Below are 57,671 nucleotides of genomic sequence, written 5' to 3' on the forward strand. Positions count from 1 at the left end.
CTGTTGTCTGGAATCATACTCGTCATTCCAGGGGGCTCTTGAAAATGTATCTATAAATAAATCTACACATTCTTCCAAATATTCTTCTGATAACTTAATTACTTTTAGTTCCATTGTACACCTCCACTTTTCTTTCAAATTACTATTTGTTTAAAGATTATATGAATTATCTTTACTTTGCAGTTATATACATTGACCACACTTTTTAAATAAAATCTTTATATACTTTACCTTCTTGTTATTATCCTAATACCTATAAATATAACTTGTCCAATTATATAGATAATCGAAAGCGGTTTATTCCATTAACGATTTTTAAGTGGATAGGTCTTGCTCTACACATTAATCTTAACAAAATTAAAACTAATCACTGTAAGTAACAATAGTAATTTTAGCTTTTAATATTTAGAACTTCAATCAAGCTCATACCATTCTTAATCTTTAATACAGCATTTACTTTATTATAATCCCACCCTTTATTTATTCCATACCTTATAAGCAACTCTACAATTTTGGGTCTATATAAGTTTATCAAATAAGCGTTTTCCCAATCAAAATGTACTTCAATTAATGTAGATTTATATACAGCAGAGTAAATCCTCACTATAATCTTATATGGACCTTCAACTACCAAGTACTTAAACTCTATTTCATCAACAACAATGGTTCTTATCTTCTTCTTATAAACCTTCATATATTCCCCCTAATGAATAATGGTTAATTTAGGAATAGTTACCTGTCTTAAAACTATAAGTTTATATATTGATTTATTTTAGATTATACATGAAAACATTATACATGTACTCTCTATTACTTTTATAACTAATCTCAGTTTACCATTATAAGCATTAAGAGCTTATAGCTAATTAAAATAATACAACTAAATATTAACCAAGCATTATTAACTTAATCACCCTGTCCAATTTTTAGTCTAATTGGTATAGATACATCTTATCCTATTTTATGAATTATGAGAAATTATATGGATAATAGGAAGCTTGAACATTGAGAAAAAGTAAGTACAGTGAACGGATATATTTCGATAATAACGGAATCTGTTGAGACTTTGAAAATACATGGGATATACTTTGTGCTTCTAAGTCCATTCGTTTTAATAGTGACATATCCTATTATTCTGTTTAACTTACTAGTATTAGCATATTTAACATATTGACGTTTATTTGTATTTGTAGTATAAAGTACGTATCATTGTAGATTGACGCTGGTATGGACGGCGATTGTGCCGAGCACGTCACTCCTAAAAGTACTTGCTATGCTTATGGTACTTTTGTTAACAAGATTATTAATGTTCAATAATCAAACGGGGATAGATAGTATGAATAAAACAAACTTTAAAACTGCTTTATTTACTTGTATTGACGATACTTTTTGGACTATCGGTTGTAGTGGAGTAGCAAAAACCCTGCCAACATGATTTCACAACTTGGTAACAAAGCGTATTATCACCACTCCCCTCATAAATTTAATGCTGTCTTAATTCAGTTCTTTTCATTTCCACCATTTTTCCCATTACATCACATCATTATTTATAATAAATTCTGTTCAAATACCATTTCTTGTTAACGACATTACCCAATACTAAAGTAACTGCACATATACTCTTGGAATGTACCTTGTAATAATAATCATATTAGAATTTATATTTTAAGCTTAAATCAGCGGTATCTACTTCAACTATTATATTATCATTAATTTCTATATCCATAGTACCGTCTAATGATATATAGTTAGTCTTTGTATTCAAACTATTAATAATATCTATAACTGCACTTAAATTTAATTCACCATTTTGTATGTTTTTCTGAATAAATGCTAATAACATATATTCTGTAATTATATGTTTATTCTTTAAATGTAATTGATTTCTCTTATCTACAGCTAAATAGAAGATTTCTGGTTTACCTCTCATCTCTACTATCCTATTATTGCTATTAAATAACTGATATATATTTTCTTTCTTTGATAAATAATGCCTATGCTTAACAATCTGCTCGTTAAATATCTTGTTTAATGTATCCTCAATTTTAGGATATCTCTTTTCAGATCCATTATAATAATGATTATCTTTCCATTTTGCTTCGATTACTAACACAATATTTCTTTTCAAGTCATATATTGCAAAATCAATATCACTGTTTTCTTTTTCTTCTAATAGCTCATAGTATTTTTCTTCTACATAAAGAACATTGGTAAGTCCATCAAGTATTCTTTTCAGCTTATTTTGTGTAGATACAGATATCGTCTTATTCCTATTTACAAATTCAATACCTTTAAAGTAATGACCATTTACTATTGTGAATTGCCAATCATTTATCATAATCAAAGAAGGAATTGTAATAATATAGTGATCATGAGAAAATAAAGGGAATTCAAGTAAATGAGAACAACCATTATTTACAAAATATTCAATAATATCACCTACTTTATTGGGATGCATATCATATATCTTGCATATCTTATTAATAAGCCAATTTTTATCATAACACATAAGATATTCATCTATAATTTGCTCTGTATTAAGAATCCCCAATCCCAGCTCTCTCTTCATTCTTTTCACAAATGCAAGATAATACAAAAAAGATAAAACATTAGCTAGCTCTTCAACTGATTTGAATATCCTACTTCTTACTTTTGGAGGCAATTTATTTAAATCCTTCATTACTAAATTTCTTGAATACTGTAGCAATTCATCATCAATTTCATTTTCTAGTTTTCCTATCTTAACTCCATTTTCTTGATACAACATGTACTTAACACAAAATTTCATAATACCTTTCTCGATTAACATTTCTTCTTGCTTTACCGCCAATTCATCGTCCATTCCATAAAAATAGAATGCTTCTTCTCTATATTTATCTTCAACTAATGAGGTGATTAATTTATATCTTTTGGAGTTCACTTTTTTAAGTATACTTTTGGCATAAGAATTTCCATCTTTTATTTCAAGTAAGGTTCTGTAATCTCTTTCTAGTGTACATAATTCATCATAATCCTTTTCTTGATAAACCTGAAAACTTTTTTCATCAATGTCTTTCTTCATTCTCAATTTTATTCTATGTTGGAATGTGTTTTCAATTAAGTAGCCTACAACTCCCCTACGAATATCATTTAATATATCCTCTGCTGGATTTTTTTCCAATCCCATTTCTATATCAATTAATGGATAATGCAAAAAAAATCTAATATCATTCTTATGTTTATTAATATATTGATATATACCTCTAGAAATCTTAGGTTGGATTGTTTCAATCAGTTTTTTTCTAATTTCATAAGTCCCAACTAAATTCTCCATAATCTTTTCCTTCCTTCTTTTTATCAAATAATTAATATAATACAATTTTATATGTACTTTCTAAATATTTTGTCTCAGTCTATTTTTATTATCTTTCCATAGAATTGCGTCGAGTTTTATGCATTAAAAGCTTGTACTCAACATACATTTTATTCTATACAATCGACTCACATTATTAGCCTAATAATAGATACTAGCATTATTAATAGTTATAGCTTTCCCTGTTTCCGACGTTCCTGAGCCTCAACACGACGCGCTTGATGAAGGAATGTACTTTTGATTATTTCAGTATTCTATAATATTGAAATATATATTTAAATATTATACTTGACACATTTAAGTTGGGCTTTATTTATCATTACAAATTTATCTTTTGAATGAATAATCAGATTCGCCATACATATATAAATTTAATCAATTATGAACGCTATAAATTATTTTATAATGTACTACTTAACATTTTCCAGAATCTATTTGGTGCACAATGTTTTTCCCATAGACCATTTCTTGTTTTTAATGTGATTATTTTAGAATAAAGTAATACACATTTCTTTCTTGCTCTGCTAACACAAACAAAACAGATTCTGTAACTCTCCTCCTCTTCAATTTTATTACAATTATAATATGGAAAATTTCCTTCTTCCATTCCAATCATATATATAGCATCGAACTCAAGACCCTTGGCCCCATGCCGTGTTGATACTATAACTTGATTTTTAGGTTTTGTCATACTATAAAAATCAAATAAAGTATATTCTTTATATGGCAATACATTTAAACTACTTTTTAGCTTTTGAAGATTTTGATTCTCATCTGGACAAATATCTAGTTTATCTAATATCTGATTAATACGTAGTTCATCAATGATGAAATTTAACCATTGTGGCAAGCTTTCACAATATTTTTTACTCTCTAATAATAAATTATATAATTCTCGTTTTAACTTAATAATTTTCTCATCAATTAATAGTTTTATATTCCTATTTAATTCTTCCCAAAACATAAATATTTCATCAAATGAAATATTCTCTTTTACTACCCATCCTGCACATTTTTGCAACCACTTAACAATATCACTTATATCAAATAAATGTTTTGATATATAAAAATCAATTTTACTTTCTTGTAAAAAATTACAAACATCTGATATTTGATACTTATTCCCACATAGTATTGCCATTTCATGATATGGCATACCTTTTCCATGATCTTCTTTAATCCTTTTTACAATTTCCTTACATTGATCTAAAATTTCTCTTTCACAAGTTTTAAGTTCTATCTTTGCAGTAAAATTTTTCAAAGGTCCATTAGATATGTAGCTTCTATTTTGTCCCAATACTATTTCAGATGCATTAATTATTTTTTGGGCACTTCTATAATTGTTAATCAGCTTAATAGTACGTACTGAAAAAAAGCTTCCCAACTCGATCAAATATTCTGGAGAAGCTCCCTGGAAATCATAAATTGATTGATCTGGATCACCTACAGCAAAGTATTTCATTTTAGTATTCGTTATGAGTGACAAAATCATTTCGTGCAAAGGTTTTCCTAAATCCTGATATTCATCGATAATAATCCATGGAAATTTCGCTTCTAAGCAAATTCTTACATAATCTTCATTTTGAATAAGTTTCGTAGCATATTTTACAATACTGATAAAATCCATCATCCTTTCATTTTCAAGTTCTTTTTCGTATTCATCAGCTATTTCTAATGCTATTTCATTAGGCTCTGTATTTATTTGACTTAATCCTTCAATTTCTCTTGTTCTTTCTCTATCCATTTTTGAGATATTAATATCTATTCCTTTTACCTTTGTCAATTTACTGAAAATAATATTCTTTTTCTTTTCTGAAACTAATTTTACAGGATACGGGATATTATACATTGGATATAATTTGACAAATGGTTCAATTACTTCTTTTAGACAAAAGCTATGCACAGTACCTAAAAAAATATTTTTCCTATTTGGTATTCCTAATTTAGATAGCCGCTCTTTAAATTCTCTTGCAGCTTCTCTACTATAGGTAACGCATGCAATTCCTCTAGGCTCCTGAATTTTTTCTGAAAGCAACCTCATCACTTTTAATGTCAGTATTGTAGTCTTTCCGCTTCCCGGTCCAGCTAAAACTACTGTACTATCATTTGCTTTATATGCTTCTAATTGAAGTGGGTCTTGTTTAATTTGTTCAAGTTTTTTATAAAAGGTCTCTCTCATAAGCCTCTCCCTCACTTACCTTACTTGAAACATATTTAATTGCTTTTTTAATGTAATCTGGAACCATATCTTCAGTACAATTTGCCGCTAATCTTTGTGCAAAACGACCTTTTCCTATATTACTGTGTGAACTCGTAATTTGATTTAAACATTTATCAAATCTACCACTCTCAAAATTCTTTTTAAAATTACTTTTTTGAGTTGTTGCTCCTGCAGTTAATTTATTAAATATTCTTATAATAATATCTTTATCCCCACTATTTGAAAGCACATCAAAAATATCTATTTCTAGTGTGTGTATACCCACGAAAATACCTTTTTCCTGTAGTTTGATATCTTGCTCATTAACGTCCATTTGTCTGATTTTATTTTTAATATCTCCTCCATATATAACGCCGCATAATTCTATCATTCTCTCATTTCCATAATATCCATATGATTTATGATCTTCAGAATAGATACTTCCATAAACTCTTTCTTTTTTTTCATTATCCACATAATAATAATCACCATCTGTTAAAATGGCATTAGGAATCCCAAGTTTATCAACAAAAATTTTATATGGTTCAAAATTTGTTGAATTTATATTACAGATTATTATTCCTTTTTTATCTAAGTCTTCTCCTATTAATGATGCAAATCGAGGAATTAGATATTCTTCTGCTATACCTTCAACAAAAATTATCCCTTTTGCTAAATATATTTCCCCACGCTTTATATCAATATATCTTTCTAAATCTGATATTTCATCTTCATCCAAATTTATATTTGCAGTCGTATTTACTTGTGTTCCATCTGAATTTTCCAACAAATGTACAATACTATTTAAAGGTGCTACCGACGATAAATGCGTTGAATGTGTTGTAATAATCACTGAAGCATTACTTTGTGATACAGAATATTTGTATAATAATCGTTGATAAATTGGGTGTAAATGTGCCTCAGGCTCTTCAATGGCTAAAATAGTTGCTCCATTTGGCTTTTCATTATGTTCATAAATATACTTATACAATTCTTTTCTATTTATTTGCGTGATATTTTTCTTTAAATAATAATTGCCTTTTTCCTTTTTATAACACTTAGCTAGTATACCTGTAGAATCCTCAGTGTTCATAGCTTCATATTCCTCATTCGATAAGAATGTCTTTACAATATTATCTTGTATTAATAATAACATTAAGGTAATATAAAAAATATTATTGATCCCTAAACTATTATTATATGAATCACGACTATTTATAAGAGGTTTTAATGCATATAATATCCTTGAAGCATCAATATCCATAGTTTTTAATGAAACATTAAATATTTCAGAATACGAAACAATATCATTAAAAACTTTATTGATTTGTGCTTGCAAGTCATTTATTTCTGGTAAATCTAAAATATCTGCTCCTGAATCCTTCAAGGCTTTTGATATTTTTTCAAGCTCTTCTTTTTTTATTTTATATCTTTCCTTGACAAGTTTAGTTAATGGTGAATTTTTACTATTTTTCATCTCATTTTCAACATCTCTAATTGCTCTAATAACTTTTAATTTAATGAATTTACGGTCTTCATATGTAAATAATCTATTTTCATCGTCTCCTTTAAATATAATATAACGATATTTAGATTTTCCATTTACTGAAATATCTTTAAAGTATTTATAAGTAATCTTCAATAATTTTTCTCCATTAATATCCACTGTCGCATCTGATAATTGACACAATATATTTTTAGCTTCACTATATCCATCTATATATATTGATATTATAATTTCCTCTCCATTTTCTTCAGGATTTTTAATTCCATCATGGAAATCAGATTCATCCAATAATCTATCATCCTCTGAAAAAGTTGGATCCAAAATTAATTGAATGGCTCGCAACAAGTTGCTCTTTCCAGCCCCATTTTCACCAATCAAAATAGCCTTTTTTTTCAGTTCAAAATTAGCAGCTTTAAAATTCCTATAATTTTTGATTTGCACAAATCTAATAAATGGTTGCATACAATATTCTCCTCCCGTCATAAATCTTTTACGCTTATATTCTCTTAAGAAAAACTAATTAATTAAACAATTGATTTTTCTTATTTTAACTTCAAATTATAGATATAAGACTTCATACTAAAGACATCTCTGAGCTGATCCCAAGCAGAATCCCCTTTGGGTTATGCTTGCACTAATGAAGGAATATTCCTTGGATGTATATAAATCATTTTCTAAACTTGAATCTAAGCTCCAGCTAATCAAGATACTTGTCCAAATTTTCTACTAGCTAAAAAAACTTGAGTGCATCGTCATGTCATAAGACAACTATATAGAGAACTTTGCACTTACAGCCCATTCATTACTTTAATCTATATGATGATCTTGAATTATTAAAACAAACATTACGTGCATTATAACCATATTTACTCAACAGAAAGAAAATATCTTCTTCGGTTACTCGTGAACTAGGTCCAATATTAATTTCTGTTATAATATCTTTGATAATCAACTTATCAAACGCTAAATCAGCATAACCAATTATCTGATCATCTATAGCAAAATAATTAAGTGGATTCAAAACGTAGTTATTAAATCTTTTTTTCTGTGTAAAAATTTCTTTTAATTCGTCGTCAAGGAATTCAATATCCATATCTGGAGAATATATAATTCTTACTTCATCTTCTTCTTTAAAAGACGGATTTTTCATGTAACAACTAATCTCAGCTAAATCGTCACAAACAACTTCGCAGAAAGCATCAAATTCTTCAACAAAATACTCGTTAAAATCATCACTAATCCTAACCTTGTCACTTTCAAAAATATTTTTCATGTAGTTAATTGCATTTTCAACAACAAATTCTATTTCCTCTATCTGTTCATCTAATTCATATAAAACATCTTCAAAATAAACTTTATTCTTCCTGCTTATAGCTTTAGAAATTAACTTTGAATCAAACCCAATTGAAACCCCTTTTCCATTATCTCCATATGCTCTCCACTGACTTAATAAATCTCCATTTCTTGAAAAACACGTAATATAACTTGAGCTCTCAACATAATATTTAAGCATATCAAGGATAAACGCAAGATGATTATGTATTCCCTTATCATACCAATAATCTTCTTTTAAATTAATAGAAATTTTATTTTTCTCAAATGCTTTAATAAGTGAATCTTCTAAAATATTAAGTATCCACTTTCGTTCCATATAATCATTCGTTTTGCTTAAGTCACACAATCTTAAACTTTTATTTGAAATTATAGCTATAAATGTATCTAAGCTACAATAATGATAAAAACATCTGCTCATGTAAACCTCCTTTGTGTACTAGGTATAGTTATCGTATAACTACGATATTTCCGAAACTCTTAAAACAAGTATTCATATCCACTTTTTTGATTGTGAATTATAGACATTATCTTATCTATAAATATTTATTCAACATATATTCATCCAATCTATAATCAAGCTCTATTTTTCCATATCTATGTATAATAAATTTCATTATAATACCAACAACTGGCATCACAATAACAACTGGTCGTTCTGTTAAAAAGATACACAATAATAAAAGATTACTTAGTCTGTTTAATTTAAGTATCTTAGAAATATTATCTATTAACTCTTGATATTCTATAGAATAAAATTCATTAATATCCGCACTGTCTATATCAACAAGTATGTCTTGTTGACTATTGAAATTGCTCCGCTGAGAATTTTTTAGAATAACAACTACTCTCTTCAACATAGGAAACACCTGTTCCTGATATTGAATAAGTCTTTCGTAATTTTCCATTTGCTGTTTTTGTAACCCTATATCCTGGAACTCCCCAGCTGTATCCCACACCTGACTTACTTAAATTAATGGGAAAGCCTCCTCCAAGATTGATGCTTTTTCTATATCTAAATCCCATGAAAATCCTTCCTAATTTCCACTTATCCTTTAACAAAATTTGTATTTTAAATTGTTTAATCATAATTTAATATTCCTATATATACTTAATCTCATTTACTAACCTACTACATTAACTGTTCTTAGTTATTAGCCTTGTCAAATATTCTTAGCTTTTAAATAGATATTAGGTTATATAAGTTAAAATTTAAATAAATTTACCTAATATCTAACTTTATATACTATCATGTATATTTTACCATAAAATATTACATATATATAATTATTTTTATAAAATTCTACACAAATCCCAAAATAAAGCATATAAATGTGAAAAAATTAAAGCTTCCACTAAGTGAAAGCTTTTAAACTCTTATTCTATTTTATTTATATCTGTATCCATTTCTCTAACAATAAACTTGTATTATCTTTTTGTTATTATTTTCCATACCCATATAGTTTTCTGTTACTTCGCCTATTAAATTTGTTGATTTTCTTAAATTATATTACTATAGAATAAGTTATTTAAACAAAAATATCACTTAATAACAATCTTTTTAATTAATCACTTCCCCCTTTGTTGAAGCAATATCAATACTTTTCAATCCGCTTTTTAACACAAGCTTACGTAAAAATGGATTATACATAAAGGGGCATTTAAGTAGTTTTAAGAAGATTTTGAAACGAATATTAAAGGTTTTTAGCCAGTATTTTTTATTAGGGTTTTTACTAGGGGTATTTAGCACTTCACTCAAAACCCGGGCGCTGTTAATGGCTGAACTGATTCCCTCCAATGAACTTGGACTGATAAAGCCCGCAGCCTCCCCAACTAAAAAAGCATTTTCCTTTCCACAACAAAAATCATAAAATGATGATGGTCTAAGTACCATGCAGGCCTCGGTTTTTATAGGTTCCCCAAACCTAAATCCAATTTTCTCTAACTTTTTTTTCTGATTTTCGAACCGTTCCCGAGAATTATGTATAGGAAATGCACCGCCAAAAATAAACTTGTTATCTTTTGAAATAGACCAAGAACAGCAATCTGTGTTTTCTGAATCAAAAATACAGGAATAAAAAGGATTATCATGTGTTTCAGAAAACCATTGCTGAATTGACATATAAGTCCTTATTTTCTTTTTGGGATAAAGGAAGTTACGTACCATAGAATTTGCACCCTCTGCCCCAACCAAATATTTGGTGATAATAACCTGCTTTACACCATTTTCATAAAAAGTTACCCTATAACCCTCTGGTATTTTTTCAATGGAAGAACAATAAGAATCGTTGTAAACCTCCACGTGATTTGGAATAAGTGATTTCAACCATAAATCAAACTTGTGACGATCAATATTAATATAACCCCGCTGATAATATCGAATGAGAGTATTTTTCAGATCTATAGTTTTAACAGCAAAAATCTGAGGGTCCACTATAACATCCTTTGGAAGTGTAATATCTAACTTTGCTAATGCTTTCTGAGCATCAGAAGAAAGTAATCCACCACAAGGCTTCTTAAATCCTTTTTCTATAGAGTTTTTTTTATCAATGGCAATAACTTTATGTTTTTTAGAAAGCAGTTGTGCAAGTATAGAACCAGATGGCCCTAATCCAATGATTGCAATATCATATGAGCTACTCATTGTTTTTTTCATCCTTATTCTCACTTTCTAAATCTTTATCTTCCCTATACTCTAAAATATCTCCTGGCTGGCATTGTAGTATTCTGCACAAAGCATCAAGGGTAGTAAATCGAAAAGCTTTTGCCCTATGATTTTTAAAGTTTGATACATTTGCCATGGTCATTCCTAATTGTTCCGATAACTCTGTTAAAGATATTTTGCGTTTTGCCATCATAACATCCAAATTAACTACAATCATATTTGATTTCCCCCCTTTTAAAATGTTAAGTCATTCTCTTCTTTGATTTCCGCAGCTACTTTAAATATGTTAGACATTATCAAAAATAAAAAACCCACTGTTATTGATATAAAAATTACAACTATCAAAGGTAATATAGTCATTGCAAATAGATAAAAATCAAATAATACGTATAAAAATATGTTGCTCAAAAGATAAATACACGCCTCAGAAAATGCACAAATTGCAAGGATTTGAAACTCCTTTGATATAATTGGTGAAAAGGAATTTTCACTTGTAAGCAGTTTACAAATTCTTTTAAACTTAAATAATGCTATCAAATAAGGAACTGCACATAGATAAATAAATGCTGTCAATATCCACTCCATATTTGATGTTTCTACATTCATTCCTGATGTCTTAAAAAATGCTGTCAACACTAAAGGAATACTTATAAGGGTGATAATTGTTAAAATAATCCCCACAATTACTAATCCATTTAATATTTTTGAACTTATTTTCTCTTTCATAAGAATTACCTCACTCTAATATAGTTTTTATTAATTGTTTTCATCCATATTATATATCAACTCTTAAACAATTACAATAATTTTTTATCGTTATTCTTTATGTTTTTATCGTTTTTATTGAATACCCCTTTTCCTATACTCAATAGTAACACGAGATGCCACTTTGTAAATTGAAAAATAAATTTATATATCAAAAACAGGTAGTCCAATTCAAACTTAGACTACCTGTATACCTGCAAATATACAATTTATTAATAGTAAAATATATTTTATATCACCATAAATTTATTTGAGTTTTAATTCTCTTGTCTTTAACTTGAAACCCCATACTAGCATCATCCAATCCATAGGTGTGTGTTATTATCTTTTTAACTTCATCTTTATTTGAAATTAAAAACTTAATAACCTCATCAAATTCATGTGTTCCTCCAATTGTTCCATGAACTTTAATTGATTTTAAAGTAATTGGTGATAAAGTTACATTTTTATTAGGATACATTCCTAATGTTATGATATGTCCATTAGGATTGATTAAATATAAAGCTTGCTGAAATGCTTCTATATTTCCACTTGCTTCAAAAATAATATCATAGTTACAATGTTTTGAAATTTCACTGTACGAACTATTGTTTACTTCAAAACTTTTTTCACTTGCAAAATTCACATCAAAGATCTTACTAATAAAATCTCTTTTACTATCATCAATCTCCATAAGTTTGATATTACAATAGTTAAACTTAAATTTTAATAATAAATAAATTGATAATCCTATTGCTCCTCCACCTATTATTAATATGCATCTATCCTTTTTATCTAACATTGATTCTATCTTTTTTATAGCATGCAGTGCTACTGAAAAACATTCTGTTAGGGCAAGAATATCAAAAGATGTTTCCATTGGTGCTACATATAAATATTTTGTTTCTACAACTGCATATTGTCTTGAATATCCATCAATAGTTATTCCAAACTTTTCAATGTTGCTACATAAATTTTTATCTTCTTTACATAAACAACAATTGCCGCACCATTTGGAACAATCTCCTGTTACCTTATCTCCAATTTTAATGTTTGAGGTATCATCATTTATTTCAACAACTTCTCCAGACCACTCATGACCAAAATATAAAGGATACCTACAAGGTCCAATATAATTACCATAAAATAATTTATAATCTGATCCACAAAGACTTATAGTATTTATTTTTATTAAAGCATGTCCTTTAGGTATGTTTTCAGGTATATCTAAATCTATTTTTTTTATTACCTTGGGAGAAATTAATTTCAATCCCTTCATAATAACTCCTTCTTCCAACTTTTTATAAAATTAATGATTACTCTATTATAGATTTAATGAAGCTTCATTCATAATCATTTAACTTTATTGTACTAATTCCATACTAGAAAATTCTCTTATATGCTGTTCTATTTGTTTCAAGTATTTTATACTCTTATCTAAAGCATTATTCCAATCATCAGCATGATGATATAATTCTACACTAATATAATGCTGATAATTATACTTAATTAAATCTTTAAAAATTGTATAAAAATCAATATCTCCTGTACCTGGTATTTGATGATAATGAACTCTATTTTTAATATCTTCTATATGGATATGCCTTGTATAAGGAATACTTTTTCTAATAGATGAAATAGGATCTTCTTCACAACAATATACATGTCCAATATCCAAATTCAACATTAATCTTGGATTATTTATTTCATTAATTAACTTTATAGCTTGTTCTGTTTTTTCAATAAACATACCAGGTTCAGGTTCTAAAGCAAATGTTGTGTTTGGGCATTTTACTAATAAATAATTTATCCCTTGTTTTAAATAATCGTATGCTTCATTACTGGAAATTTTATCGGATTTGAATCCTGTGGCAAAATTAATTACATCGACACCTAAATATTCAGCAAATTCAGCTGTTTTAACAAGTAATTCAATACGTTTTTTTCTACCAATAGAATCCTTACAAATTATGGATGGTTCAAACTTATCATCACTTAAAATATCATCACAACCTGTTGCTATATCAGATAAAGCTAAGCCACAACTTTTTAATGTTGATTTTATTTTTTTCACTTCTTCTATATTAATATTTAATGGATGAAAATGTTGTTTATGCAAAGATATTTCTATTCCATCATAGCCATGATTTGATATTTGTTTTATTGCTTCTTCTAATGGCATATTTCTTAATCCATTTGTATTATAAGCAAATTTTAACATATTCTCCTCCTTTAAATTTTGAAATCAAATATCCTATTTTAACTTATAAATCTAGTATATTTTTATAATAAATTCGCTAAAATTAGCAAGTTTCTTCTATAGCCTCATTGATTATATTAAAAGGAACTCTAATCATATAACTACCATCAGTGTTTATGCATTTTCCTATGTTTTCAAGAACAACAAACCTTATACCATTCATATCTTTTTTATTATCTAGTTTTATTCTATTAATTATGTCAGAAATTTTTATATTTGAAGGAATTCTAGTAGGTGTCTTCAATGCTGATAATATATCCAAATGCTCCTTAACATCCTGTTTACTTAAGTAACCAAGTTTTTCACTTACGCGAGCAGCAACCATCATACCAATTGATACACTTTCCCCATGTGATAGTTTTCCATATGAAAGCTTTTCTATTGCATGTCCAACGGTATGACCATATTCTAGAATCATAGCTAAACCTTTTTCAGTTGGATCTGCTTTCATTATTGGTAACTTTGATTCAATACTCATTTTTACTAAATTAAAAACACCTTCTTGGTTAACATTAAAATCATTTTTAATTACTGATTTAAGTTTATTTAAAAAATCTGCATCATATATGAATCCATTTTTAACAGTTTCAACAAAACTACCTCTTATAAATCTTTCACTATCAAATGTTAAGAATGAAGTATCTATAAAATTAAATAAAGGTGTATAATATGATCCAATCATATTCTTACCATAAAAAGAATTAATCCCTTGTTTTCTGCTAAGAATGCTATCAGTCTGAGACATAAATGTTGTAGGTATATGAAAAAACCTAATACCTCTAAATGCTAAAGCAGCAGCCAATCCTGTAATATTCCCTACAACACCTCCACCTAATGAAATTAAAATTGAACTTTTAGTTACATTGTTATCAAATAAATCTTCCATTAAATCATTAAACACTTTTATATTTTTATGTTTTTCACCTGATGGCAGTTTAATTAATTTTACTGAAACTTTTTGATTCATATATTCTAATAGTTCATTTCCAAACAAATTATATACAACATCGTCTGTAATTAAGAAAAACTTATCTGTATTTAAATCCATCATCTTTTCTAATAGACTTTCTCTCCATATATTGCACCCTAAATATATTGGGGATGATTCTAATAAATTTGTTTCAAGTTTAACCTCTGGATGATAATAATCATCATTAATTTTTTGTGCTAAATTCATATACATTTTGCATTCCTCCTGTTTGTTTTCTCATTAATTTATATAATATGTTTTTTAATAAAACTACTCTGATAAATAAAATAATCTGCTATTATTTTAAATCAAAATACCACTCCTTTGCTATTTATTGAATATCATTATCAATACATCTTGATAACAATTACCATTTTAATCCTTTTTATTAAATTTGTAAATAATTTTCTATTAATTGTTAAATAAATTTCGTACTACAAATTTCGATAAACTTAGTAGTTATTTTTGTTATTAAACAATTAAAAGGGACAAGAATAAAAGACCCAAACACTAGATGTTTACTAATGTTCAGGTCTCTTTTATACACGAAATTCCAATTTCCCCTTCAAAAAACATATCCTAAGTTCTATTATTTTTCTAAAGAAAATGACTTTTCAGTATTTTATTTATATCTATATCCTCTAATAATTTTTCCTTAATCACCTGTAAAAGTTGCCATACTTGACAGAGGGAATATTAATGTAACTTTAGTTCCTTTATTTACCTCAGAGACAATAATAATTTTTAGCCCCAATTTTGAACAAAGCTTTTCACATAAATATAAGCCCATTCCTGTACTCTTACTAAATTTTCTTCCATTTTCACCGGTAAATCCCTTTTCAAAGACTCTATTTATATCTTTGTCTATTATACCTGCTCCATTATCTTCTATGGTTAACATTACTGAATTAGCTTTCTTAATTGAATATATACTTATCATTGGCTCTTTGCTATTTGAGTACTTTATAGAGTTTACTATTATCTGATTAATAATAAATTCAACCCATTTTCCATCACTATGCACAATTTCATCAATATCTTTTATATCTAATTTTATTTTTTTATGAATAAAGTCTCTATAATTTCTTTTAATTACATTCCTTACTGCTAAGTCAAGGTTAATTTGTTTTATGATATAATCTTTACTCACATTATTGCTTCGAGAATAATAAAGCACCTGTTCTACAAATCCCTCAATTCTATCCATCTGAAAGTCTATTTTATTAGTTACTTCGTTTCTATTATTTTCAATTATCAGCTTTGTAGAGGCTATTGGTGTTTTAATTTCATGTACCCATGTCTCTATGTATTCTCTATAATCTTCTTGCATATCCTTATAGTATTTTACATTTTCATGCATATCTCTGCTTATCTCTTTAAGTATAGAATTAAGCTTTTCCCCTTCTATAAAGTTTGCTTCCTTTATTATTTCTGGGAGTAAATATTTGTTATCTAAGTTTTCTAATATGCTATCAACTTCATCATAATAATTTTTATATTTTATAAATTCCAAAGATATATATGAAACTAATGGCAAAAACCAAATACAAAATGCAGATAAAATTATAATTAAACTAACTTTAATAGCAGCCATTATAGCCGCTATTACAATAAATATTAGCATATTACATATTATTACTACCATTTTGTCTTTAATAAATTCACCTATACTCATGGCATTATATACCCTAACCCTCTCCTTGTTTCTATTGGATTCTCTATGCCTATCTCTTGAAGCTTTTTTCTTAATCTATTAATATTAACAGTTAAGGTGCTATCATCTACAAAATAATCTGATTTCCACAAGTATTCCATGAGTAAATCTCTTTTTATTATATTACCCTTGTTATTTATTAAATAGGAAAGTATCTTAACCTCATTTTTAGTTAACTCTAAGGATTTATCTTTATACATAACCGTTGCATTTGAAAGATTTAAATTAAAATCTCTGTAATTTAATATATTATTAGTTTTTAAGTTTCCATAGGTTCTTTTTAATATATTTGTTATCCTTGCTAATAATATTTCTGTGTTATATGGCTTTGTTATAAAATCATCTGCCCCTAAATTTATGCTCATTAATTCATCTACATCACTATCTCTACTTGTAACTATTATAATTGGAACATCCGAAGTCTTACGTATTTCTCTGCATATATAATAACCATCATATAGTGGAAGATTTATGTCTAATAATATAAGGTTTGCATGTTCATTTTCAACATATTTTATTATATTATTAAGATCTATAGGTGCTTTTACTTCATATCCATATTTTATTAAAAAATTTTGTAATTCTTCTCTTATAACTTCATCATCTTCAATAATAAGGATTTTTTTCACTACTTACTCTACCTCCCTAACATAGAATATAAGGCTATTAAACTTTGGGGAACAAAATCTAATAGCCTTAATCATTATTATAAGATTAAATATCACTTTTTACCATATTTTTTGATTAATATCCTCATATTTTACATAAAACAAAATGCCTACAATTGTTATAACAAACTGTTGAAAAGATTATTTCAATAAAATACTTACTTTTTCTTTTGAATACCAGATAGTAGCATCATTCCAAATCCAGTTAGTCCATACATAAACTTTCCAATTACTACGCTTACAGGTATTGAGAATGCTGGTTCAACTAAATCAAGAGATTCTGGATATTTTGTAAAGAAGTTTCCTCCAAATAAATCAACTGCATATGGCAATGGAATAAAACTTACTAATATCACCACTGCCATAAGTACAAAAACTACTCCTTGATGATACCGGCCTCCCAAAGTTCCTAAGCCAAACACAAACATCATAGCTGGAAGCAGTGTTATGACTGTTGGCAATACAAGTTTTCCAAAATTAGTAAAGTTAAAATTCACAGCATAGAAGCACAAACTATAGACAATAGGAACCGCAGAAACTAAAACAAAGCCTATAATAATAGTTCCAAAGCGAATCATTTGAAACTTAAATGGGTCAATAGGAGTTGCTTTAGTTAACACCTGTACGCTCTTTTCCTGTTTTTGATAAAGAAAAGATATAAAAAATAGCAGTGTAACAAGCAATATTGGCAACACTTTAGCAAGGTATGTTCCATAGCTCCAGCCAGAGAATGGAGCGGTATTTGAAATCCCAAGAATTATCTCTCCACGCATAACTTCATAGCTATACAAAGCAGAAATAATAAGTAATCCTAAGAAAAATTTATTTATAATCAGCCTTTTAAGTTCATATTTAAATATTCTATTCAAGGTTTAACTCCTCCCCTTTTAGCTCACAAGCATTTAGAAAATCCTGCCATGTAATTTGTGTTTTTGATTTATTTTTATATAATTTAGCTAAAATTTCATCCATTTTATCTTCGCCCCCGACTAACTTTGAAGCTTTCAAAATTTGAAGAGGTAATTTTGAGTATTGTCGCAAGACTCTATCATTGTCATCAATATCTTGAACATACCTTTGGGGCAATATTTTTAAATATTCTGGATGTCTAGTATAAAAATTATTATTATTTTCTTTCACACGAGCCTTCCATATATCCACATAATTTTTTTTCGCATATTCTTCTCCATGGGTTTTCTTAACAACTCGGTAAGTTGTATAGACAGCAAGCCCTTCAGCTGACCAATTTCTATTATTCCCCCCGGAACCTACAGTGTGCACTCCCCACCACTGATGAGCAAGTTCATGAGCCAGTGTTTCAGCAGCAGATGCTCCCTTTGATTTATCACTTAAATTTTCATCATTAAAACAGAATTCTCCTATGGTACTATAATTAGGCAATGCTAGTCCTCCTGGAAATAAGGCTGTTTTTTCTACTATTTTTAAGGGTGAATTTTTAGAGACATTATTTAACTTTCCATAATGACTAATACAATAATCAATAGTATCCTTCATCACTTTTTCAGCACTCATATTTTTCATAGTATTCTCATGTTTACTGCTATAGTAAAAGTTTATGGGCATTTCTTCATTACTGAGCTGCTTCATAACATAATCACCGGCCATTAAAGAGAATCGAGTCCCCCTAAGATGAACAAGCCATGTTTTCTTATCTCCATCCTCTGAAAGTAACTTCGTGCTATCCCCAGTTAAGTTTGCTACTGCTTTACCATTCTCATCCTCTTGTGATGAATCCACTACTGGAATAAGCCCAGCAGGCATGGTAAGCTTACATGCAAGTTCAGAATTATCCTTGCTGTTTGCTACTTTTATATTAGGAATAAAACCACTGTCTAAATCTATATATTTGTTGCTAATATTAGTATCCAGAAGAAAATCACTCAAGAAATATAGGATTTTAGGTCTTCCCTCATATTCTATAGCGAGCTTAATATTCTTTTCCTTAGGTACATTAAATATAATATTATTTCTTATGTTTTTTAATTTTTTAAATGTAACCTTTTTATCATTTACAATTATTTTATGAATAGTATATCCTGGATTTATTGTAAATCTGCATTCCTGTGTACTGTTACTCAAATTTTCAAGTGAATATACCGCCTTTCCAGAAAGACTCCCTTTACTTCCATCAAATGAAATTTTCAAATCACTGTTTAACAACTGAATCTCTTTATTCACCTTATCCGAACTGTCCGCCGAATCATTATTAATCATTTCAATAATTCCTTCTTTAGATACCAGAAAAACATCAGGTTGATTTATAAAAGCATAGCATCCACTACCAATCATTGCTACAGCAATTAAAGGAATATAAACTTTTCTTGAATTATAAAGCATAGAAGCAAATATTCTCTTGCCATAACATCGTACACTTAATAGCCCAATTAACCACAAACCACCAAATATTAAAAACCAAAATAGTCTATTATGCTTCATTAAACGAAATACTTGTGTATTACTAAAATAATCTGACAGTGCTGGGACTGAAGGTTTTATCCAATGCAAAATATTTCCAATAGGCAGATCTCTAATTAAATTTGGCAGCATTAATAGAATAAATGCTGCCATACTAAGATCTATACGATAGAAAATCTGATAAAGGGCAGAAGCTGCTAAAATTGATAACAGTATAGATGGAAGTATCAAAAGAAAGAAGCTATTTAAGTAGGTATATCCATCAAAAACATTACCCATTTTTATAACTGTATATGGATAATAAAGGGCTGAAGTAATAGAAACAGTAACAGTGGCCACTATTCCTATGGTAAGTAATCTCACCACATTTAGCACCAAAGGGGATACAATACTATTTGTTAGTTCTTCTATTTCATATTTATGTACCCTACTAAACTCTAATAGAGTTAATATTGCGAATAAAATCCCTCCACCTACCGCTCCAGCAATAGATGGATTTCCGATAAAGTGTCCAGATAACGTTTTATTAGCCATGCCATCGTACAACTTATATCCAGCCATTGGGCAAAGCATAGTTAATATCATAATTAAATAAACAATTTTTGAATGGAAAATACGATTTAATTCCACCCTTAAATAGGAAAAGAAATTCATGACTATTTCACCTCTTTCTCCATAATAAGATACATATAGGCATCCTCAAGAGTAGGCTCCACAGCTTCTGCAAAGTCTGGAAGTGTTTCCGCTACAATACGGCAAGCAATGCCACTGGCTGTGTTAACCCTTGATGTTATCTTATAATCTCCCCTTTCCTTTTCTCCTATTCTTTCTTCAAACACTCCAACATGATTGTGTGCCAAGACAATCAATTCCTCTGGAGTCCCTGTAAATAAAATTTGCCCATGATTAATAACAATCAGTTTATCACATACTGATTGTACATCTTCAATTATATGGGTAGATAATAAGACAATCTTATCCTGTGCAGTCTTAGAAAACAAATTACGGAAATTAATACGTTCCTCAGGATCAAGTCCAACGGTTGGCTCATCAAAAATTAATAATTCTGGATTACCCATAAGAGCTTGGGCAATACCTACACGCTGCCTTTGACCGCCAGATAAAGTGGAAATACGTGCTTTACGTTTTTCCCATAGATTTGTCTTCTCAATAACCTCTTTAATAACCTTCTTACTATTTTTAATTCCTTTTAGTGCTGCCATATAATCTAAAAACTGCCAGACGGTAAGTTCATCATAAAGTCCAAAAGATTGTGGTAAATATCCTAGACTTGCTTTTAGCTTTCTTTCATTTTTAAGTAAGGGCACACCATCTATAAGAATTTCTCCGCTAGTTGGTATCAACTCTGCTACAAGTAGTTTCATAAGTGTTGACTTTCCTGCTCCATTAGGTCCTAAAAGTCCAATAAGACTTGGACTTTCTATTTGCAGTGAAACATCCTTTAATGCTTTTTTACCAGATTTTTTACCAGCTTTATATATCATATTTAAACTTTCAACTGAAATTTTCATAATTTTATCATCCTTTCATATGCCTTATTTAATATCTCCATATTTTACATATAACAAAATTAAATATTCCTTTTTACTATATTTTTATATCCTTCATAGGTTATATAGAAATATCCCAAATAAACTATAACAAATATTAAAACAGTTATTAAAATTGAAGACCCAATATTGATTTTATTAATAATCATAATCATATTTCTTTAAAAGTAGATTTCTTTAACCTTATCTCCTGTAACTTATTTTATACAATTCCATTTATTGTATCAATGAAACTATATTTCATTAACATTACATTTTTGTTATATTAATATAAATAACTCTTAAGCCTCCAAAAACTATATTGACAGTAAATTATTATATTGGTACAATAATTGCAGAGTGATGACTGAGGTCACACGAAGGGGTACACCACCATGGGTGTAAGTCTTCGTGTGACCTTTTTTGTTGCATATAAATTTATTTGGGGGTGAATTATGGTATACGTAAATGGCAATTCAATAAGCAATGCAGACAATTTATGCTTATATGATTATCTAGTACGCGAAGGTTATAAAATTTCCTTTGTTGCAGTTGAATGCAATGGTTATATTGTCCCTAAAACTCAATATAAAGAAAAAATATTAACAGATGGTGATGTTATTGAAGTTGTAAGCTTCGTAGGAGGTGGCTAATTTGAATATAAAGATTAATGGTAAGCAAATAACAACTAATTGTTCTACTCTTCATGATTTGCGTAAAAAGCATTATGGTGATGAAAAAAATATAATAACTATTTTTAATGGTTTTCAAACTTTTGATGATTATGATATTGGTGAAAATGATGAAGTAAATTTTATTGAAAAAGACAAAATGCCGCCACAAGATGAGTTTGAAAGCTTAATGTGTGCAAGACATACTCCACATGTGTTTGAAAAAGTTAAATATGCCAAAGTAGCAATTGCTGGTCTTGGCGGTCTTGGTTCTAATATAGCAGTAAATTTAGCAAGAACAGGAATAGGTCATTTACATTTAATCGATTTTGATATAGTAGAACCCAGCAACTTAAATCGTCAGCAATATAAAATTAAGCATCTTGGATTATATAAAACAGAGGCATTGAAAAATGAAATTGAAGAAATAAATCCATTTATTAAAATCACTATTGATACTGTAAAAGTTACTGAAGAAAATATTCAATCATTATTTAAAAATGATGATATTATTTGCGAGGCTTTTGATAATCCAATAGCAAAGGCTATGCTTGTAAACAATCTTCTTGAATACTATCCATTAAAGAAGATTGTATCAGCTTCAGGAATGGCAGGATATGAAAGTAGTAATACAATAGTCACAAAAAAAGTAACAGATAATTTCTATTTATGTGGTGATAGAACAACGGGTGCTGTGGTAGGACGAGGTCTAATGGCTCCACGTGTATCTATCTGCGCAGGACATCAATCAAATATGGTTTTAAGATTAATACTAGGAATAAAAGAAGTATAAAGTAAAGCTAAATTAAACTTATAACCTAATAATTACAATGTCTAAAGCTATACTACTATTTTAAACTTTACTAAACATTAGATGAGATATAACTTCATTATATAAATTTAACAGTAACAAAACAAAGGAGTGGGGAAAATGGGAAATGATATGAAAAATAATACTGACAAACTTATTATAGGTGGGCATGAGTTTAATTCACGATTTATATTAGGATCTGGAAAATATTCACTTGATTTAATAAAAGCAGCTGTTGAAAATGCTGGTGCAGAGATTATTACTTTAGCATTACGTCGTGCTAATTTAGGCGGTAGTGCTAACATTTTAGATTACATACCTAAAAATGTTACATTACTTCCAAATACCTCAGGGGCTCGTAATGCTGAAGAAGCGGTTCGTATTGCACGTTTAGCTCGTGAAATTGGATGTGGAGATTTTATTAAAATTGAAGTTATTCGTGATTCAAAATATCTTTTACCGGATAATTATGAAACAATAAAAGCTACTGAAATTCTTGCAAAAGAAGGATTTGTAGTAATGCCTTATATGTATCCGGATCTAAATGTTGCAAGAGATATGGTAAATGCAGGAGCTTCAGCTATTATGCCTCTTGCTGCACCTATTGGATCAAACAAAGGATTAAGTACAGGTGATTTTATTAAAATTTTAGTTGATGAAATTGAAATTCCAATTATTGTGGATGCAGGAATTGGACGACCATCTCAAGCTTGCAGGGCTATGGAAATGGGTGTTGATGCTATTATGGCTAATACTGCAATTGCTACAGCAGGTAATATTTCAGCTATGGCAAAAGCCTTTAAAAATGCCATAGAAGCAGGAAGAACAGCCTATCTTTCAGGTCTTGGTCCTGTACTTGATAATGGTGCTTCAGCTTCATCACCGTTAACTGGATTTCTTGAAGATTAAGGAGGAGATTTAAATGGAACAATCTATTGATCATATGAAATATATGCCGGGTATGGAGGTAATTGAATCTAATATTATGGATCAAGTTATATCAAAAATGAAAGCATATAATTATGAAAAATATACAAGCCATGATGTGCTTAAAGCTCTTAAGAAGGATGTATTAGATATTGAGGATTTTGCATCTTTATTATCTCCAGCAGCCCTTCCCTTTCTTGAAGAAATGGCTAAGCGTGCTAAGTTAGAAACACATAAACATTTTGGTAATTCAGTTTATATGTTTACTCCCCTTTATATTGCTAACTATTGTGAAAACTATTGTATTTATTGTGGCTTTAACTGTCATAACAAAATTAAGCGTGCTAAACTTAATGCAAAAGAAATAGAAAAGGAAATGCAGAGTATTGCTAAAACTGGACTACAAGAAATATTACTTCTTACCGGTGAAAGCCGTAGTATGTCTGATGTTTCTTATATTGGTGAAGCCTGCAAAATAGCTAGAAAATATTTTAAGGTAGTTGGACTTGAAGTATACCCAATGAATTCTGATGAATATGCATACTTACATGAATGTGGTGCAGATTTTGTTACTGTATTTCAGGAAACTTATAATTCTGATAAATATGAAACATTACATTTAGCTGGACACAAGCGTATTTTCCCCTATCGTTTTAACGCACAAGAAAGAGCATTAAAAGGTGGAATGAGAAGTGTTGGATTTGCTGCATTACTTGGATTAGATGATTTTCGTAAGGATGCTTTTGCAACAGGACTTCATGCTTACCTTATTCAACGTAAGTATCCACATGCTGAAATTGCTATTTCCTGTCCAAGATTACGTCCAATAATAAATAATGATAAAATTAACCCAAAAGATGTACATGAGAAGCAACTTTTACAGATAATTACTGCATATAGAATATTTTTGCCTTTTGCAAATATCACTATATCAACTCGTGAATGTGCTCGATTTCGTGATAATGTAATTGGACTTTCCGCAACTAAAATTTCCGCTGGAGTTTCAGTTGGAATAGGCGGTCATAGTGATGAAAAAGATACTAAGGGTGATGAACAATTTGAAATTTCTGATACACGTACAGTATCTGAAATAGCTAATACAATTGCTAATCATGGTCTTCAAGTAGTTATGAGTGATTATATATATGTATAAGTTATTAGCAATTACCAATCGTCATATTTGTAATAATGAATTCTTAGCACAAATACAAGACATATGTACATTGAATGAAAAAAACACAGTCATTGAATCTGTAAGTATAGTGCTTAGAGAAAAGGATTTATCTGAAAATGATTATAAGAAGTTAGCGACTAAAGTATTAAACATATGTGGAAAAAATAATACGAAGTGTATATTGCATACTTATTATAAAGTATCAAAAGAACTTAATTGTAAAAAGATTCATCTACCATTACATGTTTTAAAATCTAATCCTAATATCTCTAAAGATTTTAATGAAATTGGAGTGTCTATTCATTCAGTGAGTGAAGCAATAGAAGCTATGAATTTAGGAGCAACCTATATTACAGCAGGACATGTATTTGCTAATGATTGTAAAAAAGGCCTTCCACCACGAGGTTTAAGTTTCTTGTCATCAGTCTGTAGTTCGGTAAATATTCCTGTTTATGCTATTGGTGGTATTTCGCCAGCAAATGCTGAAAAAGCTATTAATGCAGGTGCAGAAGGTGTTTGTATTATGTCGGGGTTAATGACTTGTAAAAGCTCTAATTTATTTATGGGAAAATAGAAAATATAAATAGATTTGTATAATTTACAAAACTATCATAAAATATAGCAAGAAATATATCTTTCTGTTGACCTTATAGTATCTTTATAAAGACTAACGCGGATTTCATCCCTTTTTATAGATTTAATAAATATCTTTTCAATAGAATAGATATAATATTCATCAGTGACTTTCCATTGGCTCAATATCTAACAGTATTTAATTTTTTAATTACTCTTTTAGCCATAGTAATTTCTCCCACGTTTTTAGCAATAAATAAAAGCCTTAATCACTATTACATTGGTAATTAAGGCTTTTAATCAATCATATAATCTTTTAAATTCTTTTTATTTTTAAGTGTAATTGATTTATCTATTACATATTATATGTTCTTAATTCCATTAACTTTTAAGTGGAATTATTAAATCTAAACCTTCTTAGCTTATCAAACTACACATTTATTTAATAAGTAACTTTGACCATACCTTTATAGTTATCTTAACTCTCTTCTCTTAATATGAGTTTCTAAATCAGATAATCTTGTTGGAATAGGCAACCTACTTTCATTGTTAATTAAATTTAGTACTATCTCTGTAGAACTATCTAAATCGATATAATTCCCACATGATATAAATATAGGTTTTACAGTTTTTCTTGTTCTTAAAACTCTACCATATATCTCTTTATTTATTACAATATCAGTATATGACCCTTCTTCATCTTCTGGCATCTCAAAATCTGTTTCTTTAATTTTAAGATAACTTTTGGCTACCCCTATAGTTGGTTTATTTAAGAAAAATGATGCATGAGTAGCTATTCCCATATGTCTTTGGTGTAAATATCCATTACCTAAGCTTATTTTTTTCTTCAATTCATTTTGTATATTAATGAATTCTGATTCCTCATAAATATTAAAATTATGAACTTCTTTTATTTTCATACTAATCTCTTCCTATAGCTTTTTTATACCACTCTTCTTGACTGTTTCTCAACTTTATATCATCTTCAGTTGGTTTTAATTTTTCTTCAATCAATATTCCTTCTTCATTCCAATTCTTGAAAGTTAAACATACTCCATACTCATAATTAGCTTCAGATTCTAACACGCCATTATTATTCCATATTTTTCTTAAACCATAAGTTCTTCCTCTTTGCATATACTGCATACTTTTTATTTTTTCATCATCATAAAATTGGATAAAATCACCATGCGGAAAACCATTTTTATAATAACAATAATATCTTAAGTTTCCATTTGGATAAGTCTCATAGGTTAATCCTGTAAATGGTTCTCCACCTTCCTCTTCTGAATTATCTAAGATTCTATCACTACAATATTCATCCCATAAATCTTCAAAATCAACTCCATTATTTAAAACATATTCTTTTGTTAATATTTTAATTTCCATATTTTAATACCTCCGAGAAATAATTTGCTCCATCTGTTATAAACTCGCAATGTGGACATCTCGGCATAGGTAACCCTTTTGGTTTTAATTTTTTCCCTGACCTTACTACATATACCATGAAATTATCTAATTTAGCATTAGGATTAGCTAATAATGCTTCATTTAATGCATACACTTCTGCATGTGAACCTGCCCCTAATGTCCTATATATATTTACTTATAATTTTAACATTTTCTTGAGTATTTATATATATTTCTTATATTATATAAAACTTATTCATAAATAATAAACATTTATTAAGAAGAAAAAAACAAGAAAGACCAAAATAAACCACTTCCTGTCTGCTTAACAAGGAGTAATTCATTTCAGTCTACCTTCTTTATTTTCACTTTAATAATGGTGATACATTTCCTAAATAAAATATATCCAAAACATGAAGAGCTCTTGTACAAGCTGTGTAAAGCAACAATCTATCTTCTTCATCTTTATATCTTAAATCACTGGCATTATATATAATAACCACATCGAATTCCAAACCTTTAGCAAGATATGCAGGAATAACTAAAATATCATTAACATAGTCATCATCCTCACTTACAATCATTTTAATGTTAATCCTATCCCTCAAATAATTGTAAACCCTCTGTGCTTCATCAATATTTTTTGTTATTATCCCTATTGAATTATGGCCATCGCCCTTATAAACTTTTACCTCTTCAACTATTCTTTTATTTATATCTTTTTCATCTAAAAACCCAGTCAAACTTGGCCAATCTCCACTCCTTTTCACGTATTCATCATTAATTTCCTTATTTAATATTTTCCGCGAAAATTTAGTTATTTCCATTGTTGACCTATAACTTTTAGTTAAATTTATTGTAGAAGTATCCTCAGATTTAAGTATATTTACAACATTATTATAACTTCCAACATTCATATAAGGATTAATAGATTGAGATATATCACCAAGGATTGTTTTATTTGCTTTGTTAAATAATTGATTGAAAATTTCATACTGCAATGGTGCATAATCTTGAGCTTCATCAATAATTACATACTTTACTTCTTCTGTTTTTGGAATATCACCTACAGCTCCTTTTATAAACAATAAAGCTATTTGATCTTCATAATTTATCTTTTTAGCCCTTAAATTTTCTAAGGTATATCTTTTTATTTCTCTAATACTTTCATTATCATATTTAATATTTGCCATTTTTAATAAGCCCTCTAAATTTTCATAAAAGCTCTTATAACAATCCATCAAATCAAATTTAGTTTTTTCTTCTACCTTATTAATTATAGCTTTAATTTCTCTATCTACTAAGGATTTGTTTACTTTAACTATTTCATTCTCATCTAACTCTTCATTAGACTCTTCCATTTCTTTCACTGTTTTATCAACTAATCTTTTTTTATAAGGTTCTATAATATATAAAAGTCTTCGTCTTAGTTTTTCTAATCTTCTCTTAAGAGGAAGACTCTCGTAGTCCTTATAAAATAATTCCTGTATTTCTAATGCTGAAATTATAATTTCCTCTCCTAAAGTAATATCTCCAAAATCCATACTCATTTTTTTTAAGTGTTCTATATATACTTTTAATAATTTAGCAAAATCCATAGAAGACTTAAATTTTAAACTTTTAATCCTAGTATCATAAGACCACTCACTCTTATCTCCAAAAATATTCTCCATCATTTCACAATAATCTTCCTTACTATCTATCTCCTCTAAAACTTTATGCATATATTCTTTAAATGTAGTTTGCAACATATTATCCTCTCCAAGCTGAGGTAAAACGTTAGAAATATAATCATTAAAAATATTATTCGGAGAAAATATCACGATATTTTTAGCTGTTATAATATCACGATGCTTATATAATAAATAGGCAATCCTATGCAGAGCAACAGAAGTTTTCCCACTTCCTGCTGGCCCTTGGACAATTAAATTTTTATATTTTTCATTACGAATTGCCTTATTCTGCTCTCTTTGAATCGTAGTTACAATAGCCTTCATTTTATTATCACTGCTTTTACCTAATATATCTTGTAACACTTCATCATCTATTTTTATATTACTGTCAAACATATAATCAATTTTACCATTACTAATTTTATATTGCCTTTTCATTGATATTTTCCCATTTATAATTCCATCAGGACATTTATAATAAGCATTTCCAATTTCATAATCATAAAACATACTAGAAATTGGAGCCCTCCAATCATATATAATAAAATCAAAATCTTCATTAACTAAGTTAGAAATTCCAATATAGCACTTTTCAACATTTTCTATTCCATCTTCCTTAAAATCCATTCTTGCAAAGTAAGGAGATGAAATCATATTCTCGTATTTATCAACTAGTTTTCTTTCAAACTCATGGCTTCTCTTTTGAATTTTCATAGTATTAATAAATTGCATGAAATCTACAACATGCTGTAAACCATTTTCCACTGAAACAGCTCCAACATTTTTCCATAATTCTCTTTGAGTCTCAATAGCGTCTTTTTTAAAATTATCTTTGAAATTTCTCTTTTCTTCTAATTGTCTTTTTACCTCCCTAAGTACATTTTCTAACCATTTCATTTCTACTAGCCATTCAGATTTATTTATTGACAAAATATCTCCTCCTTATAATAGGCATTAACATTTTAAAATTAATATTGATATTTTATCAAATACACCTGAAATTACTAGTCTATAATTACTTTTTTATATATGATATAATTAAAGTGAGGAAATAATATATTAAAATTTTCTATTTTAAATTGGTAAAAAGTGAAAACCTCCATTTATATGAAGTTTCTCACTTTTTGTTATTATTTCTTACTATACTAATTTTTCTACCATTCTAGGATATCAATTTGCAAATCTTAAAGCTATCTGTTCTCCTAGTAAAATTCATATAATATTTGCTTTACTTTTCCTGACTCTCCTATTTATTATACAAGTTCATCTATTCCTTACTAACTCATTCACTATATCATAATATCATGTTCTAAATTCATTACTTACTCAACATAAAATATAAGGCTATTAAATTTTGCTTTTTACTATATTTTTATATCCTGCATAGGTTATATAGAAATATCCCAAATAAACTATAACAAATATTAAAACAGTTATTAAAATTGAAGACCTAAATTTAATTGTATTAATAATCATGCTGGTAAGATCATTAATTATCTTAATTACAACCATTGAATGAATTAACGCAAGAATCACTGGAAGACTAAAATACGCCAAGGTTTGAATGAAAATTGTTTTGTCTATCATTTTTTTGTTTGCGCCAATTCTCTTTAAAGCTTTATATCTTTCTATGCTATCACTAGCCTCTGATAATTGTTGGAGAGCTAATACTGCCATACTAGTTATTAAAAATACTATTCCTAAATATATTGCAATAAATAGCATCATACTTGTTATTCCATTACTTTTAGAGTACACCCCATCCTTGGTAATGGCATCTATAGAAATATCTAAATTCTTATACTCATCTTTAATATAATTATCATTAATTTTATTATATTTTTTATTATTCTCTTCTCTATTTTTATCTAAATACATTACATTAAGTATTGAGGAGCTAATTTTATAATCAGACACAAATTCATCATTCATAACTACTGTGCAAAAGTTATCCGCAATGGAAGATGTTTTAAGATTTTCTTCTATAACTTTATCATTTTTAACCAAATATTCTATTCCTCTTATATTAATTCTTCTATTACTTTTTAATTTTTCATTAATTAGATTAATGGCACCACCTGAACTTGATAAAATTAAAACTTCACTCTTATTTAAAGTTATTTCTTTTTCACCCTTTAATTTTAAAATTTTATTATAGTCAGATATTTTACTAAAATATACATCATAACGTGTAAAATTTCTTTCCTTAATCTTTAATAACTCACTTGCTTTTAATCCTGTATAATAATCATTGTAAACTGCATATTTTTCATTTTTACTCTTTTGGAAATCAATTTTATTTAACATATCTTCTATATGATTCTTTTGATTTTTGTTTTCATCTTTATTGTATAACGTTACACTGGCATCAAAGGGAGTGATTTTTCTACGTTCTTCTTCTTTAACTTTTTTAAAATTTATTCCTGTAGATAATACCACTATTGTAATAAATAGCATTAAACATATTAAAGACATTGATATAAAGTTTGTATTAACTTTACTATTCATTTGTTTTAATACAAACATATTTAGCCCTTTAAAATATATCTTTTTGTTTTTATTCGTTACATATAATATAACTCCAGCTAAGCTAAAGAAAAATAATACTGTACCTACTATAGCAAGAGCTATTGGTATAGACATATTACGTTCTAAATCAAAACGTATCTCTAGCAAAGATTTATATGAAAATCCAAGAAATATTAAACATAAAACAAATGTTAATAAATATATAAATGGATTTTTAAATTTTATGTCTTCATTTTTTATGTTGGCTATTAATAGATCAATAACTTTATATTTAGAAATAACAAATACATTAAATATCATAACAAGCAAAAACATTGTTCCAAAGTATAATATAGTCTTACCTATAGCACTTGTTGAAACTATAAACTTATATTCATCCATTCCCACATCAAATAACTTTAAAGTAAATGTAGATAACCCTTGTGATACTCCAATTCCTAATATAAGTCCACCAACTAAAGATATAACTCCCACTATAAAGGTCTCCGTTACTAAAATTCTAGATATCTTTCTTTTTCCCATACCTAAAATCATATAAATTCCTAACTCTTTTTTACGTCTTTTTATTAAAAAATTATTTGCATACACTATTAATCCACCTAATATTATGGATACTAACACTGAAACACCTGAAATGCCCTTCATTATTTCAGACATAAATTTTATTTCAATAAGTACCTTTTGTGATTCTATTGAATTAAAGCTATAAAATATACAAACAGCTAATATTAGTGTTAAAAAATATATAGTATAATCCTTATAACTCTTTTTTATATTTTTAAGAGCTATCTTAGAATACATAATTATCATCACCTCCAAGAAGTAGAATTTTTCAACTTCATCTCCTGTAACTTATTTTATACAATTCCATTTATTGCATCAATGAAACTATATTTCATTAACATTACACTTTTGTTATATTGATATAAAATTAATTATTTCCATGCAACATGAAAACCCTAGACTAATTAATTAGCCCAGGGTTTAATGGTGGATACGAAATTTAATATAAGACTATTAAACTTTGGATAGCAAAATTTAATAGCCCTAATAATTATCATAGGATTAAATATTACTTTCCACTATATTTTTATATCCTATATATGTTGTATAAAAATATCCTGCATAAACTACAATGAATATTAAAGCCGTTATTAAAGCTGAAAAGCTAATGTCAATTTTGGTAAATACACTTATATAGTCACTAACTACATTAATTCCAATCATTGAATGAATTAATGCAAGAATCATTGGGAGGGCAAAATATATTAGGGTTTGAAGGAAGATTGTTTTATCTATCATTTTTGAGTTTGCACCAATTCTCTTTAAAGCTTTATATCTTTCTATACTATCACTGGCTTCTGATAACTGTTGAAGAGCGAGTACTGCCATGCTAGTTATTAAAAATACTAGTCCTAAATATATTCCAACAAATAATATTGTTGTTGTTCTACCCTTACTGCCAGAATAAATATCATCCTTTGAAAAAGCACCCATATATGAAATATTTAAACTTTTGTACTTACCATCTAAAAAGTTCTTATTTATTTCCTTATATTTTTTATTATTTTCTTCTCTATTTTTATCTGAATACATTACATTGAGTATAGAATAAGCAATTTTATTGTAATCATATAAAAATTCATCACTTATAACTATTGTGAAAATATTATCTGCAAAAAGATAAGTTGCAAGATTTTCATCTATTATTTTATCATTTTTCACTAAATACTCTTTTCCTTTAATATCAAATTTTTTACTACTTTTTAACTTCTCATTAGCTTGCTTTACCAAGTCATTTTTGTTAGACATAACTAAAATCTCATTTTTATTTAAATTTATTTCTTTTTTCCCCTTTAGTTTCAACACTTTATTATAATCAGATATTTTAACAAAAGCTACCTCAGCATCCTTATAATATTTATCTGTAATTGATAACAAGCTATCTAGCTTTATCCCTGAAAGATATTCATTGCAAGTTGCATATTTTTCATTTTTACTTCTTTTAAAATTGATCTTATTTAATACATCTTCTAAACTGTCTTTTTTACTATTATTTGATATTATTATACTAGCATCAAAAGGTGCTCCTATTTTAACCCCTTCTTCAAAGCCATTTTTAAGACTTATTCCTGTAGATAATATAAGTATTGTGATAAATAACATTAAACAAATTAAAGACATAGATAAAAAGTTTGTATTAACCTTACTATTTATTTGTTTTACCACAAACATATTTAGCCCTTTAAAATATATCTTTTTGTTTTTATTTACTACATACAATATAACTCCAGCTAAACTAAAGAAAAATAACACCGTACCTACTATTACAAAGGCTATGGATGGTTTAAACATAGGCTCTCTTAAATTTAACCCTGTTTTTAGTATAGATTTATATGCAAATCCAAGTAATACTACACATAAAACAAATGATAATAAATATATAAATGTATTTTTAAATTTTATATTTTCATTTTTTCTACCTGATGTTAGCAAATCAATTATCTTGTATTTAGAAATAACAAATGCATTAAATATCATAACAAGTAAAAACATTATTCCAAAGTATAATATAGTTTTACCTATAGCCCTTGTTGAAACAGCAAATCTATATTCATTTATAGAAACCTCAAATAATTTTAATGTAAAAACAGATAACCCCTGTGATACTCCCATTCCTATTATAAGACCTGCAATTAAGGATATAACTCCTACTATAGAGGTCTCTGTTACTAAGATTTTAGATATTTTTCTTTTTCCCATACCTAAAATCATATATATTCCCAATTCTTTTTTACGTTTCTTTATTAAAAAATTATTTGCATATAATATCAAACTTCCTAATATTATTGATACAAATACTGATACAGCAGACATAAAATCCATTAATTTAGATACATAACTTCCACCTGAAGATTTTATATCAGTAAGTGCCTTTTGTGAATCTATAGAGTTAAAGCTATAAAATATACAAACAGCTAGTATTAGTGTTAAGAAATATATAGTATAATCCTTATAACTTTTCTTTATATTTTTAAGAGCCATCTTAGAATACATTATTGTCGTCACCTCCAAGAAGAGACGTAACTTCTATAATTTTATTAAAAAATTCTTTTCTTGTATCATTACCTCTTACTAATTCATTAAAGATTTTCCCATCCTTAATAAAAAGAATTCTATGAGCATAGCTAGCTGCAAAAGCATCATGAGTTACCATTAATATAGTAGCCTTTAATTCTTTATTTAGCTTTTCAAATCTTTCAAGTAATAATCTAGCTGATTTAGAATCTAGAGCTCCTGTTGGTTCATCGGCTAAAATTAAGGATGGATTAGTTACTATTGCTCTTGCTGAAGCAACTCTTTGTTTTTGTCCACCTGACATTTGATAAGGATACTTGTTTAACACCTTTTCAATTTCTAAATATTTTGCTACTGATTTTACTTTTTCATCTATTTTTGAACTTTTCTCACCTTGTATTGTTAAGGCTAAAGCAATATTCTCATAAGCTGTAAGGGTATCTAGTAAATTAAAGTCCTGAAATATAAATCCCAATTCATTTTGTCTAAACTTATCTAATGATTTTGATTTTAGTCTAGTAATATCATTGTTATTTATCATTATTTTACCTGTAGTAACATTATCAATAGTTGATATGCAGTTAAGCAATGTAGTCTTACCACTTCCTGAAGGTCCCATTATACCAACAAATTCTCCTTCATCTACCTTAAAACTAATATTATCTATAGCCTTTGTTACATTATCCTTATTACCATAATACTTTTCAATTTTTTCTACACTTAATATATTTTGCATTTCTAATTCTCCCTTTTTATTTATTTCAACTAAATTTTTTCCCTCTTATGTAACTTATTTTATACAATTCCACTTGTTGTATCAATGAAACTATGTTTCATTAATGTTACATTTTTGTTATGTTGCTTTTCCCCTACTGCAACTATTAATTTAGCACTTATAAAAGGGGCTATCTTACAATGCATAAAATGCAATATAAGATAGTCCCTTCTTTATTTTATAACTAAGTTTTCTTTAGAAACTTAATGATTTATAGTATATTTAAATTTATTTAAAATATTTTTGTATAATAATTTAATCTGTACTCTTTTTAATTACTTCTTATTAAGATATTTATTATAAAGGATTTGCGACCTCTATAAAAATATCCTTACCATTATAATAAAAATATATATTATTGTTCTATTTTGATTTCTTCTGTGTCAGTTGTTATAATCCTAGCAACTTTAAGTGCTGAAAGGTCTCCATTTTTACTTTGGAATATGTTCTGATCTACAATAGCCTTACCACAATTCTTTATTTCCTCTTCTGTTACATCCTCTTTAACCTTTGGGATTTTTATAGTTGAAGTAGAATCCTCTTCAGTTCTAAAGACTAAATTTAGATATTTTTTTGTACTCATAATTTATACCCCCTTTTCAATTATTTTAATAATACGTAGTTTTCTAATACTGTAGCTTCTGATATGCCCTCTGGCATCAATGGATTTATTGAATCTACTACTGTCATAAGAGCTTCTGGTTCTACAGTTAATTTTACATTTTTGTAAGTAGCCTTTCTTACGATATTTTTTCCTTTCTCATCTAGACCATCTGCATAGGAAATAGCTAGATTTCTTTCTAAAAGATTTTTGCTTACTGCCATAGTTTTTACCCCCTTTATTTTTGTTTTATTGTGTTTTCATCTATATATATGCCTTAAAACCCTCATTTGTAAAAAAACACTAAATAATTTTTAAAACACAGTTTTATTATTCAAATCGTGTTCTATAAATGGAGCATATCAGTCATACTATATTTTATTTTATACTTCTCTACTTAAAAGAGAGCATCTTACATTGGATCTATTATATAAATATTTAATAATGATACAATTTCTATATAAAAAAGAAAGGTCCTAAATTGAACCTTTCTTTTTGGTGTTCCATAGCCTGTTATGATCTTTTAGTATAATCATTAAAAGCTTTAATTAAATCATCAAGCTTTTTTTCGATTTTAACTAAAAGATATACACTAATTGCTACTGGGAATCCTACATTACTTATAAGTTCTACTATGTTGTCATACATATTCCCAACACTCCTTTTTCAGAGTAATTTCTACTCTAATCATAACTATGCTTTTCCAAGCTATCTTGCAGTTTTTTTATTATTTTATCTTTTTTATATCTTACATTGTTATAGCTTTTATTATTTTCTTTAGCAATTTTATCTATTGTTTTTTCCTTAAAATAAAAATCATTTATAATATTCTTTTCCTCGGAGGTAAGTGCGTCCAAAGCCTCGTAAATCTCTTTTGTTTTTTCATAGGCTAATATTTCATCTTCTATAGTAAACATATATTCATCATCATATTTATCTAATATATATTCATCTGGCATTTCTCGATGATGTTTTATTTCTCCTTTTAAGAGAGCTTTATAATTCGTTTTAATAGCATTTATGCAATAGGGAACAAATTTACTTTCTTCACCTTGAAATATATTGGCAACTTTTATTACAGAAAGATAGCCATGCTGGACTAAATCCTCATATTCATAACATTGTATTCTCCATTTTGAAGCTTCTTTTAATATAAGGGGATTAAAGTTTTCTATAATTTTATTTAAAGCCTCCACATCCCCATTTCTATACTTCTCAAGCAATTTATACATAAAAAATCCCCCTCTTTTTTATCACAATATGATTAAACCCGAATTAAAATTCACAAAAATACAAATAAGAAACTACAATTTACTAATCACTCTAAAGCTTGTACTTTATCTTATTAATATTTTCTATAAAATTCTAATTACAGCTTACTAATTCATCCAAAAACTCTATTCAAACTTTTGTAATCTTTACTCTGTCTTAAACTCTGTCCCGACTTCTGCTCTAATATCTGTACTCTCTACTCTGTAATCTATACTCTGTAATCTGTACTCTGATTTAAGCTGTTTGCCACCCCAATAATTTTCGTTCTAGGTCTTCAAAGTCATATTCTCTTTGTTCACCATAATCCCAATGATCTACAGTATTTTTTTTAGACTTCTCTTTATTATTTAGCTTGTTCTTTTTTTCTTCCCACTGTGTTTTATAGGCTTTTATATCCTCAATAGAATTTAACCCTTTAGCAAACCAAGTGTTTAAGATCTTTTCTATATATCCTATATTTTTTATGTTGTTACCTATAGCTTCCTCTATAGCCATAACAATCACATCATAGCTAAACTTATTGCCCCAGGCTATAATTTTCTTCTCTTCCATAGGTACTGCCTTGTGTATATTGCTTTCAAAAACAGCTAGTACACTTTTTATGTTTTTAAAATTAGCTCTACAAGATTCAACCATATCAGACTTTACAGCTGTATCAGTTGTAGTATTTATTTTTGTTGCAACTTTTGTATACATATCCACCTTAAAATCATTATTATCTTGTATGTTATTCTTACTTTCTTTTTCTTTATTACTACAACAACTATTACTTATTACTTCTTCTTTATTATTTATTATTTCTTGTTTATTACTTATTATTTCTTTACTTGCAAGGCCCTTATGAGCCCCTTCATGGTCCTTAGTAATATCCGTATAACTATCTTTTATTTCATAGCTTTTACCTATGTTTGCAAATATAAATTTATCTTCAGTCTCACTAGTTTCATCTATAGCCATAAAACTATCTCTAGTTTTATAATTTTCATCCTTAACTATAAAGCTATCTTGAACTTTATTATCTCTATTTGTATCTATAAATTTCTCTTTTTTTTCATCATATGTATCTATATTTATAAGCTCATTTTCATTTTGATTTCTTTTATCTTCAATTTGTTTTCTTTCATCTTCATTTATAAAACTATCTTCAACTTTATTATTTTTATGTTTACTAGCAAGAGTATCTTTTATATCAGGAAATAGCTTATCCACTTCTAATCCAATATTAGAGTATTGAAAACATAGCTCATCAATAAAATTTTTATTTTTTATCTTTTTAAGTTCCTTACTAACACATTTTATTGCATTAATATTATTAGGTTCATTATACTTGGCCCAATTTAATATAATTATTTCTTTAGTTTCCTCTGAATAAATTATTTTTTTATACCTTTCGAATTTTTTTAAAAGTTTATCTACAGTTTCCCCTTTGTACCCTGTTTGCATCTCTATAATTTTTTTAGGTAATTCGTAAATTCCGCATTGAGAAGTATTAGGATTAGTCAATAAATAAATGTAGAAATACTTTTCTTCTGGATCAAGTTCTAACACAAAACTGTCATTCCAAAATTCTGTATAAAGTTGTCTGTACTTGGCCAATTCCATGTCCTCCTTTATTATATTTAATAATATTAAACTTTATAAAGTTAATCTTTAAACCTGAGGTATATCTGACAAATCTTTGCCTTTATAGTCTTTTAGGTACTTTAATAATGTACTTTTAGTTATTTTAAGTTTTCCAAGTTTAAGTGCTTGCAAACGTCCTTTTTTAATTAGATCATATACAACATTTTTATTTACATTTAAAATTATAGCCACCTCTTCAACTGTATATAAATATTCTTCCATGTTTACCCCTCCATATCAGTATATAAAAATATATACCCAATATTAACGTTATAAACATCAAGTACAATAAGTTAATTATTAAGTTAACGTTCATTAGTACCCTCCTTTCAGATTTTAAACGTGATTATCGTTAACCACAATATACCATTAACTTTCATTTTTTTCAAAATGCTATTGTCCTTTAAAATAGGGTATTTTATAATTAACCTGTCTTATCTGTGTTTATAGATTATTTACGTTAATTTACATATATATACAGTCTTTTAATTGACTTTGTACGTAAATCACGTTACAATGTATAAAAATGGCTATTTAGGGGGGTTTTATTTTGGGCTTAAGTAAAAAGGAGTTAGGCAAATTAGTAAAAAATGCGCGAAAACTTAAAAGTGAAAAAGTTGGTAAAAGATATACTCAGCAAATGTTGGCACAGGATATAAATAAATCTCAAAGTTACATTGGAGATATAGAGGCTGGAAGAACTTATCCAAGTTTTATTGTTTTAAATTCAATAGCCTCAGCCTGTGGTGTTTCACTAAGTTATTTTCAAGATGAGAATAAAATTAATAAAGACATAGATAAATTTATAAACCTTCAATTACATAATATGGATAAAGAAAATGTACATAATATAAGAGAGGAAATAAAAAAAGATCCCGATGCGAAATTAAATTATATATATGATTCTTTAACTAAAGATAATAATTTATTAAAAGAAAGCACTACTCATTCTCTAGATAATTTAGAAGAAATCATAGATTTTTTAATAAATAATACGGATTTAATGACTTGCTTAGGACTTGATATAAATAAAATGTCTGATAAAGAAATATGTGACTTTTCAAAGGACTTGCTACACCAATTGGACCTTGTTAGCTACAAATATAAAAAATAGACCTTTATAAAGCAAAAGCTCCCACATTGTGAGAGCTTTTAAAACTATTCTTTTTTATATATCTACAGTATAAATATGTTTTTTTCCTACCACAAGAATTAATACCTTCTTTAAATCATCCTCTCCAAGTTCTTCTTGAACCATTTTACTTTCAGCATATCCTTGGAGCTGTTTTATTCCTTCTTCTTTTACTTTTTCTAAGGTATCTCTTTCACTTTCTTTTATATATTTTAGTTCTATAATCCACTGGAATTTAGTTATATCTTTAAACTGAATTTTTCTTTTAAGCATTATATCTACATAGCCTTTATTGTTCTCATCTTCACTTTTTATAAAATAAGTACTGTCTACTCCTAATAGTGTAAGAAGCATCATCTTTATATTTTTTTCATCCATTTTTATTAAATCTCTATTGGATAAATCCTCTAATATGTTACTTACAAGATTTATTAAGGGCTGAATGTTTCCATTCATTCTCATTTCATTAACAGCTATTCTTATGTTTTGTATTTGAATATTATAGTCTTTGTTTAAACTTTGGAAATATTGCTCCCAGTATATTGTTTTTATTACGTAGTTAGGTATTTTTAGTACTGTACCTAGTGGACCTTGCTCTTTTATTGTAAGCATTCCAAGATAGAATAATAAAGATTTAAAATTTTCTTTCACACTATACATAGTATGAATATTAAATCTATCTACTAACATGGTAGAAGTTTCCCCTGTGCTCATAATTTCTTCTAGCGCTTCTCTATCATTAAAATTATAAGCTAACTGATTAACTTTTCCATAATCAGTTTTTACATTGTTGTCTATCATTTCCTCTGGATATTCATTATAAGCTAAATATTTATTAAGAAAATACATGGACATATCTGGATTAAAAACTGATCTAGAATTTTTGTTGAATTTATATCCATTATAATATTGGGTCATATCAGTACATATCTTTTCTCTAAGTTCTGTATTTTCTATATCCACTTCATCCATAATATAAGAAATCTCGCCTCTTGTAAAACCCATCATAGCATTAAGATTTTGATCTAAGGTATAATTCATAGTAATATTAAAACCACTAGTTAAATCATCTAGCATTATAGGACTTACTCCAGTCATAAATATTCTATTAAAATTGTCCGCTGTTGCATCCTTTATGGCTTTATAAAATACCTTAACGAAACCTTCACCATGAAGTATACCACTATAAGTACTTTGTTTTCCTCCTGTAATCAGCTCATTGGCAAAATTATCATATTCATCTATTAAAACAAATACTTGCTTATTGTTGATTTTGCTAAGCATACTTATATGAGCTACAACCATTTCTGCACTCATATCTTCCATAGGTAATTTGTTTTCACCTAATAAATTACCATATTTATATAAAAATTCTCTTGCTGCTGATGAAACTTTAAAATTAAAACTCTTTCTTAATTCTTCTTCCCCATGTCCTGCATCTACTCCTGCAAAACTTATTTTCCATACAAGAAATCTATTTTTATTTTTTGTAGGATTTTTACCTATATATAAATCTCCAAATAATTCTTCAAACTTATCCTTCTTATTTATATCATAATAGTTCTCAAGCATTGATATAAAAAGGCTTTTACCAAACCTTCTAGGCCTTATAAAAAAATTATAAGGAGCGTATCTATCTAATAATTCTATGTAAGAGGTTTTATCTACATAAAGATAATCCTCCTCTCTTAAAACTTCAAAGTTAGAAATCCCATAGGGTATTCTTTTCATTTACTCTCACTCCTAACTTAATTTTATCCCAAGAATCTTATTTGTTGAAACTTCTACTTTTCGTAGAAGTAAGCGACTACAATACTTGCATAAGCGATGCAAACAAAATCAAAGATTTTGATGCCCTGCTTATCACACTAAATTGTAAATTTGGGTTCACTGCTTATAGTATACCCTATATTTCATATCATTTGAATAAAAGGCTTTAAAAAACTATATTTACAAAAAAGCTTTCACATTGTGAGAGCTTTTGCTTTATAAACTAATCTATCAAACTAATTAAATTATCTTAATATTTATGTATTGTACAAAAAATAAAAATTACTATAGTAATTTATCTCCTATAGCAATTTCCAGTTGAACCTATGCTTTATAAACTTATAAAAGTTATCAAATTAAAATATTTATTATAAATCAACAGATTTTAATAATTTACTTATTAGCATATTCCTCCATCTGTTTTAAATAATTAATTTGAGTTTCTGTCTTTCCAGCATATTTTATATTATCGGTAACAACTTTTTCATTAATATTATTAGAACTAGAGGTTATATCAATTTTTATTTTTTCAAATTCCTCCTGTGTAAGTTCTATATAGCTCCAGCATTTTGGACAGGCAATGCAATATTGTTTTTTATAGGGTATTATAGGAATAAAAAATAACGTAAACCATGTTCTTACAACACATAAATTCCAAACTTCATCAGTATTACAATAGTTACATGTACGTTCAAAAACTGCTCCAATAATCTTTTTGGTTACTTTTCCCCAGCCCCAAATTATCATTTTATCACCTCATACAAATTATTTCTTCACAATTATACCATTTGTCCGTATTTATTACAATATATAACATAAATATACATAATCCTCTGAATATAATAGATAATTTAAAACTTATATATAAATTAGCAAGTAATAAATAATAGGGGGATAATGAATTGCTTATGACTTGATATAAATGAAATGTCTAATAAAGAAACATGTGGTTTTTCAAAAGATTTTCTACGTCAATTAGAGCTTATTATCTATAAATATAAAAAATAATTTAATAATTAAACATATAAATTATTACAAAACAAAAGCTCCCAGATTATGAGAGCTTTTGTTTTTATTATTTAATTCAACTATATAAAAAGGAACCTATTTCAGAGGAAGTTTTTATATTTTTAACCTTTGAAAGGAAGTCTTCCTGATCCATAATGCTCATTAACTCTTTTAATGCATTCATATGGTTTACTTTATCTATGGAACATATTGAAATTATAACACTTACTGGATCATGTTCAGTATTTCCAAAGGAAATTGGATTTTTTAAGGTTAGCATACTTATACCAGTTTTTAGAACTCCATCCTCTGGTGCTGCATGGGGCATAGCTATTCCATGTGCTATAACAATATAAGGGCCCATATTCTTTACTGTGTTTACCATAGCATCTATATAGGATTCCTTTACACAGCCATTATTCATTAATATCTCCCCACTTTTTCTTACTGCATCTTCCCAGTCTTTAGCTTCTTCATTTAATTTAATAAAATCAGGTTTTAGTAGTTCTTTTAAAGAAGGTTTATGATCTTCAGTAATGGTAGGATCTTTTATATTCAAATATAGTGCTAGTTTATTTCTCAATTTATAATAATCATGTATAGTACAATTTTCTTTTATAATATTTAAAATCTCTTGCACCTTATCTCTTTCTTCATATTTACAGGAACTATTGCATTCTTCACTGTTATCTCTAATAAATTTTGCAAAGTATAAACCTAATTCACTGATGTTTTTTTCCGTTAAAAATGTATTTACTTCTATACACTTTATCCCCTTAGCCTTTAATGGAATTGTAGTTACAATTAAATCTATGTTTTTATTATATTTAAGGACCTTTTCCATAGTATGGCTGGATATGGTGTCTATTATATTTATATCAAATATAGATTTTAATTTATTAGAAATAAACTTTGATGTACCTATGCCTGTGGCGCATACTATAAGTACATTTGGTTTTCTATGGTTTTTATTTTTGCTTCTTTCTATGGAAGCCATAAAGTGTAGTGTAAGATATCCTATTTCCTCTTGATTTACACTATCACCTATATCCTCTTCTATGAACTTTACACCTTCCTCTATACTTTCAAAGATATAGGAATATTTCTCTTTTATTTCTTCTATCAATGGATTTTTTACTTTAATATCATGTTTAAGCCTGTATATAGCTGGACGAATATGCTGAGCAAGACTATCAAAAAGCTTATTATCCTTACTAAAATTAATTCCTGTTATATTTTCTACATTTTCTATTAGTTTAAATACTATAAGATGTAAATAAATCCAATCATCCTTTACAATATTTTCAAGGGTAGAAGTATTGCTACCTAAAATATGAATTGTTATATAGCCTATTTCGTCCTCTGGTATAGATATTTTGAATCTATCCTCAAGCATCTTTGCTATACCTGATGCAATAGCATATTCCGCAGTTTTCCTTAGATTCTTAAGCTCTTCACTATCCATTATTATATCCTTTGATAATTCTATTCTTTTAATGGCTATAGCTATATGAATAACAAGATTATTAAAAGCATCATCTGAAAATGAAGTTTCCATCTGCTCCTCTGCAATTTTAATAGTATTTCTTATAAAGTCTATATCTATATCATTAAAAAGCTTAAGGGTGGTTACATTGAAAAAGTTTATAGAATCCATGCTCTGAAAAAAGAGCTTTACTGCAGCCCGTCTAAGATCCCTTTCCCTTCCCAATATTTTTATGCCCTGTCCCTTTGAACTTTCAAGGGTTATTTTATTTTCTGATAGCCATTTTTTAACCTCTATTAAATCATTTATTATAGTACTGCGGCTTACCATCATCCTATCTGAAAGCATATTTATAGTTACAAATTCACTCTTATTTAAAAGCTCATAAATTATATAAAATACTCTCTCTTTTTGAGAAAGAACATAGTCATAATTATTAATTTTGCCAATAATCTTAAAAAGTTTTTTTATTTCTTCATCCTTTAAATCTAGGCTGATGCCTAAGTTAGATTTTCTTTCAAGTTTAGGAAATTCAATCTCAGCTAAATAATCATCTATTTTATCTAAATCATATCTTACTGTTCTAGGACTTTTATTAACTTTTTTAGAAATTTCCTTTATAGTTATAGGCTTTTCGTTATTTACTATCATCTGTAAGATATTTGAGCATCTTTTATTTAACACGATGCATCATCTCCTTTAGTGTTTAAATTAAAAATATAATTGCCAAATAAAATTTATTTACTATATTACTTAAAATGCCTAATAATCCACAATAAAATACTCTTTATATAATAACTATAGATTTTATTATAAACTTATTATATAAAAAAGAAGTGTAAATATATTAAAATGAAAACTTTCTGGAAATCATTTTATATATTTACAACTCCTTTTTATTAATTTATTCTTCTATATTATTTAATGCTTTTGATTTAGTTTTAATAAAGTTTGGAACTATAAGAGCTACTAACATCAACATAGCAATAATTATTATTCCTGTTTTTCCTGCTAGATTTGATGTTTTTCCAATAATTATACCAAGAACACCGAAATCAAAATCACCAAAGGTTGTGTTTTTGAATCCAAGGGTACTAAGTACTGGAAGAAGTAATGCTGGGGCAAAGGTTATCAAAAGTCCGTTTACAAAGCTTCCAATTACAGCTCCCTTTTTTCCTCCTGTTGCGTTTCCAAATATACCTGCTGTAGAACCACAGAAGAAGTGAGGTACAAGTCCTGGTATTATAAGCACTCCTCCAGCTACTCCTAGTAAAACCATACCTATAATTCCACCTATGAATGAGCTTACAAAACCGATTATAACTGCTGTAGGTGCATAAGGGAAAAATACGGCACAATCAACTGCTGGTATAGCATCTGGTATAATTTTTGTTGCAATACCTTGGAATGCTGGTATAAGATCTCCAAGAATCATTCTTACACCGTTATAAACAATAGTAACACCAACTGCGAATTTTAGTGATGACATTATAGCAAATAATATAGGTGACATTCCATCTGATAATTTAGATACATATTCAGGACCAGCGGCTACTGCTGCTACTATATAAAATACCATCATTGTAATTGCTGTAGAAATAGTAGTATCTCTTAAGAATCCCCATTTTTCAGGAATTTCAATATTTTCAGTACTTTCTTCAGGCTTGCCTACTTTTGAACCAACCCAAGCTGAAACATAATATGCTAAGCTTCCAAAGTGACCCATAGCAATCTCATCGCCATCAGTAACTTTTAATGTGTATTTTTGTCCAATTGCTGGTGATATTGCACTCCATGCTCCAAGTAAAAATCCACCAAATAATATAAGTTCAGTTCCCTTCATACCGGAAGTTCCTAAAACTGCTGATAAAAGACATGCCATAAAGAAACTATGATGACCAGTCAAAAATACATATTTGTATTTAGTAAACCTTGCTATAACAAGATTTATCAAAAGTCCAACTACTAAAATTGACATGGTTTCTACCCCTAATACCTTTTGGGCAACAGCAACGATTGCTTCATTATTTGGTACTACTCCAGTTATGTTAAAACCAGTTTGGATCATTCCTCCTAGGGGTTCTAAGTTTGCTACTATAAAATCTGCACCGGCACCAAGCATCAAGTAACCTAATATTGGTTTTAAAGTTCCTGTAAGAACCTTATGTCCAGGTTTCTTTAAGGCTACAAGTCCTACTAATGCCATAATACCCATTAATAATGCCGGTTGTTTTAAAACGTCTCTTAAAAATTGAAGTAATCCTAACATTTTAATCAACTCCTATTTTTTTAATTCTTCATCCTTTTGTTTTATAATTTCAAGTACATCCTCTGTGATTTTTTTCTTATTTATATAACTTCTTACCACGGCTACATCTCTTCCTTCAAATTGTTCTGCTAGTTCTTTTACTGTTACTATTAAATCCGCCTTTTTACCTTGAGCAGAGTTAAAATCAGTAGATTCTACATTTGCAGCTATTCCGTTTTCTTTACATATTTCCTCTATCTTCATTGCAAGCATAAGACTGCTTCCAATTCCATTTCCACATACAGTTAAAATATTCATATTAATCCCTCCAGTTTGTTTATATATTTTATTTTATATAATCTAGTATTTCTTTCTTTGTTGATGCATTTCGTACAATCTTTAAAAAATCATCATCTTCTATAAGCTGAACAAGTTCCCCTAAGACCTCAATGTGTGCCTTATTATCTACAGCACATAAAAATATAACAATATCTACAGGATCATGTTCTTCATTGCCAAAATTAACTGGATTTTTAAGCTTCAAAAGTCCAATTCTTATATTTTTAGCTCCAGCTTCAGGTCTTGCATGAGGCATTGCTATTCCAGGTGCTATTACAATGTAGGGTCCCATGTTTTTTACCGTATCTACCATAGCATCAATATAGCTATGTTCTACGGCTCCATCTTCCTCTAATAGCTTTCCACCTAATCTTACTGCCTCTTCCCAGTTTTTCACTTCCACGTTTACTTCTACAACCTGATCGTTTATATAATTTTTAAGCATTAGTTTTACCGCCCTTCTTGCAATTATAAAATTGAAAATCCAAGGCTAGATGCGTCTTTGTAAAATCCTCTTACAGTTTCAATAGAATATTCTTTTAGATCCTTTCCCATGTTAGGCATTTTTTTAAGTATGTCATTTGTTACAGTAATTATTTCACAACCACATTTATCTGCTTCTACTATGCTATAAAATTCTCTGCAACTTGCCCATAAAAGTTCTACGCCTTCTTTAGTTTTGCAAATTTTGCTTGCTTCTTTCATAATTGTAACTGGATCTTCTCCTGTATCTGCTATTCTTCCTGCAAATACTGATACTATACTATCTACTCCAGATTTTAATGCTTCTACTACTTCTTTTACTTGATCTATTGTAAATATAGCAGTTACATTAAGGTGATATCCTTTCTTTGAAAGTTTCTTTATAAGTGGTGCTGTTGATTCACCCTTTGTGTTTGTAACAGGTATTTTTATATAAACATTCTCACCTAAATTTCCAAGAACTTCTGCTTCCTTTTCCATAGTTTCTAAATCATCTGAAAAAACTTCAAAGGATACAGGCATATCTTTTATTTTTGCCAATACTTCCTTTGCAAATTCCTTGTAATCAGTAATCCCTGCTTTTTTCATAAGAGATGGATTTGTTGTAAATCCTTTAACTATTCCTTTATTATAAGCATCTAACATACCATTTAAGTCTGCTCCGTCTGCAAATATCTTAATTTTTAAATCGTTGTACTTCATAAAAATCACTCCTTAGTTTTATATACTGTAATCCTTTTCTCTTCTATGTCTTAATTATATAAACTAAGGGTTTCACCATCAAGATTAATATATTTCAACATAATTGTGGCAATTTTTAATATGGAGTATCTATGATTATTTAAACTGAAAAATGATAATGCTATTTTATTAGGTAAGTTATCAAGCAAATAAAAAAAGGATACCTACATTAGTATCCTTTTTTATGACAATAGTTTAATATTGTTTACTAATTTTTTTATTAAAATTTCTTTTTAAGATATATTCTACAGTAATAAATACAATAACTAATATTAATAATTCAGGTTCTAGTAAAATAACGCTTGTATTATGAATATCAGATTTATTTAATATTAGCGATATTATAGTAAGCAGTAGTGTACATACTCCTGAAATACTCCATATTAAACTACATTTTCTATTAACCGAAGCTAATTTATTTGTATTCTTATACAAATGTTCTCTATCTCTCTCTGAAAAACCAGTAAAAAACGTTGCTATAGGTACAATTAAATCTAATGTTCTGTCTATCTTTTTATATAAATTACATTTATATAAAATTCCTATAAAAATCATTAGTACAGGAATACCTATATTGCAAGTGGATATTAATATATTCATACCAAAACCTCCATATATCTTATAATAACATAACTATTATTAATTACCCTTTTTATGTAAGTATTATTCATGCGCAACAAAATGCATTTGTTATTTGAAATATATCTTTATTTTACCATATTATTATAGGTTTTGTGGTGTATTATAGAAATTTATTTATATCAAATAATTCATCGTAAAGAATAATTACATATTTACTAAGAAATTCTACTTTAAATAAAATCTTATTAATTTGCGTAAATACTTATTACATAAATTTAAAAGGATATTGATAAAATACACTTATCAATATCCTAGAAAATACAATTAGTACTGATCTTTAATATATTATTATATACTATGGGTTACACACACTACATGGAGTTAAGCCTTCATTTCGTGCTTGTGATACTGTTGTTTCATAACAGCTTTTCTTTAAATATCTACACCCTGAACTATGATATTTAGATCCAGTTCTGGTTTTATATACTGTATAATTTTGATTATCATCTGCATTTTGGCTTTCATTAGACTGACTATTTGAATTACCTTTGCCTGTTGACTGTGCAAATGCTGCCTGAGCTTGTTCATTCTCAGCTTTTACTTTATTTTCTTCTTCTTGTTTTCTTTTTAATTCTTCTTGCTTTTTTTGTTCTTCTAAAGCTTTTTTCTTAGCTTCCTCTTCAGTCTTTTTTTTAGCTTCTTCCTCTTGTTTTCTTTTTTCTTCTTCAGCTTTTTTCTTAGCTTCTTCTTCTTGTATCCTTTTTTGTTCTTCAGCTAATTTCTTTTCTTCTTGTTCTTTCTTAATTTGCTGCTCTTGTTTGGATTTTTCCGCTAACAATTTTTCATTTTGAATATTATTTCCTACAGCTACATTAAAGCTTCCTATAATAGCTAAAATTATTATACCTGCAAATATAAAGTTTTTCTTCTTCCTAGTTAGTTCTTTTAAGTCTTTTTTGTTCTTTAAAAAATAACCTCCCACTGCAATGGCTAAAAAAATAGTTGCCCATCCCGTAAATCTAGGGAAACTTCCCATTAATACCATATACATTACCACTAATAAGGCTATATGTGATTTTTTCATATTACGAAATTTATCCACAATACTCCCTCCATATTTTTATAATATATTTCCTACACAAATATTCTTCTACAGAGTTATGGATAATCCTTCAAAAATATAAAATAATATACAATATTTACATAACTTCAAAAACTATTTTATCTATCCCCTTTAAATACTAAAAACCTGTCCTAAAAATAGACAGGTTTTTAAAATTTAAAGTTATTTTTCTTCTTTTCGCATAATCCTTACTAAATTATCTTTATGCCTAAATACCATTAAAATACCGGCTATTGTAGTAGAAATTATTATTTGAATAGGTAGTTTTGTGACTATACACATAATAGGTATTGTTATGCCTATTGCAATAGATCTAATAGATACTATACTTGTAAATAAACCCAATATAAAATAAACTGCAAGCCCTGTTAACGTTGGAATAGGTGCAATAAAAATAAATACGCCAAGTGTTGTATTTACACCCTTTCCTCCCTTAAACTTAAGAAAAGGTGTATAATCATGTCCTAAAATTGCTGCTATTGCAATAATAGACAGATAAGTATCAATTGAAACAGGTAATTTAATAATCTTTGATAAATATATTCCTAATACTACAGGAATGATACCTTTTAAAACATCTATTGTTTGAGTAATGATAGATATTTTAGTACCTACAATTCTTTTTACATTTGTTGAACCTATATTCCCACTACCTTTTGTTCTTATATCAATTCCACATGTTTTCTTAGTAATAAAATATCCTGTTGGTATTGAACCTAACAAAAAAGAGATTACGCTAGTTATTATAATAATCATTTACTTCACCCTAAGTTTATTATATTTTGCAGCATCATATTCTACAATTATTTTTTGATTAATGTAGAAATTATACCACAACATCTATACATTTTCATCATTTTACAGAAGGCATAGGAAGTTTAACATCGTTAAATCTTCTAGATTTATTAATTTAATTTATGATTCATTGCTTTTTGACAAAGAAACAAAACTATGGTAATAAGTAAAACTACGATAAATTTTATATTAGCCAAATATAAATGATGCAGTTATAAGTAAAAGTAACAGATCTGATTTTGATTTGAAAGTTCCATATATCTTATCAGTAAAAAGTGGAAAGGCAAAAATCGTTTTAATATCTCCTGACAATACGGTTGTTAATCTTGTAGAAAATACAGATAAAGCCACTATGAAAGGAACAACATCATTAACTTTACCAATAAAAAAAGGTAATAATCGTATAAAATTAGTAGGTTATAAAAAAGCAGATATTGATATTGAATTACACATAGAAAAGGGTACATTTGAAAAAATAAGTTTTAACTAATGAAACTCCTTCTCGTTGCCTCGAATGAGTAAGCGACTCACAACAAATCGTAGATTTGGGTTCCCTGCTTAAATACATCTCATGTTAATGTTCAACCATAGTAAAATGGCCATTTCTTATTTTTAAGAATATCATACAACCATTGATTTTACAAGATTTTATAGAAAGTTTTCCAAGTGATTTTGTTTTTTCATAAACATATGATAAAAACCTACCTTAAGCCTTATTTATCAATGCTTAAAATAGGTTTTAAAATTTATTATGGCTGGAAAAATTCAATTATATATAAGCTATATACTATACTCATTAATGAAACTACTTCTCCCATTCTCGAAGTAGTAAGCGACTCACACCAAATCTGAGATTTGGGTTCCCTGCTTGAATACTATATTATTGATATGAAATGAACCATTCCTCCAGATAATAATGCTACTACAGCACCTATTATAGTTCCAATACCAGCCCCTTCTATATGATGCCATGGACTCCTATATTCTTTATCCATATCCTCTGTACCAGGTATTCTAGTTTTTTTACTGTGACAAAAAATACATATATCTAAAACAATCATATCATAAATATTTACTACAAAAAACAAAGTAAATACGTGAATGTAGGCTTTTGAAAAATTTTTAGCTCCTGAAAAGTAGGCTACTACAGCCAAAATAATAGCAATCATAAAAACTGCAATTATCTTTACTGTTAAATGCTTTTTTTCTTTTTTCTGTATAACATCTTTATATTGTGGTAGACTTTCCACCCTTTTTCTAATCTCTGTAGGATATGACATAATATGTTTGATTGGTTCCTTATATAGTGATGGTAAAATCATAAGCGTAAATAGTACACATGCAATAAAACATTCAATGGCTAAAATCATTTTCTCACCCCATTGCATAAATAATTTTAATTTGTAAATAAACTATTCCTTATAATCATCAACATCAAATTCATAATTTTTATAATAATACTTACTATCTTCTTCTGTAATTTCACGAATAACTTTACATGGATTTCCTATTGCTATCACATTGTCTGGAATGTCTTTTGTAACAACACTTCCCGAACCAATAACAACGTTATTCCCAATATGAACTCCAGGATTTACAACAACATTTCCTCCCAACCACACATTATCTCCTATTGTTATACCCATTCCATATTCATATCCAGAATTTCGTGAATCAGGATGTATGGGATGACCTGCTGTGTACAAAGAAACATTTGGAGCAAATTGTACATTATTACCTATAATTACTTTTCCCACATCTAGAATTGTACAGTTGTAATTTGCAAAAAAGTTATCTCCAACCTGAATATTCTTTCCATAATCACAATAAAAGGGTGCCTCTATATGTACATCTGCACCTGCTTTTCCAAGAATATCTCTTATTAATTTATGGATTTTTTCATATTCATCTGGTAAGCAATGGTTATACTCATAGATTTTCTTTTTATTTTCCATTCGTTCTTCTGGTAATCCATCTAAGCACGCTTTATATGGAAGCCCTGCTAACATTCTATCTTTATGATTCATAATTGTCTCCACCTTCCACGTTATATTAATATTGAAAATAAATTTCACTTTATCTTTTAACTTACATTATAGCATTTTGAAAGGGATACTAGAACTCATTCAAGTGCCATTGAAGCAGATATAACTAACATAATAATTCATGTTGTTAAAAATATTTCTGAAAACTCTAACAACCTTTGTAGCTAAATATTTTAATTCAGAAGATGATATTGCATGGGCTCTTAACATTTGTGGAAACCATATTGAATTTTTCCTACTAATTTTATTATTATTACAATGGATTAGGTGCATCTATTCATTAATGAAAATAAATTGAGTGATGAAATTAAATCAAATCTTAAGGAAAATGGGGCATTATTTATACACCCATATAATAAAATATACAAAGAAGTTAAAAAATTGACTAACTCCGATGTAGTTTTAGTCCACCCAAATAGAATGAATTATGCGTTATACAACAATATACCAAAAGATATAAAAAAAGTAGAAAAACGAAACCCCTCTGTTTTATTTAAAGCTATAAAAGATCCAATTGAGATTGAAAATATTAAAAAAGCTCAAATAAAAGATGGTGTAGCTCATACTAAATTTATGTACTGGCTTAAATATAATATAGACAAAGAAGTTATTACAGAAATAAGTACTTCTAATAAACTAGATGCGTTCCCTGCAAAGCAAGGTGGATTTATTTGGCCAAGTTTTGAACCTATTTCTTCATTTGGTGAACATGCTACCATAGTAACATGCATCTTGCTCATGGAAAATTCCTTTATGATTGTAACGGTATGAATTTGGACATCCTTGCATGTACTCCATTCTAGAATAGAAACTTAAACTTTAATCATGATACTAACCACGGTGTTGGATATTTGATGAACATTCATGAAGCACCAACTGGATTTAGGTGGCAATACCGTCCAAAGGAAACTCATTGCTTTGAAGAAGGTATAGTTATTACTGATGAACCAGGAATTTATATAGCAGATTCACATGGAATACGTATTGAAAATGAAATTCTTGTATGCAAGGGCGAACATAATGAATACGGCCAATTCATATACTTTGAACCAATTAGTTATGGCCTATAGATCTAGACGCAATAATTTCTGACCTTATGACTATAGAAGAAAAAACATGGTTAAATGAATACCATAAATCTGTATATGAAAAAATTTCACCATATCTTAATGATGAAGAAAAAAATGGTTAAAAGAACATACTAGAGAAACTTAATAATTGTAAAAATTTAATAATTATAAATAATAGAAGGAAGGTATTTCACAATGTCTGAAAAAAAACAAAAACACCCTATTGGATTATGGCTAGTAAATATCTCTATCGCTTTACAAAGTTATGCAGCTTATGCAGTAGTTTCAATATTAATACTATTTTTAACAGCTGATGTAAGCAAAAATGGACTTGGTCTAAGTGTACCAAAAGCCGCTGCTATCATAGGTTTATATCAAGGTATAAACTATATGGGTTCCCTAGTTGGTGGATATATAACTGATAAATGGCTTGGAATCCAGAAATCACTAATATTAGGTTGTTTTCTAACTGCTTGTGGCTATTTGGCGCTATTTTTTGCCAAACCAAATATTGGTAGCGTCTGGTTGGGACTTATTATCCTAATTGTTGCTGGTGCATTTTTCAAGGCACAAATTAGTAGCCTTGTAGGTGAACTTTATAGCAAAAATGAATTGTCTAAAAAAGATGCTGCCTATAGCATATTTTATATGTTTATAAATATCGGTGCTTTTTTTGGACCTATAATTGCTGGTTTAATTTCTGATAAATGGTTCGCTAAAGTAGCCGCTGATGGTGAAATCGCAGCCTATGGTTATAAATACATTTTTCTTATGTGTACTTTGATAATGATATTTATAGGTATCTTTATTTGGATTGTATGTCCTAAATGGCTAGGTGAGGTAGGAAAATACCCAGTTTCCAAAGATAAAAAAACTTCCACAGAATCCGTAAGCACAAAATCAACAGAGAAAGCTAAAGCACAACCTTTGACACAATTAGAAAAAAATCGTATTAAAGCAATGATTGTGATGTTTGTGTTTGTCATTATATTTTGGTCAGCATGGGATCAAACTGCTACATCCTTCTCTTTACTTGCAAATAAACTTGTAAACAGAACCATCGGTGGATTTACAATGCCTGTACCTTGGCTTACTTCTATTAATGCAATCTTTTGCGTAGTATTGTCACCAATAATTGCGAATATATGGTTAAAACTTGGAAATAGTAAAAAGGGCGACTTATCAGTTCCTACTAAAATGGGACTTGGAATGATTTTAACAGGTATTGCCTTCTTAACCTTAATACTAGGTATATCAACATTAGGTGGTGTTTTAGACGGAAGTAAACAAATGAACATACTTTTCATCATTGTAGCTTACTTTTTATTAACAGTAGGAGAGCTTTGCCTATCTCCAATAGGAATGGCAATGTTCAATAAATTAGCTCCTGCAAAATACGGCTCCCTAGCAATGGGTGCATGGTACTTAAGCTTCTTCTTTTCAAGTATAATTTCTGGAAAACTTGCAGGATTTACAGATACTCTAGGATACACCCAAATATTTGGCTTAATATCTGGAATTGTAATAGTATTTGGTGTAATTCTAATTTTATTACGAAATGGATTATTAAAACTAATGTCTCTAGATGAATTAGATAAATAATAACATAAAACAGTATTACAAAACAAAAGCCTATCTTAAGCCTTATATTTCAATGCTTAAGATAGGTTTTAAAGTTAAAATTGGTTAGAAAAATATTTTATTGTTAAATATAACATTCATATAAAAAGGTTTCAGTATTTTTATCTATAGATTCTCTTCTATTCAAATCACTGAATACATGGCTCCCTTTAAATCCTGCCTTTAATATTAACTTGTCTAATTCTCCAAAATCATATAATTTTATACGAAAATCCATTTCTTCTTTACGTAGTAATTTATCACCATCATATAACTCATATAAACTTGGTGTGGATAATATTTTTTTGCGTTTATTATAAAAACTTTTACTTTTAAAGATTATATCATAACCTTCTTTGGTCTTTACGTGACTATTTTCAAGGTACTCTTCCCTATCAGAAATTATATTAGCGGTTGTCTCAGCAGCAAAAACAAACTTGCCTTTTGGTGCTAGTGCTTCCCTCATTTTTACCAGCACATTAAAGGCAATATCCCTATCAAGAAATAATGAAAATGAACCAGATGTAATAAAAATATAATCATATTTTTCCTTTGGAGAAAATTCTTCAATAGAACTTTGAAAAACCTTTGCCTTGGGAGCTTTTTTATAAAGTTCTTTTAGCATTTCTTCTGACATATCAAACCCAGTAATATTAAAGCCTCTTTCTAAAAAAGGTACTAGAAATCTACCACTTCCACAAAGTGGTTCTAGTATTTTCATCTCCTTTTTTGCATATTGTAAATAAAATTGCAGCTCATCTTCTGGTGCATGAGGATGTAGTAACTCATACATTACTGTACATAAACTTCCATAATAATTAATCATTTAATATCACCTTTCCAACTTTTTTATTGGCACATAAATATCCATAACTGTGTCTGGTCTTAAATGACATCTTTCATCATAAAATTCAAAATCCAATTTTTCTTCATCGTATTCGTAATCATTATTTTTAAACCATTCATCAAATATATACTTCCATGATTCTTTAATAATCTTTGCAAATTCTCTTTGATCTTTGCTATCTACTGTATTAACAGGATTTGTAGTAAATACTCCATACTGGGCTTTTGGTACTTCAACAGTTATCATATCAGAAGTTACCTTGGAAAAATCCTCAACAATAACCCCTAATAAATAGGTTATATCCCCACTATCAGAACAAGGTATGCATAATCCAACTTCCCCATGTTTTAAGGGTGATAGAATTTTGTATAGTTTACTTTCTAGATTTTCTCCATTATAATTGCTCCAAAAGGAGGCTACATCCTTTGTGTATTTACTATCTGCCACATTAGTTTTAATACCATATCCAGCAACTTTAAATCCATGCTTTTTAACTATATATGGATCATTCATAAACTTACCTAGGATTAAATTATTTTCACTTTTGTAATAGGATTTCATTTTTTTTATATATTGACTTGGACTACATCCAAACTCTTTTCTAAAGGCTCTTGCAAAACTACTTGGTGTTTCAAATCCCCATTTTAAAGCAACATCTATTATTTTTTTACCTTCTAATAAATCTATAGTAGATAAAGAAAGTTTTCTTTTTCTTACATATTCCATTAAGGGCATACCCTTTAAAAAAGAAAAAACTCTGCAGAAATGATATGATGAGTACCCTATTTCTTGTGTAATTTCTTTAAGTGTAAGGGGCTCTTTAATATGCTCTTCTATATAATCAATACAATTTTCTATATCTTTTCTATAATTCATTAAATACTCACCTACTTTATAAAGCTATTATTATAATATAACAAAACAAAATGTTTTTCTGTTCTTATTTTGCTATTTTTATTATTAAAACTGACCGTAAAGATTATAAAATATTCTTCTTTTGCTTAATTCTAAAATAATATTAATTTTATTAAAAATGAATATGTTCAATACCCATGTGAAAATAACAACTAAAAATGGATATCATTATATTGCAATTAATGCTATAATCCAACTATAGTTACACCTTAATCTAATGTATGATTGTGATACAATACATTGCAAAATAGGAGGCATTATATGAAAAACAAACTTAAAATATTAATACCTTTAATAATAATCCTATCATTAAATTTAGTAGGTTGTGGAATGAATTCTGAAAAAAAATCAAAGGAAAATATAAAAAATAATTCTAAAGCTGAAACATATGATTTGATAAAATATAAAGGCACATATATAGGCGATAATAGTTCTGTAGGAAGTATTATAAAAAATTTACCTGCCAATGAATATAGTGCTGGATTTAGTCTACAAACTAGTAAAGAGCCCTATGAAATAACTGTTAACTATAAAACAAATAAAAATTTAGGGGAAGAAAATTATAATAAATTTTGGAGTGACAAAAAAGTTGAAGAACTCTTAGAAAAGAATGCGGTGGTATTATTGTCTCTTATAACAAACGCTGAAATTATTAAATTTAATGTAGAGAATATAGGAGAAGAATCCTATAAATATGATAGAAAAAATTTAGGACAAAAATACGTTAACTTAAAAGACTTATTTAAAGATAATGATTCATTGAAAAAATTTTTAAATAATTAGTATCTAACAATTTATATAGCCCCTATTAAAAGAAAAACATTTAACTTCTTTTAATGGGGGCTATAATTTCAATAATACTCTAAATTATAATCTGAAACTAAATTTAAAAAATATTTTAGTCAATAAAAATCCTACAATTCAACTCAAAAATTATTGCCATGTATAAATG

At 28.1% G+C, this 57,671-nt stretch carries 58 protein-coding genes and 1 pseudogene; 13 read left to right on the top strand and 46 right to left on the bottom strand.

Annotated elements, in window-relative coordinates; all coding sequences use genetic code 11:
- Positions 1–391 precede the first annotated feature (391 nt).
- Complete coding sequence (locus ACYUEW_RS10655; RefSeq protein ID WP_061326577.1) at positions 392–694, bottom strand: hypothetical protein; 303 nt, start codon at positions 692–694, stop codon at positions 392–394.
- A gap of 546 nt (positions 695–1,240) precedes the next feature.
- On the opposite strand from ACYUEW_RS10655, the gene ACYUEW_RS10660 reads away from it, so the two are divergent.
- Entirely contained in the window at positions 1,241–1,435 is a 195-nt protein-coding gene (locus tag ACYUEW_RS10660) for a hypothetical protein (protein ID WP_460276718.1), read from the top strand.
- A 216-nt stretch (positions 1,436–1,651) separates the two neighbouring features.
- Here the strand turns inward: ACYUEW_RS10660 and ACYUEW_RS10665 are convergent, their stop codons facing one another.
- The 17 genes from ACYUEW_RS10665 to ACYUEW_RS10745 all read right to left on the bottom strand — a co-directional run bounded on the left by ACYUEW_RS10665 (position 1,652) and on the right by ACYUEW_RS10745 (position 21,380).
- Positions 1,652–3,313, bottom strand: a complete 1,662-nt coding sequence (locus tag ACYUEW_RS10665) for a hypothetical protein (protein WP_460276719.1) — start codon at positions 3,311–3,313, stop codon at positions 1,652–1,654.
- A 439-nt stretch (positions 3,314–3,752) separates the two neighbouring features.
- Positions 3,753–5,531, bottom strand: a complete 1,779-nt coding sequence (locus ACYUEW_RS10670; RefSeq protein ID WP_460276720.1) for an ATP-dependent helicase — start codon at positions 5,529–5,531, stop codon at positions 3,753–3,755.
- Entirely contained in the window at positions 5,512–7,521 is a 2,010-nt protein-coding gene (locus ACYUEW_RS10675; RefSeq protein ID WP_460276721.1) for an ATP-dependent nuclease, read from the bottom strand. Before ACYUEW_RS10675 ends, ACYUEW_RS10670 begins: the two co-directional genes overlap by 20 nt.
- 340 nt (positions 7,522–7,861) lie before the next feature.
- Entirely contained in the window at positions 7,862–8,812 is a 951-nt protein-coding gene (locus ACYUEW_RS10680; RefSeq protein WP_460276722.1) for a DUF2971 domain-containing protein, read from the bottom strand.
- 115 nt (positions 8,813–8,927) lie between these two features.
- Entirely contained in the window at positions 8,928–9,248 is a 321-nt protein-coding gene (locus ACYUEW_RS10685) for a hypothetical protein (protein ID WP_460276723.1), read from the bottom strand.
- Positions 9,196–9,480, bottom strand: coding sequence for a DUF4236 domain-containing protein (locus ACYUEW_RS10690; RefSeq protein ID WP_460276724.1), 285 nt, complete (start codon positions 9,478–9,480; stop codon positions 9,196–9,198). The genes ACYUEW_RS10685 and ACYUEW_RS10690 overlap by 53 nt, the downstream gene beginning before the upstream one ends.
- A 472-nt stretch (positions 9,481–9,952) precedes the next feature.
- Positions 9,953–11,035 carry an FAD-binding protein gene (locus ACYUEW_RS10695; RefSeq protein ID WP_460276780.1) on the bottom strand — a complete coding sequence of 361 codons (1,083 nt, stop codon included), beginning with the start codon at positions 11,033–11,035 and terminating at the stop codon, positions 9,953–9,955.
- Entirely contained in the window at positions 11,028–11,273 is a 246-nt protein-coding gene (locus ACYUEW_RS10700; protein ID WP_460276725.1) for a helix-turn-helix domain-containing protein, read from the bottom strand. Before ACYUEW_RS10700 ends, ACYUEW_RS10695 begins: the two co-directional genes overlap by 8 nt.
- 17 nt (positions 11,274–11,290) lie before the next feature.
- Positions 11,291–11,782, bottom strand: coding sequence for a DUF2975 domain-containing protein (locus tag ACYUEW_RS10705; protein WP_460276726.1), 492 nt, complete (start codon positions 11,780–11,782; stop codon positions 11,291–11,293).
- A gap of 274 nt (positions 11,783–12,056) precedes the next feature.
- Positions 12,057–13,079 (bottom strand): zinc-dependent alcohol dehydrogenase, encoded by a 1,023-nt coding sequence (locus ACYUEW_RS10710; RefSeq protein ID WP_460276727.1) that lies wholly within the window; start codon positions 13,077–13,079, stop codon positions 12,057–12,059.
- An 84-nt stretch (positions 13,080–13,163) separates the two neighbouring features.
- Positions 13,164–14,021, bottom strand: coding sequence for a sugar phosphate isomerase/epimerase family protein (locus tag ACYUEW_RS10715; RefSeq protein ID WP_460276728.1), 858 nt, complete (start codon positions 14,019–14,021; stop codon positions 13,164–13,166).
- Positions 14,022–14,103: 82 nt separating this feature from the next.
- On the bottom strand, positions 14,104–15,243 hold the full coding sequence (locus ACYUEW_RS10720; RefSeq protein WP_460276729.1) for a 2-deoxy-scyllo-inosose synthase: 1,140 nt from the start codon (positions 15,241–15,243) through the stop codon (positions 14,104–14,106).
- A gap of 442 nt (positions 15,244–15,685) precedes the next feature.
- Positions 15,686–16,705: an ATP-binding protein gene (locus ACYUEW_RS10725; RefSeq protein WP_460276730.1), complete on the bottom strand. Its 1,020-nt coding sequence runs from the start codon at positions 16,703–16,705 to the stop codon at positions 15,686–15,688.
- A complete protein-coding gene (locus tag ACYUEW_RS10730; RefSeq protein WP_030035422.1) occupies positions 16,702–17,373 on the bottom strand; it encodes a response regulator transcription factor in 672 nt (223 codons plus the stop codon). Before ACYUEW_RS10730 ends, ACYUEW_RS10725 begins: the two co-directional genes overlap by 4 nt.
- A gap of 197 nt (positions 17,374–17,570) precedes the next feature.
- Positions 17,571–18,281: a hypothetical protein gene (locus ACYUEW_RS10735; RefSeq protein ID WP_460276731.1), complete on the bottom strand. Its 711-nt coding sequence runs from the start codon at positions 18,279–18,281 to the stop codon at positions 17,571–17,573.
- Positions 18,274–20,433 (bottom strand): M1 family aminopeptidase, encoded by a 2,160-nt coding sequence (locus tag ACYUEW_RS10740; RefSeq protein WP_460276781.1) that lies wholly within the window; start codon positions 20,431–20,433, stop codon positions 18,274–18,276. The genes ACYUEW_RS10735 and ACYUEW_RS10740 overlap by 8 nt, the downstream gene beginning before the upstream one ends.
- Positions 20,434–20,504: 71 nt before the next feature.
- Positions 20,505–21,380 carry an ATP-binding cassette domain-containing protein gene (locus tag ACYUEW_RS10745; RefSeq protein WP_460276732.1) on the bottom strand — a complete coding sequence of 292 codons (876 nt, stop codon included), beginning with the start codon at positions 21,378–21,380 and terminating at the stop codon, positions 20,505–20,507.
- Between the two features lie 473 nt (positions 21,381–21,853).
- Between ACYUEW_RS10745 and thiS the strand changes: the two genes are divergently transcribed.
- The 5 genes from thiS (at position 21,854) to ACYUEW_RS10770 (ending at position 25,555) form a co-directional block, all read left to right on the top strand.
- Positions 21,854–22,051, top strand: a complete 198-nt coding sequence (gene thiS, locus ACYUEW_RS10750) for a sulfur carrier protein ThiS (protein WP_045518196.1) — start codon at positions 21,854–21,856, stop codon at positions 22,049–22,051.
- A gap of 1 nt (position 22,052) precedes the next feature.
- Positions 22,053–22,862 (top strand): thiamine biosynthesis protein ThiF, encoded by an 810-nt coding sequence (gene thiF / locus ACYUEW_RS10755; protein ID WP_460276733.1) that lies wholly within the window; start codon positions 22,053–22,055, stop codon positions 22,860–22,862.
- A 150-nt stretch (positions 22,863–23,012) separates the two neighbouring features.
- On the top strand, positions 23,013–23,789 hold the full coding sequence (locus ACYUEW_RS10760) for a thiazole synthase (RefSeq protein ID WP_460276782.1): 777 nt from the start codon (positions 23,013–23,015) through the stop codon (positions 23,787–23,789).
- 13 nt (positions 23,790–23,802) lie between these two features.
- The gene (thiH, locus tag ACYUEW_RS10765) at positions 23,803–24,960 is read left to right on the top strand and encodes a 2-iminoacetate synthase ThiH (protein ID WP_460276734.1); all 1,158 of its coding nucleotides are present in this window, start codon (positions 23,803–23,805) and stop codon (positions 24,958–24,960) included.
- Complete coding sequence (locus ACYUEW_RS10770) at positions 24,953–25,555, top strand: thiamine phosphate synthase (protein WP_460276735.1); 603 nt, start codon at positions 24,953–24,955, stop codon at positions 25,553–25,555. Before thiH ends, ACYUEW_RS10770 begins: the two co-directional genes overlap by 8 nt.
- A gap of 472 nt (positions 25,556–26,027) precedes the next feature.
- On the opposite strand, the pseudogene ACYUEW_RS10775 reads toward ACYUEW_RS10770, so the two are convergent.
- The 14 genes and pseudogenes from ACYUEW_RS10775 to ACYUEW_RS10840 form a co-directional block, all read right to left on the bottom strand.
- Positions 26,028–26,384: pseudogene (locus ACYUEW_RS10775) on the bottom strand (endonuclease V); the annotation flags it as partial.
- 91 nt (positions 26,385–26,475) lie between these two features.
- Positions 26,476–26,943 (bottom strand): toxin-antitoxin system YwqK family antitoxin, encoded by a 468-nt coding sequence (locus ACYUEW_RS10780; RefSeq protein ID WP_460276736.1) that lies wholly within the window; start codon positions 26,941–26,943, stop codon positions 26,476–26,478.
- Positions 26,933–27,154: a YwqJ-related putative deaminase gene (locus tag ACYUEW_RS10785; RefSeq protein ID WP_460276783.1), complete on the bottom strand. Its 222-nt coding sequence runs from the start codon at positions 27,152–27,154 to the stop codon at positions 26,933–26,935. The genes ACYUEW_RS10780 and ACYUEW_RS10785 overlap by 11 nt, the downstream gene beginning before the upstream one ends.
- Before the next feature lie 175 nt (positions 27,155–27,329).
- Positions 27,330–29,567, bottom strand: coding sequence for an RNA polymerase recycling motor HelD (gene helD / locus ACYUEW_RS10790; RefSeq protein ID WP_460276737.1), 2,238 nt, complete (start codon positions 29,565–29,567; stop codon positions 27,330–27,332).
- Between the two features lie 417 nt (positions 29,568–29,984).
- Positions 29,985–31,967: an FtsX-like permease family protein gene (locus ACYUEW_RS10795; RefSeq protein ID WP_460276738.1), complete on the bottom strand. Its 1,983-nt coding sequence runs from the start codon at positions 31,965–31,967 to the stop codon at positions 29,985–29,987.
- Between the two features lie 264 nt (positions 31,968–32,231).
- A complete protein-coding gene (locus ACYUEW_RS10800) occupies positions 32,232–34,223 on the bottom strand; it encodes an FtsX-like permease family protein (protein ID WP_460276739.1) in 1,992 nt (663 codons plus the stop codon).
- Positions 34,213–34,980 (bottom strand): ABC transporter ATP-binding protein, encoded by a 768-nt coding sequence (locus ACYUEW_RS10805; RefSeq protein WP_040108466.1) that lies wholly within the window; start codon positions 34,978–34,980, stop codon positions 34,213–34,215. Before ACYUEW_RS10805 ends, ACYUEW_RS10800 begins: the two co-directional genes overlap by 11 nt.
- Before the next feature lie 59 nt (positions 34,981–35,039).
- Positions 35,040–35,174: a hypothetical protein gene (locus ACYUEW_RS10810; protein WP_265229281.1), complete on the bottom strand. Its 135-nt coding sequence runs from the start codon at positions 35,172–35,174 to the stop codon at positions 35,040–35,042.
- Positions 35,175–35,374: 200 nt separating this feature from the next.
- Entirely contained in the window at positions 35,375–35,602 is a 228-nt protein-coding gene (locus ACYUEW_RS10815) for a DUF2922 domain-containing protein (protein ID WP_003485300.1), read from the bottom strand.
- Between the two features lie 20 nt (positions 35,603–35,622).
- Positions 35,623–35,844, bottom strand: a complete 222-nt coding sequence (locus ACYUEW_RS10820; protein ID WP_460276740.1) for a DUF1659 domain-containing protein — start codon at positions 35,842–35,844, stop codon at positions 35,623–35,625.
- 289 nt (positions 35,845–36,133) lie between these two features.
- Positions 36,134–36,268, bottom strand: a complete 135-nt coding sequence (locus ACYUEW_RS10825; RefSeq protein ID WP_265231895.1) for a YvrJ family protein — start codon at positions 36,266–36,268, stop codon at positions 36,134–36,136.
- 35 nt (positions 36,269–36,303) lie between these two features.
- Positions 36,304–36,852: a sigma-70 family RNA polymerase sigma factor gene (locus tag ACYUEW_RS10830; RefSeq protein WP_460276741.1), complete on the bottom strand. Its 549-nt coding sequence runs from the start codon at positions 36,850–36,852 to the stop codon at positions 36,304–36,306.
- Positions 36,853–37,126: 274 nt separating this feature from the next.
- Positions 37,127–38,488, bottom strand: coding sequence for a DnaD domain protein (locus ACYUEW_RS10835; RefSeq protein ID WP_163256089.1), 1,362 nt, complete (start codon positions 38,486–38,488; stop codon positions 37,127–37,129).
- Between the two features lie 54 nt (positions 38,489–38,542).
- Positions 38,543–38,737 carry a helix-turn-helix domain-containing protein gene (locus tag ACYUEW_RS10840; RefSeq protein WP_460276742.1) on the bottom strand — a complete coding sequence of 65 codons (195 nt, stop codon included), beginning with the start codon at positions 38,735–38,737 and terminating at the stop codon, positions 38,543–38,545.
- A 328-nt stretch (positions 38,738–39,065) separates the two neighbouring features.
- Here ACYUEW_RS10840 and ACYUEW_RS10845 point away from each other — a divergent pair, with 328 nt between their 5' ends.
- Positions 39,066–39,629 carry a helix-turn-helix domain-containing protein gene (locus ACYUEW_RS10845; RefSeq protein ID WP_460276743.1) on the top strand — a complete coding sequence of 188 codons (564 nt, stop codon included), beginning with the start codon at positions 39,066–39,068 and terminating at the stop codon, positions 39,627–39,629.
- Positions 39,630–39,683: 54 nt separating this feature from the next.
- On the opposite strand, the gene ACYUEW_RS10850 is transcribed toward ACYUEW_RS10845, so the two are convergent.
- The 10 genes from ACYUEW_RS10850 to plsY all read right to left on the bottom strand — a co-directional run bounded on the left by ACYUEW_RS10850 (position 39,684) and on the right by plsY (position 50,183).
- Positions 39,684–41,378 (bottom strand): ATP-binding protein, encoded by a 1,695-nt coding sequence (locus ACYUEW_RS10850; protein WP_460276744.1) that lies wholly within the window; start codon positions 41,376–41,378, stop codon positions 39,684–39,686.
- A gap of 432 nt (positions 41,379–41,810) precedes the next feature.
- Complete coding sequence (locus ACYUEW_RS10855; protein ID WP_003358205.1) at positions 41,811–42,164, bottom strand: zinc-ribbon domain-containing protein; 354 nt, start codon at positions 42,162–42,164, stop codon at positions 41,811–41,813.
- Between the two features lie 337 nt (positions 42,165–42,501).
- Positions 42,502–44,595 carry a BglG family transcription antiterminator gene (locus ACYUEW_RS10860; RefSeq protein ID WP_265203487.1) on the bottom strand — a complete coding sequence of 698 codons (2,094 nt, stop codon included), beginning with the start codon at positions 44,593–44,595 and terminating at the stop codon, positions 42,502–42,504.
- A 220-nt stretch (positions 44,596–44,815) separates the two neighbouring features.
- Positions 44,816–46,180 carry a PTS ascorbate transporter subunit IIC gene (locus ACYUEW_RS10865; RefSeq protein WP_003358211.1) on the bottom strand — a complete coding sequence of 455 codons (1,365 nt, stop codon included), beginning with the start codon at positions 46,178–46,180 and terminating at the stop codon, positions 44,816–44,818.
- Between the two features lie 12 nt (positions 46,181–46,192).
- Positions 46,193–46,477, bottom strand: a complete 285-nt coding sequence (locus tag ACYUEW_RS10870) for a PTS sugar transporter subunit IIB (RefSeq protein ID WP_003361919.1) — start codon at positions 46,475–46,477, stop codon at positions 46,193–46,195.
- Between the two features lie 28 nt (positions 46,478–46,505).
- Positions 46,506–46,943 carry a PTS sugar transporter subunit IIA gene (locus tag ACYUEW_RS10875; protein WP_003485280.1) on the bottom strand — a complete coding sequence of 146 codons (438 nt, stop codon included), beginning with the start codon at positions 46,941–46,943 and terminating at the stop codon, positions 46,506–46,508.
- Between the two features lie 23 nt (positions 46,944–46,966).
- Positions 46,967–47,683, bottom strand: a complete 717-nt coding sequence (locus ACYUEW_RS10880; protein WP_460276745.1) for a transaldolase — start codon at positions 47,681–47,683, stop codon at positions 46,967–46,969.
- A gap of 234 nt (positions 47,684–47,917) precedes the next feature.
- A complete protein-coding gene (locus ACYUEW_RS10885) occupies positions 47,918–48,322 on the bottom strand; it encodes a hypothetical protein (RefSeq protein WP_460276746.1) in 405 nt (134 codons plus the stop codon).
- A 337-nt stretch (positions 48,323–48,659) separates the two neighbouring features.
- A complete protein-coding gene (locus ACYUEW_RS10890; RefSeq protein WP_460276747.1) occupies positions 48,660–49,406 on the bottom strand; it encodes a cell envelope integrity TolA family protein in 747 nt (248 codons plus the stop codon).
- 183 nt (positions 49,407–49,589) lie between these two features.
- Entirely contained in the window at positions 49,590–50,183 is a 594-nt protein-coding gene (gene plsY, locus ACYUEW_RS10895) for a glycerol-3-phosphate 1-O-acyltransferase PlsY (protein WP_040108473.1), read from the bottom strand.
- A 283-nt stretch (positions 50,184–50,466) separates the two neighbouring features.
- Between plsY and ACYUEW_RS10900 the strand changes: the two genes are divergently transcribed.
- The gene (locus tag ACYUEW_RS10900; protein WP_003485265.1) at positions 50,467–50,712 is read left to right on the top strand and encodes a hypothetical protein; all 246 of its coding nucleotides are present in this window, start codon (positions 50,467–50,469) and stop codon (positions 50,710–50,712) included.
- 385 nt (positions 50,713–51,097) lie between these two features.
- Here ACYUEW_RS10900 and ACYUEW_RS10905 read toward each other — a convergent pair whose 3' ends face one another.
- Both ACYUEW_RS10905 and ACYUEW_RS10910 read right to left on the bottom strand, forming a co-directional pair.
- Positions 51,098–51,592 carry a hypothetical protein gene (locus tag ACYUEW_RS10905; protein ID WP_460276748.1) on the bottom strand — a complete coding sequence of 165 codons (495 nt, stop codon included), beginning with the start codon at positions 51,590–51,592 and terminating at the stop codon, positions 51,098–51,100.
- A 42-nt stretch (positions 51,593–51,634) separates the two neighbouring features.
- Positions 51,635–52,249: a sugar O-acetyltransferase gene (locus tag ACYUEW_RS10910; RefSeq protein ID WP_460276749.1), complete on the bottom strand. Its 615-nt coding sequence runs from the start codon at positions 52,247–52,249 to the stop codon at positions 51,635–51,637.
- Between the two features lie 312 nt (positions 52,250–52,561).
- Here ACYUEW_RS10910 and ACYUEW_RS10915 point away from each other — a divergent pair, with 312 nt between their 5' ends.
- From ACYUEW_RS10915 to ACYUEW_RS10930, 4 genes are all read left to right on the top strand, one after another.
- The gene (locus ACYUEW_RS10915; protein WP_460276750.1) at positions 52,562–53,038 is read left to right on the top strand and encodes an aminopeptidase P family N-terminal domain-containing protein; all 477 of its coding nucleotides are present in this window, start codon (positions 52,562–52,564) and stop codon (positions 53,036–53,038) included.
- An 83-nt stretch (positions 53,039–53,121) separates the two neighbouring features.
- Positions 53,122–53,337: a M24 family metallopeptidase gene (locus tag ACYUEW_RS10920; RefSeq protein ID WP_460276784.1), complete on the top strand. Its 216-nt coding sequence runs from the start codon at positions 53,122–53,124 to the stop codon at positions 53,335–53,337.
- A gap of 26 nt (positions 53,338–53,363) precedes the next feature.
- Positions 53,364–53,459, top strand: a complete 96-nt coding sequence (locus ACYUEW_RS10925) for a M24 family metallopeptidase C-terminal domain-containing protein (protein WP_460276751.1) — start codon at positions 53,364–53,366, stop codon at positions 53,457–53,459.
- Between the two features lie 73 nt (positions 53,460–53,532).
- Complete coding sequence (locus tag ACYUEW_RS10930) at positions 53,533–54,939, top strand: peptide MFS transporter (protein ID WP_460276752.1); 1,407 nt, start codon at positions 53,533–53,535, stop codon at positions 54,937–54,939.
- Positions 54,940–55,042: 103 nt separating this feature from the next.
- On the opposite strand, the gene ACYUEW_RS10935 is transcribed toward ACYUEW_RS10930, so the two are convergent.
- Both ACYUEW_RS10935 and ACYUEW_RS10940 read right to left on the bottom strand, forming a co-directional pair.
- Positions 55,043–55,783: a class I SAM-dependent methyltransferase gene (locus tag ACYUEW_RS10935; protein ID WP_003485253.1), complete on the bottom strand. Its 741-nt coding sequence runs from the start codon at positions 55,781–55,783 to the stop codon at positions 55,043–55,045.
- 6 nt (positions 55,784–55,789) lie between these two features.
- The gene (locus tag ACYUEW_RS10940) at positions 55,790–56,680 is read right to left on the bottom strand and encodes an AraC family transcriptional regulator (RefSeq protein WP_003485251.1); all 891 of its coding nucleotides are present in this window, start codon (positions 56,678–56,680) and stop codon (positions 55,790–55,792) included.
- A 300-nt stretch (positions 56,681–56,980) separates the two neighbouring features.
- Between ACYUEW_RS10940 and ACYUEW_RS10945 the strand changes: the two genes are divergently transcribed.
- Complete coding sequence (locus ACYUEW_RS10945; RefSeq protein WP_460276753.1) at positions 56,981–57,502, top strand: DUF4825 domain-containing protein; 522 nt, start codon at positions 56,981–56,983, stop codon at positions 57,500–57,502.
- Positions 57,503–57,671 lie beyond the last annotated feature (169 nt).

The sequence above is a fragment of the Clostridium sp. CTA-1 genome, assembly GCF_054768215.1.

Coding starts and splice junctions, on each gene's coding strand:
- ACYUEW_RS10850 (WP_460276744.1), bottom strand. CDS start 41,378: ATGAAAAGAATACCCTATGGGATTTCTAACTTTGAAGTTTTAAGAGAG.
- ACYUEW_RS10720 (WP_460276729.1), bottom strand. CDS start 15,243: ATGTATATGAATTTAGCACAAAAAATTAATGATGATTATTATCATCCA.
- ACYUEW_RS10780 (WP_460276736.1), bottom strand. CDS start 26,943: ATGGAAATTAAAATATTAACAAAAGAATATGTTTTAAATAATGGAGTT.
- ACYUEW_RS10795 (WP_460276738.1), bottom strand. CDS start 31,967: ATGTATTCTAAGATAGCTCTTAAAAATATAAAAAAGAGTTATAAGGAT.
- ACYUEW_RS10910 (WP_460276749.1), bottom strand. CDS start 52,249: ATGAATCATAAAGATAGAATGTTAGCAGGGCTTCCATATAAAGCGTGC.
- ACYUEW_RS10830 (WP_460276741.1), bottom strand. CDS start 36,852: ATGTATAAATTGCTTGAGAAGTATAGAAATGGGGATGTGGAGGCTTTA.
- ACYUEW_RS10745 (WP_460276732.1), bottom strand. CDS start 21,380: ATGAAAATTTCAGTTGAAAGTTTAAATATGATATATAAAGCTGGTAAA.
- ACYUEW_RS10690 (WP_460276724.1), bottom strand. CDS start 9,480: ATGATTAAACAATTTAAAATACAAATTTTGTTAAAGGATAAGTGGAAA.
- ACYUEW_RS10855 (WP_003358205.1), bottom strand. CDS start 42,164: ATGATAATTTGGGGCTGGGGAAAAGTAACCAAAAAGATTATTGGAGCA.
- ACYUEW_RS10665 (WP_460276719.1), bottom strand. CDS start 3,313: ATGGAGAATTTAGTTGGGACTTATGAAATTAGAAAAAAACTGATTGAA.
- ACYUEW_RS10840 (WP_460276742.1), bottom strand. CDS start 38,737: ATGGAAGAATATTTATATACAGTTGAAGAGGTGGCTATAATTTTAAAT.
- ACYUEW_RS10760 (WP_460276782.1), top strand. CDS start 23,013: ATGAAAAATAATACTGACAAACTTATTATAGGTGGGCATGAGTTTAAT.
- ACYUEW_RS10710 (WP_460276727.1), bottom strand. CDS start 13,079: ATGAAGGGATTGAAATTAATTTCTCCCAAGGTAATAAAAAAAATAGAT.
- plsY (WP_040108473.1), bottom strand. CDS start 50,183: ATGATTATTATAATAACTAGCGTAATCTCTTTTTTGTTAGGTTCAATA.
- ACYUEW_RS10715 (WP_460276728.1), bottom strand. CDS start 14,021: ATGTTAAAATTTGCTTATAATACAAATGGATTAAGAAATATGCCATTA.
- ACYUEW_RS10695 (WP_460276780.1), bottom strand. CDS start 11,035: ATGAGTAGCTCATATGATATTGCAATCATTGGATTAGGGCCATCTGGT.
- ACYUEW_RS10940 (WP_003485251.1), bottom strand. CDS start 56,680: ATGAATTATAGAAAAGATATAGAAAATTGTATTGATTATATAGAAGAG.
- ACYUEW_RS10935 (WP_003485253.1), bottom strand. CDS start 55,783: ATGATTAATTATTATGGAAGTTTATGTACAGTAATGTATGAGTTACTA.
- ACYUEW_RS10805 (WP_040108466.1), bottom strand. CDS start 34,980: ATGCAAAATATATTAAGTGTAGAAAAAATTGAAAAGTATTATGGTAAT.
- ACYUEW_RS10865 (WP_003358211.1), bottom strand. CDS start 46,180: ATGTTAGGATTACTTCAATTTTTAAGAGACGTTTTAAAACAACCGGCA.
- ACYUEW_RS10725 (WP_460276730.1), bottom strand. CDS start 16,705: ATGAGTATAGGTGAATTTATTAAAGACAAAATGGTAGTAATAATATGT.
- ACYUEW_RS10675 (WP_460276721.1), bottom strand. CDS start 7,521: ATGCAACCATTTATTAGATTTGTGCAAATCAAAAATTATAGGAATTTT.
- ACYUEW_RS10945 (WP_460276753.1), top strand. CDS start 56,981: ATGAAAAACAAACTTAAAATATTAATACCTTTAATAATAATCCTATCA.
- ACYUEW_RS10930 (WP_460276752.1), top strand. CDS start 53,533: ATGTCTGAAAAAAAACAAAAACACCCTATTGGATTATGGCTAGTAAAT.
- ACYUEW_RS10825 (WP_265231895.1), bottom strand. CDS start 36,268: ATGTATGACAACATAGTAGAACTTATAAGTAATGTAGGATTCCCAGTA.
- ACYUEW_RS10700 (WP_460276725.1), bottom strand. CDS start 11,273: ATGATTGTAGTTAATTTGGATGTTATGATGGCAAAACGCAAAATATCT.
- ACYUEW_RS10670 (WP_460276720.1), bottom strand. CDS start 5,531: ATGAGAGAGACCTTTTATAAAAAACTTGAACAAATTAAACAAGACCCA.
- thiS (WP_045518196.1), top strand. CDS start 21,854: ATGGTATACGTAAATGGCAATTCAATAAGCAATGCAGACAATTTATGC.
- ACYUEW_RS10880 (WP_460276745.1), bottom strand. CDS start 47,683: ATGAAGTACAACGATTTAAAAATTAAGATATTTGCAGACGGAGCAGAC.
- ACYUEW_RS10885 (WP_460276746.1), bottom strand. CDS start 48,322: ATGAATATATTAATATCCACTTGCAATATAGGTATTCCTGTACTAATG.
- ACYUEW_RS10875 (WP_003485280.1), bottom strand. CDS start 46,943: ATGCTTAAAAATTATATAAACGATCAGGTTGTAGAAGTAAACGTGGAA.
- ACYUEW_RS10655 (WP_061326577.1), bottom strand. CDS start 694: ATGAAGGTTTATAAGAAGAAGATAAGAACCATTGTTGTTGATGAAATA.
- ACYUEW_RS10705 (WP_460276726.1), bottom strand. CDS start 11,782: ATGAAAGAGAAAATAAGTTCAAAAATATTAAATGGATTAGTAATTGTG.
- ACYUEW_RS10740 (WP_460276781.1), bottom strand. CDS start 20,433: ATGATATTAACTATGCTTTGCCCAATGGCTGGATATAAGTTGTACGAT.
- thiH (WP_460276734.1), top strand. CDS start 23,803: ATGGAACAATCTATTGATCATATGAAATATATGCCGGGTATGGAGGTA.
- ACYUEW_RS10905 (WP_460276748.1), bottom strand. CDS start 51,592: ATGATTTTAGCCATTGAATGTTTTATTGCATGTGTACTATTTACGCTT.
- ACYUEW_RS10800 (WP_460276739.1), bottom strand. CDS start 34,223: ATGTATTCTAAGATGGCTCTTAAAAATATAAAGAAAAGTTATAAGGAT.
- ACYUEW_RS10820 (WP_460276740.1), bottom strand. CDS start 35,844: ATGGCAGTAAGCAAAAATCTTTTAGAAAGAAATCTAGCTATTTCCTAT.
- ACYUEW_RS10770 (WP_460276735.1), top strand. CDS start 24,953: ATGTATAAGTTATTAGCAATTACCAATCGTCATATTTGTAATAATGAA.
- ACYUEW_RS10680 (WP_460276722.1), bottom strand. CDS start 8,812: ATGAGCAGATGTTTTTATCATTATTGTAGCTTAGATACATTTATAGCT.
- ACYUEW_RS10815 (WP_003485300.1), bottom strand. CDS start 35,602: ATGAGTACAAAAAAATATCTAAATTTAGTCTTTAGAACTGAAGAGGAT.
- ACYUEW_RS10920 (WP_460276784.1), top strand. CDS start 53,122: ATGAACATTCATGAAGCACCAACTGGATTTAGGTGGCAATACCGTCCA.
- ACYUEW_RS10870 (WP_003361919.1), bottom strand. CDS start 46,477: ATGAATATTTTAACTGTATGTGGAAATGGAATTGGAAGCAGTCTTATG.
- ACYUEW_RS10925 (WP_460276751.1), top strand. CDS start 53,364: ATGACTATAGAAGAAAAAACATGGTTAAATGAATACCATAAATCTGTA.